This is a genomic window from Nonomuraea sp. NPDC050733 (assembly GCF_040654215.1).
Taxonomy (GTDB): domain Bacteria; phylum Actinomycetota; class Actinomycetes; order Streptosporangiales; family Streptosporangiaceae; genus Nonomuraea.
Map to the genome: position 1 here is coordinate 54,805 of NZ_JBFAHO010000026.1, position 46,806 is coordinate 101,610.

Consider the following 46,806-nt stretch of genomic DNA (forward strand, 5'->3'; position numbering starts at 1 on the left):
AGCAACGGTCACCGCGCTAGGCCTCGTCGATGGCAAGTCCCTGGTCGTCGAGCTTGGCCGCGAGGCCGAAAGTCGCGTAGACGTTGGGGTCCTGGAAGACCGAGTTCCGGGTGATGCCCTCGTCGGTGACAGTGAAGATCTGGAGCGTGTGCAGGTTGTACCCGTCGCCGACGCGCTGATAGGCGGCGAATCCGGGCTGGCCGCCGTTGGCCGTGACCTCCTTGAGGAGCCAGTCCTTCCCGGCCGCCCCAAAGACCCATTCCATGAACAGGCCGTAGTTGCTGCGGCCGGAGAACCAGTTGAGCATCGGCGGCATCTCCATGATCACGTCCTCGGTGAGCAGCCGCTTGAGGCCTTCGACGTCGGCCAGCTCGAATGCCCTCATGTAGCGTTCGACCCAGGCGCGCTGCTCGGACGCAGACGGCTCGCTGACCCGTTCCTGCCGGACCCCGACCTCCTTGACGCGAGTACGCGCCCGCTGCAGGGAACTGTTCACCGACACGACGGTGGTGCCGAGGATTTCCGCCGTTTCGGCCGCGGAGAAGCTGAGCACGTCACGCAAGATCAGCGCACCGCGCTGACGCGCCGACAGGTGCTGGAGGACGGCCGCGAACGCCAGGCGCAGGCTGCTGCGGTCGATCACGGCCCCAGCCGGGTCGCCCGCGTCCAGCAGCGAGTCCGGCAAGGGCTGGAGCCAGGTGACGTGCTCTCCCTGGACGAGCGGCCCGAGCGGATCCGACGCGGCCACCAGCCCCGATGGCAGCGGTCGGCGACCGTGGACCTCCAGGGCGGTCAGGCAGGCGTTGGTTGCGATCCGGTAGAGCCAGGTGCGCAGTGAGCTGCGGGTATCGTCGTACTGCTCCCGCGCCCGCCACGCCCTCAGGTACGTGTCCTGGACCGAGTCCTCCGCGTCGTGAGCCGAGCCGAGCATCCGGTAGCAGTACGCCAGCAGTTCCGTCCGGAACGGTTCGATCCGACGATCGAAGCCTTCCTTCCCCGTCATCACGCCACGCTCCATCCCCACAGCCACCATACCTGGCGACTGCCGTGACAATCCGCTATGGGCGGATAGGTCACCCCGTGCGTCATCAACGACCTGGCCATGGAATTCAGTGCAGTTCCTGAACGTCGCTCGTAGGTACGAAAGTCACGCCAAGGGGCCTGGAACAGGTCCTTGGCGTGACTTTCGTTTGGATGCGTCGTGGGTCCTCCGGGTTGCATGTGGTGCAAGGTCAGAGGCGCCCATGCGGGGGCATCTGGCCCTCGGGTGTGAAGTTCCTACAGGTCAGAGCGATGCAGGGCTTTTCGGTCCGATATCCGTCATGGCCCCGCACACGGTCACTGCTGGTTACAGGGAAGGGCTCACTGCGCAGGCGCCAGCACCGGGCTGTTGTGATAGGCGGCGATCAGCCATTGGCCGTCCCGCTTCTCGAAGACCCAGGTGCAGTTCACCTTACGCAGGTCGTCTGGGACCTCGGTCTCGCCGGGGAACAGGATGGCGGATTCGCTGATGACGATCGCGCCGTCCCTGCCGACGAAGCGGATGCTGAGCTGCTTGTTGTAGGTCGAGCTGCCCTTGAGCGGCCCCTCGAAGGCCAGGCCCATGTTCTGACGGATCATGTCACGGCTGTCTCGGAGCGAGCCGGTCATGATGGCGGTCGCGTCCGCGGTGTAGTTGGCGACCATGCCGTCGGCGTCGCCGGCCTCCCACGCCTTGTAGGAGTCAACCAGTACGGCCTGGATGGCGGCCTCGTCTGCCGCACGACTGTTCGACATTGGATTCTCCCTTGTGATCGATTCGCCCGGGGTAGTCCGGCGAGCTCGTGAGTACATACCGGCGGCGGGGTCGGAACTCATCGCGGCGGATGAAAATCCGTCTCTACGTCTTCGAGAGGGCGGCAATAACCCCAGGTCAAACCACCACAGACGAACCCGAACGCTTAGCGCACGATCCTGCAGAGATGTTCCTCAGCCCCTAGACGCAGCCCCGCAACATCGCCATATTGCTGGGCCTGCCCGGCCGGTCATGCCGGGCGGGCGAGCCTGGCGAAGGAGAGGACCACGACCGTCGACAGCAGCCAGCCGAGCACGCTCGCCACGTTGAGCAGCGCCGAGGTCACCCTGCCGGCCGTGGTGCGCGTCTCCGGGTACCAGACGGCGCGCTGCCCCAGCGAGATGAGCGGGACGACGGTGTCGATCGTGTAGAAGACAGGGTCGAAGCAGCGGACCTGGCCGTCGCCGCACGGCCCCGGCCGGGGCGCGGCGCGGGCCCTGGTGGCGGTGGCGTCGGCCGCCTGCTTGGTCTCGTCCACGGTGACCAGGCGGCCGTCCACCGCGTACACGTTGCCGCGGGGGTCCGTGGCGCGTAACGTCGCCTGCGCCGCCGGGGTCGCCACCAGGGCTCCGACCAGGGCAAGCAGCGCCCCCAGCAGCCACAGCGTGCGTCCCGGGCGGTAGCCGTAGCCAACCGTGACCCCGTACAGGACGTCCCGGAGGTCGCGCAGGACGCGGCCGGGCGTGCGACCGCCCGGCGGCCGGGCCTGCCTGGCGTGCCTGCGCTGCTCCATGAGCAGCCGCTCGGCCTCCGCCGGGCGGCCGTGCTGGCGGAAGACCCTGGCCGCCTGCTCGTACGGACCCGCGTCGAAGGGTTCCATGCCGCGCAGCCAGTCGCGGCGGGTCCGCCAGTCCCAGGAGCCCTCGAACCGGTCGTACACGAAGCCCGCGATCGCCGAGCGTCGCGGCCACGTGGTGGGATCGTCGGCGAGCACGGTGGTGACGGCCCCCGTGAGGTCCACCGACGCCGGGGCGGCCGTCCAGTGCAGGTCCATGCCGCCGCGCGCGGTCGCCGACACAGCTGTGAGGTCCCCGAACGTGCCGCCCGCGCAGTCGAGCCGCCCCTCGATGACGGCCCTGTTCAAGCGGACGGTGCCCTCGGCGGTGAATCCCCCGGCGAGCAGGACCGATCCCCTGACCACGGCCTGGCGCAGGGAGAGCGCCTCGCCGCCGGGGTTGCGCAGCCGGGCGCCGTGGGCGTCCAACACGGTGCCTATCGTCGCGGAGCGGAAGATGATCCTCCCGCCACGGGTCTCCACCTGGCGCAGGTCCACGTTGCCGTCGATGGTCGAGCCCTGCGCCGCGACGAGCGTGCGGCCCTCCGGCCCGCTCCATCGGGTGCCCTTCAGGACGAGGTCTCCCCTGACGTGCGCGCCCGCCAGCCGCAGCGTGCCATCGACGGCCACCCCCTCGGCCAGGACGAGGCTGGAGCGCAGCTCGGCGTTGGTCAGATCGAGTGCCTGCTCCCCGCGGGCGGAGAGCACCGTGCCCTCGTGGATCTGGATGGTGCTGTACGTCCCCATGGACAGGTCGATGCCGCCGCCGATCCTGCACTCTCCCTCGATGCTGACGTCGCCGTTCACGACGAGCCCGGGCGCACTGACCGCGGTGCCGGCGCGGCGCCGGCTGGTGTAGCCGACCCCGGCGACGGCCCCGGTGGGCTCGAAGTCGGCGTCGCGGATCAGGAGCTGTCCGGCGATCCGGGCGTTGCCCAGGTCCAGGCGGCCCCGGATGAGCGGGCGGCGCCCCGTCTGGTCGGCGATGACGAAGACGCTGCCGCCGATCGTCGCGTCACCGAGGGCCAGCCCGCTCGTGAGCCGGGCGCCGGTGAGGTCGAGCGAGCCCGCCACGTCCGCGCCGAGCAGCCGGATGCCGCCGCGCGCCTCGAAGCCGTGGAGCAGCCGGATCGTCCCGCCCACCCGCATCCGGTCTGCCTGCACCGCGCGGACCGCGCCGTCGATGACGGTGTCCACGCACAGCAGCCGCCCGCCGATCTCCGACTCGCACAGCCACACCGCGGCGCTGCACGAGGTGCTGGCCGAGGTCCACAGGTCACCCCGGATGCGGGACCGGGACAGGTCGAGATCGCGGCGCACACGCAGCCCGTTGGCCAGGATGCCGGGGATGTCGCATCCGTCCAGCACCAGCGCGTGCAGCTCGGCGCCGTCGAGGTCGAGCGGCCGGTCGAACGCGCAGCCCACGAACCGCAGCGGGAAGGGGACCTGCATGCCGCGCAGGTCGAGGCCGCCCTCCACGCGGGCATCCTCCAGGGTCAGGCCGCGGGGATCGAGGTCCTGCGGGTCGCGCCGGAACAGCTCGCGCAGCAGGCCGCCGGTCACGCCGTGGTCGTCGCCGTCGAGCGGGCGGAGCGCCTCGCCCGTCGCGGCGGCGCGGCGCAGGGTCGCCTCATTGATCATGTGATCACCTTAGGCATGGCGGGCCGGTCCGTCTTGAGGCTGCGGAGAACGTGGCAGCGTGCGCCGGTGGAGACGCCCTGTTCGGCCTTACGCCCTCGCGGCCGCCAGAGGCCGGCGACGGCGCCCGCTCTTCGCCCCGAGGCAGTGCCCGTCCGTGAGTGTGAACAACGGCGGCCATGGCCAGGCCTCCGCTCTGCCAGTCGTTGCGGACCACGTAAGGGAACTTGAGACCACGAGCAGCCCATGGCAGGCTCATGCCGCATGATCGATGAATTCGCGAAAGATCACCTGCACGGGAGGCTGCGGCGGGACCGCAAGGCGCTGCTCTGGAAACTCGACGGCTTGTCCGAGTACGACGCCCGCCGACCTTTGACAGCGACCGGGACCAACCTCCTCGGCCTGGTCAAACACGTGGCCACCGTCGAGGCCAGGTACTTCGGCGAGGTCTTCGACCGCCCTTCCCCGGAACCGCTGCCCCGGTGGCAGGACTCCGACGGCAGCGATCTGTGGGCGACCGAGGACGAGACCCGCGATCAGATCATCGGGTTCTACCGGCGCACGTGGGAACACTCGGACGCGACGATCAACGAGCTTCCCCTCGACGCCCCCGGCCACGTGCCGTGGTGGCCGGAGCCTTATGCCGACACGAACCTGTTCGCGGTCATGGTCCATGTCCTCGGCGAGTCCATCCGGCATGCCGGACACGCCGATATCCTGCGCGAGGGCCTCGACGGCCGGACCGGGTTGCGCGCCGAATACGAGAAGCAGATCGACGAGGAAGCCCGCGCAGCCTACTGCGCGAAGATCGAGCAGGCCGCCAGGACGGCCGCACCGATCAAGGCTTAACCACAATCGCACCACCGTCCCCCCACCACCGAGCGTGTCCAAGGAGAGACCTGGATGCTCGGCGTCGCCCGCTCCACGCTGTACCGGGCGTGGAGAACGACGAACCGACCGCCATGAGCCCCCCACCGGGCTGACCGGACTACCTGCCCACCCCCACATCGGTGGGGCGCCTGGCTATCACGACGACGTTCTGGCACAACAGGGTCAGGCCCAGCATGAAGATGACGCTCGCGCTCGTCGCCAGTGCGGTGGCGGCGTGGCCGGCGCCGTAGCCGCCGAGGAGGAAGCGGAGCCCGATGGACAGGCACCACAGGGCCACGGACACCGGCCCGTAGCGGTACCAGGTCGCGGCGAGCTTGGGGTAGATCTGCACGGTGAACCCGCGGACGACGCCCAGGCCGACCGACACCACCAGGTCGGCGGCGATCAGCTGGTAGTCGATGCCGTGCAGCTCCACCCCCGGCAGGAGCGGGAGGACCGGCCCGAGACCGGCGACGAGCAGGATGATCGGCAGCACCAGCAGCTTGACGGGCCGGAGCTCCCGTCCGCCCATCCTCGTCACCACGACCACCAGGACCACGAACAGGCCGATGAACACCGGGAGCCGCCCGGCGCCGTCCGCGTCTTCGGCCACCAGTACGGCCACCGATCCGGCCATCGCCGTTCCGGAAGCGAGCAACGCCTCGAACCCCGCCATCAGGACTCACCCCCCAGGTGGCGGGCCAGCACCGAGGCCAGCGCGGTACGGAACGCGTCCTCGTGCGCCGGTTCGGCGGGGTCGTGGCCGAGCCCGGTGAGCCAGGACCGCTTCCCGAGCGCGAACCCGTAAGACGCCGACAGCCCGAGCAGCACCACCGCCTCGATCCGGGCACGGTCCGGCATCCGCTCTACGGGCAGGACGATGCGGATGCCGGCCTCCATCGCGTCCACGAAAGCGGACAGCCCCTCCGACACGGTGCCCGGGCCTTCGGCGTGCAGCATCGACCAGGCCCACAGGCGGACGTAGCGCTCATCGGCCAGCGTCTCGAACAGCACCCGCGTCATGCTCTCCGAGTACGGCACGCCCTGGTCGGCGCGCATCCGTTCGCGCAGCCGCTCGCGCTGGCGCTCGTTCTCGCGCCGCAGCACGGCCTGCACCAGCGCGTCATAGGTGCCGAAGTAATGGGTCACGAGTCCGTGCGTGACGCCGACCGCGTCGGCGACCCTGCGCAGGCCCACGCCGTTGGGCCCGTACCGGGCGATCAGTTCGGTCGCGGCGTCGAGGATCTCCTCGCGCGACTGTTCGGGCGCCCGCCGCCGGCGCTGTCGTTCGGCCACGTCGATGCCTTCCAGGACAGGCCAGAGTTATTGTCCACTCTGCCAACAGAGTTGTTGTCCACTATGCCAACAACGGGTCGTCCTGGCTAGTCCGGAGCGATCATGGGCTGTGCGCCCTTGTCACTCGGGCGGGGCGGGGAAGCTCTCAGGCGTGGTCAGGCCGGTGCTCTCCAGCAGGCGCTGGTGGTTGAGCACCGCGGCGTTGGCCTGCTCGGAGAAGCGGCGGACCAGGGTGTTCTGCGTGGTGCCGCGCACGGTGCCGATCAGGGTGAAGATCTTGCCGTGGGCCAGGCGGAGCCACTTGACGTAGGTGACGTCATAGGCGGACCCGGACCTGCTGGAGATGTCGCTCATCCATGCCTGCTGCTCGTCCGTGGGCTTCACCGGCAGCGTGACGTCCAGCTTCGCGGCCAGGTCGCGGACCTGCCCGTCCAGCGTGTGGTGCTGGGCCGCGATCTGCCTGCTGACCTCGCGGACCTTCGCCCTGCTGGCGCGCTGCATCGCGTCCTGGGCCATGGGCATCTCCCACAGGCTCGCCAGTCGGACCTTCTTGATGAGGTCACGGTCGGTTTCCGACAACGGCCCCCACCTGGTCTCCCGGGTGCCGATGTCGGCGGCGGCCTCCGCCGCGGCCTGGGCCGGGATGGGCGAACGGGTCGGCCCGGCCCCGGCGGCGGGCGGCGCCGCGCCGAGGTCGCCGGCGCCGGAGCGCGGCGTCGGCGTGTACTGGGCGCAGGCGGCGAGCGCGCACAGCGCGACGGCGGCACAACTGACGAGGGCCCCGCGACTTCGGCCGAATCTCATGCGCGCCATCCCTTCCGGGGCCTCGTACGCGGCCCTTCCGAGTGATGCTGGTCACTCCGAGATACGCTCGCGCGGCCGCCGGGGGTTCAGCGCAGTGTGCAAGGTTTGCACGGGGCAATCACGCTCTCTTCACGCCCCTACATTTCTTGCACAGGGCAAGGATCTGCTCCCGTCAGCGACGGTGAACCGGGAAGGCTGGCCGGCATCGTCGTGTCGTGCCCTGTCGAAGGACAACCATGAGCCCGAACCCGCCACGCCCGCCGGAGCCGCCGTCCCTGCGCGTGGAGGAGTGGGAGGCGGGCCGCGTGATCGTGCTCAGCGGGGCCCTCGTCCAGGCGACGCCTCACGCGCTGGAGCGGCCCCTGGTGCGAGCCGAGAGCTCGCCAAGCTCATCGAGGGGTGGCGGCCCCCTACGCCCGACCGGGGCAGGATCGCTGGCAGCACGGCCTGCGATCCTGCCTCGATTCCGTCACCGGAAGATGTGGATGTTCTCGCGGACCCAGTCGTGGAGGGTCAGCGGTGGGTTGCCGGTGAGCCTCTCGACGGTGTCGAAGATCTTCCAGTCCCAGGCGGTCGATTGGCGCTTGAGCTCCAGCAACGCCTTCAGACGAGGCCCCGACCAGCCGAGGCGGTCGAATTCCGCCTGAGTTTCGGCTGGAGTGCGTTCGATGAGCTTGATCGGCTGGCCGAGGACCTGGCCGATAATGTCGGCCTGGTCCCGGGGCGAGAGGGCTTGGCCGCCGGTGAGGGTGTAGGCGTGGCCCTCGTGGCCTGGCGTGGTGAGGACGTGCGCGGCGACGGCGGCGATGTCGCGGGGATGGATCATCGCGGAGACGGGGTCGCCTTCGGTGACGTACATGCTCTGCTCGGCGGCGATGGTTGCGGCGTAGCCGTACAGGTAGACCATGAAGGTGCCGGGCCGCAGGATGGTCCACGGCATGCCGGAATCCTTGATGACCTGTTCGCCGAGCCGGTGGCCTGTGGTGATGGGGTCGGTGGCGTCGAAGGTGACGCCGCTGGTGGATAGCTTGACCAGATGGGAGACCCCGGCGCGGGCCGCCGCGGCGGCCAGGTTGCGTTCCTGGACGGGGCCGTCGGGGCCGTAGCCGGGCGGCAGGACGAAGACCTTGTCGATGCCGTCGAGGGCGGCGGCGAGGCTGTCGGGCCGGTCGAAGTCGCCGGTGGCGACCTCGACGCCGGCGGGGAACGCGGCCTTGGCGGGATTGCGGGTCATGGCCCGGACGGGGACGTTCCGGTTGGCGAGCAGGGCGAGGAGTTCGGAGCCGACAGTGCCGGTGGCGCCGGTGATGAGGAACATGAGGGAGGTCCTTTCTCGGGGTTCAGGAGCGGGAGAGCTTGAGGTCGGGGAGGAACAGGGATAGGGCCAGCCCGATCAGTGCGATCGGGATGACATAGAGGAAGACCAGGTGCAGCGCGTCGGCGTAGCCTTCCGGGCCAGGCTGGGCTGGAAGCTTGCTGGTCACGAGGGCGGCGAAGAAGGAGGTGCCCAGCGCGGTGCCCATCTGCCGGGCCATGGTGGCGGTGCCCTGGACGGCGCCGATGTCGTCACGGCCGGCGGCGTTGCGGGCGGCCAGGCTCAGGGCCTGGGAGTTGAGCCCGCCGGCGATGCCGAACAGCAGCAGGAAGACGGCCGCGAGCACCGGGCCGGCGTCGATGGTCGCGCACAGCAGCGCGGTCAGTGCGAACAGGACCATGCTCGCGATGGGATGGCGGCGGTAGGAGCCGGCGCGGGCGATCAGCTTGGTGGAGGCGTAGGAGGTGAGTACGACGCCGAGCATCATCGCGGTGAGCAGGTAGCCGGAGGTCTGGATGCTGAGGGACAGGACGGCCTGCAGCCAGAGCACCAGGTAGTTGACGATGCCCAGGCCGAGGAATCCGGCGATGAAGCCGACCGCCACGACGATGGAGAACGTGCGGTCGCGGAACAGGCGCAAGGGGATGACCGGGTCTGCTGCGCGGCGCTGGGCGAGCACGAACAGCACCGGCAACAGCACGCAGGCGGTGGCCAGGCCGAGGGTGACCGGGGAGGTCCAGGCGTAGGCGGTGCCTGCCCAGGTGGTGAGCAGGTTCACCGCGACGATCGCGGCGGCCAGGAGGATGACGCCGAGGTAGTCGATGCGGGCATGTTTGCGCTGGGCGGGCAGGTGCAGCCGGACCGAGATGACGGCCACGACGAGTACGCCGAGGGGCAGGTTGACCAGGAAGATCGAGCGCCAGCCGGCCAGGTCGGTGAGCAGGCCGCCGATGGTGGGGCCGGTCAGGGACGCGGCGCCGAAGGTGAGGGAGAACCAGCCGTAGTAGCGGGCGCCCTGCTGGGGAGTGAACATCTCGCCGAGGAGGGACAGGACCGAGATGAACAGGCCACCGCTGCCGATGCCCTGGATGACGCGGAAGGCGATCAGCTGCGTCATGGTCTGGGCCAGGGCGCAAGCAGCCGAGCCGGCCAGGAAGACCAGGATCGAGATGAGGAAGACGCGCTTGCGGCCGTACAGGTCACCTAGCTTGCCGTAGAGGGGAACAGCGGCGCTGCCGGCGATGAGGTAACCGGTGGTGACCCAGGCGAACTGGTTCAAGCCGCCAAGGTCGCCGACGATGCGGGGCAGCGCGGTGGCGACGATCTGCGAGTCGAGCAGGGACAGGAAGACCGCTGCCATCAAGAGGACCACGACTGTGGTGGCACCGGCCGAAGCGGTCACGGCAGGTACAGAAGAACGGGAAGTCACGAAGATCCTAGCGATCAGAGAAGCAAGCTCCAGCGGAGCCTGCGAACGAACGGAAGAAGAACATCGGCCCCAAATGGGCGATGGAGATGGGATTGGTCAGGTGTGAACCTGACGCGAACCGGCCTACTCGGCCCTCTCAACCCTGATCCACCCGGTTGCGGGATTATCGATCAAGGTCCTTCATGGTGTTCGTTTGTTCTCGAGGCTCCCGATGGATCGCTAGGACGCAGACAGTCCGGGAGGTGATCAACCGGACGGCGGTGACGCTAACACTCCATGCCAGGGCAGTGCAACTCCGGGTCGACCAGTGAATGTCCGCCGCCAAACGAGGGACGCCGCCCTGACGCATCTGCGCGCGATCGGCTTCGACGTCCGGGACGATAACGTGGCCAGCCTGTCGCCGTTCGGACGGCACCGCTTCAACATGATGGGCCGCTACTCCTTCCGGCTCCCCGAACTGCCCGGCGGCCTCCGCCTGCTTGTTCGCGTGTTCGGCGAGCGCCAGCGGGGCGTCCGGCCAGGAGATGTCGATGAGATTCGGAGACGGCGGCGCGGTGCACGTCGACCATGAGCAGGCCCTTGCGCGGGTGGCCGAGCGAGTCGTACGCGCCCGCCTTGATCGGCGATTCGATGACCCGCTTGTTGCAGGCGGTGAGGGGCGCCTTGGCGAGGAAGTCGTTGCAGTCAGCGAAGCGGCCCTTCTCAGCGCGGGCCCTCACGATCCCGTCAACGACCTTCTCGCCGACGTTACGGACCGCGCCCATCCCGAACCGCACCTTGGTGTCTCCGACCGCGACGAAGTCGAGCTGGGAGCGATGTTCAGGATGCCGTCAGTGCTCGCCGAGCTCCAGCGCGCAACTACGACCTGTACGGGCCGGAGCTGCGGCCGGACATCGTGGTGTCGGTGAAGGGCCAGATCAACAACCGCGACGGCGCCATCTCGATCTTCGCCCAGGAGATGACCCTCATCGACGTGTCCGGCATCAACAGCGAATCCGGCGCACCGATCACCCTGTTCCTCCGGGAGGAACGCATCACCCTGGACCCGCTGGATGAACTGCGGCAGACACTGAAGACCCACCAGGGCCAGGTGCCGCTGCACATCAACCTGCGCCGCTGGCGGGCAAGGTCATAGTGATGGCGCTGCCGGAATGGCCGGTCAACGCCGCGCCGAGCTTCGCCGCCGACATCAAGGCCCTGCTCGGGCCGGAATCTGTCTCGCTGTGAGCGGGCAACCGTCACCGTCAGTAACCTGCGGAACGCTCTACCTTGCCCCCCTTGCCCAGGTGCGGTCCATTCCGATCCTGGGTAGCTACTCTTTGAACATGTACCACTACTCAGAGTAGTTGAGGAGGGATCTATGGGACTTCCAACGGGACGGTTCTCCATCTTCCGAGGCGAGGAGCTGGACGCGGTAAGCCGGATGGACTTCGTGTACGGCACACAGGGCACTTTGGTGGACACCAAGTGGCTGTGCTGGGGCGCCGCCGACTCCACTCAGGCGCGCTTCCTTGCGGTAGACGGCCGGGAAGAGGACGGCGGCTGGAGCTGCCGTATAAAAATCGCTGAGGGCTACTACAAGAGCTGCTACCTGGACTCCAGCGACGGCTACCTCTGCGCCGTAGGCTCCTCCAGCCAGCGGTGGAGGTTCGTGGGCAGCGGCGACCAGGTCGAATGGTGGCAAGGAGAACGGCCGGTAGTGATCACCGGCACCAAGCCCTCCGGCGCGGGCAGCGGCCGTCAACTGCGCGCCGAGTACGGCGCCACCCCGCAGATATACACCATCAGCCGGATCGACGGCTAAGCGCCGAGGGGTGAACCCCTGCCCATCGCGATCGCAGAAGCTCTGCGATCGCGATGGGCAGGGTTGTGACGCGCGCTCCGTGATGTCCAGGAGCGCTGAGCACGACTGACGCGTGCCAGTGGTACACCGCCCGGAGAAGAAGTCAGGGGATGCTCAGGACGTCGCTGGAACGGTACGGCCAATTATCAGCGGGCCAGGGAGTTGGTCGCCCGCATGTCGTCTCCTCGGATGACGTGTCGTTTCGGACCCCCTCAGGTTGGCTGTATGGCGTTCAGCCAGGTATGGACGCCGTCCAGGGAATCGTCTGGGAGATTTCATGGGTTGCGCGTAAGAGCGGATCCACTAACCAGTGCGGCGCTCCTTCCCGTAATAGGTCAGGAACATGGCGACGCCCGTGGTGACGAGGTCGTCGGCGAAATCCGGATCGAGCCTGTCGCCATAGGCGCTGTGCACGATGTGCGGGTAGAGCACCAACGCGTAGAACTGGGTGAGCGCCAGCTCCATGTTGGGGATGTCCAAGTCGTTGCGGGCGCTGAGCGCGGCCGCCAGCGGTTCGGCGAAACGATCGGGACCCTGTGTGCGCCAGGCGCGGCCGAGCTCGGGGAAGCGCCGTGCCTCGGCGGTGATCAGCGCGCGAAGGGCGAGGACCTCGGGCTGGGCCAGCCCTTCGATCCAGCCGCGCGCGGTGGCGATCAGGGTGTCACGCAGGTCGTCCTCGGCACACAGCCGCGCCTGCATCGCGCGCATGGTCTGGCCGAGCGCCTGCTCGAGCGCATCTCTCACCACCTCGAGGAACAGCTCTTCCTTGCTGGCGAAGTGGTTGTAGACGGTCACCTTCGACACCCCGGCCTCGGCGGCGATGTGATCCATTCCGATCCCGAAGCCCTGCTCAAGAAAGAGCTTGTGCGCCGCGCGCACGATCGCGGCGCGCTTACGTTGCGCACGCTCTCCCGAGGGGGTGCGTTTGGTCGTCGTCACTCCTCCATCATACATGAACTGTACTGTTGAGTTCGCATGAACTGTCCTGTACAGTTCGTTTGGCCGGATGCTACTGACCCGCACCGGTCCGACCTGCATCAAGAGAGTGCTGATGAACGAACTCAAGATCCTCGGGATTTCCGGAAGCCTGAGGGCGGAGTCCCACAACACCGCCCTGCTCCGCGCGGCGCAGAAGTTCACACCACACGGCGTCAACGTGGAGATCTACGACGGGCTGCGCGACCTCCCGCCGTACGACATGGATCTGGACACCCCGCACGGCAGGCCGGCCGCCGCGCAAGAACTTCGCGATCGGATCACCGCGGCCGACGGGCTGCTGATCGCGACGCCGGAGTTCAACTACTCCATCCCGGGCGTGCTCAAGAATGCCATCGACTGGGCGAGCACCGACTGGACCGGCACCGAAGGACTCCCGTTGCTGCGCAAGCCCGTCGCCATCGCAGGGGCCGCGCCCACCAATTTCGGATCGGTACGCGCTCAGCTGGCGCTGCGCCAGGTCTTCGTGTGGACCGACTCCGACGTCGTGATCAAGCCCGAACTCATCGTCTTCCGCGCCCACGAGCGCTTCGACGAAGGTGGCAACCTCATCGACGAGAAGACCGCCGACCTGCTGCGTGACTTGCTGGACGCCCTGGCGGCGAAGGTCCGGGCGGCATGAGGAAGGACTCAGAGATGGCCGTCCACGGCTCAGCCGCCGAAGGATTCGAAGAGGTGCGGGAGGTTTTCACGGCCGTCGCTGCGGAGGAGGAGGGGCTCGGCGCCCAGCTCGCTGTACGATATCAGGGTCGCCAGGTCGTGGACCTGTGGACCGGACCGGACCTGACCGGCGACTCGTTGCTCGCCCTCTACTCGTCAGGAAAGGGCGCCGCACACCTGGTGGTGGCGCTGCTGGTGCAGGACGGGACGCTGCATCTCGACCGGCCCGTGGCTGACTACTGGCCGGAGTTCGCGGCCGAGGGCAAGGGCGAGATCACCCTGCGGGATCTGCTGGCGCACCGGGCGGGGCTGATCGGCGTGGAAGGCGGCTTCAGTACGGCTGAGCTGGCCGATGACCGGCTGCTCGCCGTACGGCTGGCCGGGCAGCGACCCTACTGGCGGCCGGGCAGCGCCTACGGTTACCACGCCTTCGTCATCGGGGCGCTGACCGGCGAGGTGGTGCGCCGCGTGACCGGCCGCTCCACCCAGGAACTGTACGAGGAGCGGGTCCGCCTCCCCTACAAGCTGGATTTCTACCTCGGGCTCCCCGAAGAACAGGAGCCGCGCTACCTGCCGGTGCAACCGCTGCCGCCGGACAAGCAGGCGGCCGGTCCGATCGCCCCAGACAGCCTCATGGGTATCGCCTTCAACCAGAACGCGACCCCGCCCACCGACCTGGTGGACTTCGCCAACACCCGCGCCGTCCGAGCACTGGGGCCCAGTTCGTCAGGCAGCGTGGGAAACGCGCGCGGGCTGGCCAAGCTCTATGCCGCGGCCATCGGTACGGTCGACGGGCGTCCCGCCCTGCTGAACCCAGCGACACTGACCGAGTTCACCAAACCGCACACACCGGGAGTGGACGCGGTGACCGGCGAACCCGACCATTTTCTCCTCGGCTTCGAGGCCTTGAACGTCCGCTATCCGGCCCTGGGCGCCGACGCCTTCGGCCACAGCGGTGCCGTAGGCGCCCAGTCCTTCGCCGACCCGGGCAGCAATATCGCCTACAGCTACACCCGACGCCGGTTCACCATCGGTGAGGGCGGCGCCGCTCCAGAAAACCGCCGCCTGATCGATGCGGTCATGCACGCGGTCACCATCTGACCGACGCCGGCACGGCACCGCCCCGGTCATCCGCTGATCTTCCGACCCGGTAAGTGACCGGCAGGACGACAACGGTACGGGGCGGTGTCTCAGGCGGTCGGGATGCGGGCTGCCCGCGCTGGGTGAGGTCGTCGGCGGGCATGGTGGGGAAGCGGATGGCCGGTGGTGTGGGCATCCAGCAGCGCGCGGGCCTGCCCGTAGGACAGACGGGCGCATCCGGTGTCGGGGCAGACGTCGCGCGGTGCGAGCACCTTGTCCGGTCCGGGACGGCGGTGCGTGATGAAGACCGGGCCCCGGGTGCGGCTCCGGTTTCAGAGCTCCTCGAGGAACTCGCCCTCGGCGATGGGCTGCTCGTCCGCCGCCAGGCTGAAGGTGTTCAAGGCCGCCACCAAGGCGTCTCGCTGCTCCTGCGTGAGCTGGGCGAGGATCCGGGCCAGGTCGCCACGGCGGTGCCGGGTGACCCCGTCGACCAGGGCGCGCCCCTCCGGTGTGAGCGCGATGCGCACCGTGCGCCTGTCGCTGGCGGACCGGCTGCGCCGCACCAGGCGCTTGGCCACGAGCCGGTCGCACATGCGCGAGGCCGTCGACTGGTTCACCCGCAGCGCCTCAGCCAGGGTGGCCAGCCGTTGCGGCCCGCGCGCGGCGATCAGGACCAGCGCCCGGAACTGCGGAAGGGTCACGTCACCGCCGGCGGCGGCGATGGAGCGCGCCGCCACGGCCACCAGCGCGCGGCTCGCGGTCAGCACCGCCTCCACCACAGGATCGTCCGCAGACAGCTGCCCGGCGGCCGAGTCCACGGACAGTCGTCCGGTGGCCGAGTCGCGCACCGTGTCCCCCATCACTCGCTCCACCGACGTCACTCATGCAATCTAGCGGCGGGGCCCGTCCGGTCCTGCCCGTCCCGTCGTACGAGCCGGGCCGCCACCGGAGGTGTCGTGCGCTCATCGGCTAGAAGACCATCCTCACCCCGGCCCGCCGGATGGCGACCCACCGCGCCAGCGGGTCCACGGTCCCGCCGGCGTGGTGCCCGGCCGCCCGGGCGGCGGGTGGCGCCTCCGCGAGCGACAGAGCACCGTCCACCCGGGCCGCCGGTGACGCCTCCGCGAGCGACAGGGCGCCGTCCGTCAGGGCGGGCGGCCGTACAGGCGCGTCCGGCACGATGCCCGTGACGACGGTGAGGCGGGCGTCGCCGGGGCGGGGCACGGACGGCTCCTCGCCGCGCAGGGCGTGCAGGGCCGCCAGGGCGCGGTCCCGGGCGGCGGGGCTGTCCTCGGCGAAGGCCCGTTCGCGCGCGTACTCCCTGATCAGGTCGTGGAAGGTGTAGCGGCCGGGCTCGCGCTCCTCGATCAGGTGGGTGGCAGAGAGCCGGCTCAGGAGCCGGTCGGCCGCCTCTGCGCCGGCGCCGATCAGAGCGCCGGCCTCCTCGCGGGTGAAGGCCGGCCACGGCAGCAGGCCCAGCAGCCGGAACAGCCGGCGGGACGGCGGATCGAGGCGGCGGTAGGACAGGTCGAAGGCGCCGCGGACCGCCGCCTGGGGGTCGTCGTGGAGGTCGAGGATGGGAAGCCGGGCCCGGGTGAGCCGGCGTGCCTGTCCGGCGATGTCCCTGCCCGGCGCGGCGACGATGGCGGCGGCGGCGATCCGCAGCGCCAGCGGCAGGTACCCGCAGAGCCGGGCGAGTTCCCGGGCGGCGGCGGGTTCGGCGGCTAATCGGCGGCTGCCGAGGATCGCGTCGAAGAGCGAGACGGCCTCCTCGGGCATGAGCATGCCGAGCGGCACCGGGATGGCGCCGTCGCGAGCGACCAGGCCGGTCAGCCGGTCGCGGCTGGTGACGACGGTGACGCAGCGCCGGCCGCCGGGCAGCAGCGGGCGGACCTGGTCGACGCCGCCGGCGTTGTCCACCACCACCAGCACCCGCCGGTCGGCCAGCAGGCTGCGGTAGGCGGCGCTCGCCTCCTCCACGGTGTCCGGCACCCGTTCCGGCGGCACGCCAAGCGCGCGCAGCAGCCGGCCCAACGCCTCGATGGGCGGCAGGGGCCGCTCCGGCGAGCAGCCGTGCAGGTTGACGTAGAGCTGGCCGTCGGGGAACAGCGAGCGGACCCGGTGGCCCCAGTGCACGGCCAGGGCGGTCTTCCCGACGCCGCCCGCGCCGGTCACCATGGCCACGGCGGCCGTCTCACCGCGGACCGCGATCTCGTCGAGCACGCTCAGCTCCTGGTGGCGGCCGGTGAACGGCCCGGCCTCGGGCGGCAGCTGGGCGGGCACGGCCGCGTGCGCCGCGGCGGACAGGCGCGGGGCGCGGGCCATGCGCGCGTCACCGCGCAGGATGCGCTGGCGGAGCTGGCGCAACTCGGGTCCGGGATCCAGCCCCAGCTCCTCGCTGAGGTGCCGGCGGGTGTGTTCGTAACGCTCCAACGCGTCGGCGCGGCGTCCGACCCGGCACAGCGCCACCATGAGCAGGCCCACGAGCCCTTCGCGCAGGGGGTGCGTCGCCACCAGCGCGATCAGCTCGGGGATGAGCACCGCGTCACGGCCGGCGCGGGTCTCGGCGTTGAGGCACTCCTCGGTGACGGCCAGCCGTTCCTCGCTCAGCGTGTCGCGCAGCCGGTCCAGCAGTTCCCCTCCGGTGATGCCGGTCAGCGGCTCCCCGCGCCACAGCGCCAGGGCGTTGCGCATCCCCGCCGCCTGAGCCTCGTCCGTCTCCGTGGCCCGCGCCCGCGCCACCAGCAGCCGGAACTCGTGCAGATCGACCTGCTCGGCCGCGAGGCCCAGCAGGTAGCCCTGCGGGCCGTGGACGATCGAGACACCCGCCGTGGCCAGGACCTGCCGGAGCCGGGACACGTAGCCCTGCACCAGGCCCCGGGCGCCGGCCGGCGGGCGTTCCCCCCACAGCGCCGCGATCAGCCGCTCCATCGACACGGTGCGTCCGGCGTCGAGGGCGAGCAGCGCCAGTACGGCGCGCTGACGTGGCGTGCCGAGCGGGATCTCGTGGCGCCCCCGCGACGCCCGGACCGTTCCCAAAAGCCCGATTCTCACGGTCTGCTCCAGACCTGCCAGGTCTGTTTCAGCTGACATATCTCTCTCCGTCTGAAACATCGTTGTAACAGCGCGTGATGCTGGAGATACCGGACGAAGTCCAGCGCGCATCCTGTCCAAAACAAGCTCGCATCCAGTGCTCTCCAACACCATGAACACGATTTCCCCGCATTCGTACCGCAACAGCCTTCGGATTGCGTATCGCGCCGTTTGCGGCCATCTCTGGAAAGGGGTAAGCGTGTCCTATCCATTTCGTGACGTGATGGAAGCGTTTTCCGAAACGGCCCACCTTCATCCGGACCGCCCGGCCGTGACGCGCCATGACCGGACGGTCACGTACGCGGAACTGGACGCCTGGGTCCGGGCGACGGCGCGCCGGCTGGGCCCGGAGCCCGGAGTGGTGGGGGTGCTGACGTCGCGCTCGGCGGGCACCGTGGCCGCGCTGCTCGGCGCGCTGGCGGCCGGCGGGGTCTACTGCCCGATCGATCCGGCGTATCCGTGGCCGCGGCGGGAGACGCTGATGACGGCGAGCGGCTGCCGCGTGGTGATCGGCGAGCCGGGCTCCGCCGTGCCGTCCGGGGTATGCCTGACCCGGCTTCCCGAGCCGGCCGATCCCGGTGTCACCGGCTTCGTGGCGGCGTCGCCGGACGACCCGGCGTACATCCTGTTCACCTCCGGGTCCACCGGCGAGCCCAAGCCGGTGGTGACGCCCCGGGGCGCGATCTCGGTCGTGACGGCCGGGCTGCGCGAGCTGTTCGGGATCACCCCGGACGACCGGGTGCTCCAGTTCGCGTCCCTGAACTGGGACACCTGCCTGGAGGAGATCCTGCCCGCGCTGACCTCGGGCGCGACGCTGGTCTTCCACGACCACGCGTACTCCGGGTCCCTCCACCGGATGCTGCGGATGATCGACGCCGAGCGGATCACCGTCCTCGACCTCCCCACCGCGTTCTGGCACGAGCTCGTCCATCACCTGACCGCCGAGCGGGCCGCCCTGCCGCCGTCGGTGCGGCTGGTCGTCGTCGGCGGCGAGGCGGTCAGCCCGGTACGGCTGGCCGACTGGCGCGCCCTCGGCCTGGACACCGTCCGCCTGCTCAACACGTACGGGTGCACCGAGACCACGCTCATCACGCACGCCATCGACCTGCACGGCCCGCTCGCCCCGGAAGGCGGGCCGGACGACCGGGTGCCGATCGGCCGGCCCCTCCCCCACGTGGTCGAGCGGATCACCGAGGAGGGCGAGCTGCTGGTCGGCGGCCCCGCGCTGGCCCTGGGGTACCGGGACCGGCCGGAGGCCACCGCCGAGCGGTTCACCGAGCTGGACGAGCTGGACGACCTGGCCGTCGCCCGGCGGTACTTCCGCACCGGCGACCGGGTCAGCCGCCGCCCGGACGGCGCGCTGATCCACGAGGGGCGGCTGGACCACCAGCTCAAGGTCCGCGGCATCCGGGTGGACCCGGGCGAGGTGGAGGCCCAGATCGCCGGCCACCCGCGGGTCGGGGCGGTGGCCGTGGTGGGTGTCCCGGTCGCCGGCCACACGACGCTCGCCGCCTACGTGGTGCCCCGCTCCCCCGCCATGACGGCATCACCCGCCATGACCGGGTCCCTGGCCAGGGAGGTCCTGGACTACCTGCGCGAGCACGTCCCGGCCCATCTCGTTCCCCACCGGATCACCGTCGTACCCGAGCTCGTCCACACGGCGAGCGGGAAAGTCGACCGCGCCGGATCGCACCGGCGATACCGGTCGGCCGCCGTTTAAGGAGGCCCCTTTCATGAATGTCACCGCCGTATCGGCTGTATTCCGCGAAGTGCTGGAAATTTCCGAGATCAACGCTGATTCCGACTTTTTCGTTATGGGCGGGGATTCGCTGCTCGCCACGCGCGTGCTGAGCGCGGTCGCCCGCGCTACCGGGGTGGAGCTGGAATTCGACGACCTCCTCGACGCGCCCACCCCGAACGCCCTTTCCAAGAAGATCGCGGAGGCGGCGTGAACGTCGTCGTCGTGGGAGCCGGTCTGGCGGGGCTGACCGCGGCTACCGAGCTGGTCGCGCGCGGCGCCGAGGTCACCGTGCTGGAGGCGCGGGAGCGGGTGGGCGGCCGGACGCACGGCCTGGAGGTCGAGCCGGGCGGCTGGGTCGACGCGGGCGCCGCCTACCTGGGCGAGCGGCACACCGCGCTCACCGCTCTGCTCGCCGAGCTGGACCTGAAGACCACGCCGGCCACCGTGGCGGGGGCCAGCCGGTTCGCCCTCCGCGACGCCGGCGGCACCCGGCCCGGCCGCTTCCCGCCGCTGTCCGCGGTCGCGCTGGGCGAGATGTTCGACGCGCTGGAGGAGGTCACCCGGCTCGTACGGCCGGACGCGCCCTGGCTGACGGAGGACGCCGCCCGGCTCGACGGCGTGAGCGCGGAGCGGTGGGCGGCCGAGCACCTGCGCCACCCGGACGCGCGGCTGTTCTTCCCGCTGTTCCTCGGCGAGATGATGGCCGCCGACCCGGCCCGCGTGTCGGTCCTGCACATGGCCTTCTACCTGCGCTCCGGCGGCGGGATCCGCTACCTCAACGCGTTCGAGGGCGGCGCGCAGGAGTGGCGCATCACCGGCGGCGCGCACCAGCTGTGCGAACGGCTGGCCGCCGCCCTGGGCGACCGGGTACGCCTGGGCGAGCCGGTCCTGGCGCTCCACCAGGACGCCGGCGGCGTCACCGCCACCACCCCGCGCGGCCGGGTGCGGGGCACCCACGCCGTGGTGGCGGTCCCGCCGGTGCTCGCCGACGCGATCGACCACCGGCCCGGGCCGCCCGCGCCCCGCTCCACCCCGGCGACCGGCCCGGGCTGCGCGGTGAAGGTCCACCTGGTCTACCCGTCGCCCCTCTGGCGGGAGCTGGGCCTGTCCGGCTGGTCGGTCAGCGCCGAGGGTCCCCTGCTGTCCACCGTGGACGACTCCCCCGCCGGCGGGCGGGCGGGCGTGCTGACCGGCTTCGTCACCGGCGCCGAGGCCCGCCGTTACGCCGCGCTCCCCGCCGCCGAGCAGCGTGAGCTGGCCGTGGCGCAGGCCGCGCGGCTGTTCCCCGAGCTGCCGCCGCCGATCGCGTTCCACCTCACCGACTGGGTCAACGAGCCGCACAGCCGGGGCTGCTACGCGGCCCTGTTCGGCCCGGGCGACTGGCATCGCCTCGGCCCCCGGCTGACCGCGCCGCACGGGCGCGTGCACTGGGCCGGCACCGAGACCAGCACCGAGTTCTTCGGCCTCATGGAAGGCGCCATCCGGTCCGGCCACCGCGTGGCCGCAGAGATCACCTGGAGGGAAACACCATGACCTCGATCGCCCCCCTGCCCGTCCGCCGGCGGTTCATGACCGAGCCCGGCCTGGGCGCGGGCAACTTCCTCGACCACGCCCTGGAGGGCAACCCTCACCGGGATGTGCCGTTCGTCCACACCCACCGCACCGACCACCGCGGCCAGGTCGTGCTGCGCGGCCACAGCCTGCTGGACCTGGCCCGGATGCGCGACGGCTACGCCCGCTGGTACCACGCCAACGGCGTGCGGCCGGGCGACCCGGTCGCGATCGTCGTGGCCGAGGGCCTGGAGCCGCTGATCCACTTCCTGGCGCTCACCGCGCTCGGCGCCATCCCGGCGATGGTCAACGACGCGATGCGGCCGGACGTCATGGTCGGCTACCTCAACCACGTGGGCGTGGTGGGCGTCGTCGCCGACGACACCACCCGGCTGCAGCTCGCCTACCGCGACGACCCGCAGAACCGGCCGCGCTTCGTCGCGCTCGCCTCCGAGGTCCGCGCCTTCGACGCCGCCTCGGGCACGCTGCCGGAGTCCTACCCCCACCGGCACGGACCGGACGACATCGTGGCGCTGATCCACTCCTCCGGCACCACCGGGATGCCCAAGTCCACGACGCTCGGCCACCGGTCCTTCTGGGACGGCAAGCAGGCCAGGATGGAGCGCTTCCCGGCGGAGCCGTACGACCGGCTCATGTCGCTCATGCCGCACACGCACGCGGGGGGCCTGAGCTACTTCCTCACCGCGGTCCTGCTCGGCCTGCCGACCGTGGTCATGTCGGACTGGCGCCGCGCCGTGGTGGAGCCGGTGATGGAGGCGTTCCAGCCCACCATGGTCGCCTCGTTCCCGCGCACGTTCGTCGAGCTGGCCACCGGCGAGCCGCCGGTCAGGGGCGCGGCCCGGGTGCACTCGTGGTTCAACACCGGCGACTCCGCCCACTACGGGCACATCCGCCGCCTGGTCCAGCTCGGCGAGCGTCCGGCCGGGCTGATCAAGCCGTGGCTGCTGCCCGCCGGCGCCTCGGCCGGCGAGCCGCTGCCGGGCTCGCAGTTCATCGACGGGCTGGGCTCGTCCGAGATGGGTATGGCGCTGTTCGGCATGGTGTTCACGCCCGAGACGCCGCGCAACGACCGCTGCGTGGGCAGGGCGCAGGACGCGGTGATCAAAGCCGCGGTGCTGGACGAGAACGGCGAGGAGGTGCCCGACGGCACCGTCGGGCTGCTGGGGGTGATCACCCCCTCCCGCACTCCCGGCTACTGGAACGACCAGCGCCTGACGGAGAGCTTCGAGCTCAACGGCTTCTGGCTGACCGGCGACGTGGCCCGCCGGGACGCCGAGGGCCGGTTCTACCACCTCGACCGCACCGTGGACGTCATCGACACCCTGACCGGGCCGGTCTACAGCCTGCCCGTCGAGGAGGTCCTCATCGCCGACTGCGCCGACCTGGTGCAGGACTGCTCGGTCGTCGGCGTGCCGGGGCCGCCGGGCGAGGGGCAACGCCCGATCGCGGTGGTGCGGCTGCAGGCGGAGGCCGCCGACGCCACCGCCGAGGAGGTGCGGGACAGGGCCGACAAGGCGCTGACCGAGGCCGGCCTGGCCACGCTGGCCGCGGTGGTCATCGCCAGGACCGGCGAGGACTACCCGCTCGGCCCCACCGGCAAGGTGCTCAAGCGCGAGCTCCGCACCCGGCACGCGGCGCTGTTCGCCGCATGAGCCACCCGATGACCGCCGCCGATGCCCTTCACGAGGCCGGCACCGCAGGCCCGCTCGACAACGCCGCAGGCCCGCCCTACAGGTACGCGCGCCGCCCGCTCGTGGAACCGGACTGGCGGCGGCTGCCGGGCTGGCGCGGCGTCACCGAGGCGCAGTGGCGCGACGCCCAGTGGCAGCGCGCCCACTGCGTGAAGAACGCCCGCCAGCTCCGCGCGGTGACCGGCGACCTGCTCCAGGAGTCCTTCTACGCCGACCTCCAGGCCGACGCGGAGCGCTTCGCGACCATGTCCATGCTGGTCACCCCGCAGTTGCTGAACGTGATGGCGCCCGGCGCCGCGCTGGAGCCGGCCGCCTTCACCGAGGCGTTCCTGGCCGACCCGGTCCGCCGGTACCTGCTGCCGGTGGCCTCGGACCGGCAACCCGAGTGGCCCAGCCACCCGCGGGCGCGCCGCGACTCGCTGCACGAGGCCGAGATGTGGGCGGTGGAGGGGCTCACCCACCGGTACCCGACCAAGGTTCTGGCCGAGCTGCTGTCCACCTGCCCGCAGTACTGCGGGCACTGCACCCGGATGGACCTGGTCGGCTCCTCCACCCCGCAGGTCACCAAGGCGCGGCTGACGCTCAAGCCGGTGGACCGGGAGGAGCTGATGCTGGACTACCTCAAGCGCACCCCGCAGGTGCGCGACGTGGTGGTCTCCGGCGGCGACGTGGCGAACGTGCCGTGGCCGCGGCTGGAGTCGTTCCTGCTGCGCCTGCTGGACCTGGAGTCGGTGCGCGACGTCCGCCTGGCGACCAAGGCCCTGGTCGGGCTGCCGCAGCACTGGCTCCAGCCGAGCGTCGTCGAGGGGATGGGCCGGGTGGCCGGGCTCGCCCGGCGCCGCGGGGTGAACCTGGCCGTGCACACCCACGCCAACCACGTCCAGTCGGTGACGCCGCTGGTGGCGGAGGCGACCCGGACGCTGTTCGAGGCCGGGGTGCGGGACGTGCGCAACCAGGGCGTGCTGCTGCGCGGCGTCAACACGACCGCGGCCGACCTGCTCGACCTGTGCTTCGCCCTGCAGGGGGAGGCCGGCATCCTGCCGTACTACTTCTACCTCTGCGACATGATCCCCAACGCCGAGCACTGGCGGATCCCGCTCCACCAGGGCCGGCGGCTGCAGGAGGCGATCATGGGCTACCTGCCGGGGTACGCGACGCCGCGGGTCGTGTGCGACGTGCCGTACGTCGGCAAACGGTGGGTGCACCAGGTGGCCGCGTACGACCGCGAGCGCGGCATCTCCTACTGGACCGGCAACCACGGCATCGGGCTGGGCGAGCCGCCCGACCCCGATCGCCGGTTCCCGTTCTACGACCCGATCGACACGCTCCCCGAGCCGGGCCGCCTCTGGTGGAAAGGACAAGCATGAGCTCGCTGCGCCGCATGTGCTGGATCTTCCCGGACCGCGAGTCGACGCGGGCCCAGGCGATGTGGCACCCCTTCTTCTGGGACCTGTACGCCGAGGTGGCCGAGGAGCTCGGCCTGACCTGGTGCCGGCACGCGCCCGACGCGGTGACGGTCGACGGCCTCGACACGGGCAAGCCGCGCGTCTACGTGGACCAGGAGCGGGTCACCCCCGAGGACACGCTGTTCATCACCGCCCTGTACTCCCTGCCGTACCAGTCGATGGACGTCTTCAACCAGTACGCGCTCTACGCCGTGCTGGAGCAGGCCGGCTTCTACCTGCCGTTCCCGGCGTGGCTGTCGCCCATCGCCAACGACAAGCTGGCCACGGTGCTGTTCCTGCGCGACTCCCCCGTGCCGCCCGTCCCGACCGTGCGGATCGGCACCGGCCGGGACACCGGCAAGTACCTGTACGAGGCGGCGCTGGGCGACGTGACGTACCCGGCCATCGTCAAACCGTCCGGGTGGTGCGGCGGGGGCGGGGTGAACCTGGCGCGCGACGCCGAGGAGCTGCGCGGCCTGGCCAGCCTGGCGCAGGGCGGCGACACCGCGCTGGTGGTCCAGCCCTACCTGGGTGACGGCACCGTGGACTACCGCGTCTACGTCGTGGACGGCGAGCCGTACGCCGTCATGAAACGGATCCCGCAGCCCGGCTCGCCGGTCGCCAACGCCAGCAGGGGCGGCGCGATGGAGTTCCCGGAGGTCCCGGCCGAGCTGGCCGCGGCCACCGCGTACTTCGCGGCCAGGCTGCCCATCCCGTTCTTCTGCGTCGACTTCCTCTTCGACGGGGAGCGGTTCTGGTTCTCCGAGCTGGAGCCCGACGGCGTGATCGCGCCGGACTGGGGCGACCCCGCCCGCACCCTCCAGCGCGACGTCACCCGCGCCCGCTGGACCGCCTACCGCGACGCCCACACCCGATGGCTGGAGAGAGCATGACCGACTTCTCGCTGTCCCCCGACCCCGACCTGCGCGTTCCGCAGCGGACGCTGGAGCGCCTGAAGACCGTCCCCGCGCTCGCCCTCCGCTACGCCGGCCACGACAAGATCCTCTCGCTGCGGGACGTGGCCGCGCTGCCGACGCTGGTCAAGGACGAGCTGAACGTGGCGCTCGCGCACCTGCGACCGAGGGCCGAGCGCGGCGCCACCTGGCTGTTCCAGAGCGGCGGCAGCACCGGCGCGCCCAAGGTGGGCCACGCCCCCACCGGTTTCTACATGACCGGCGTGCACGCCCAGTGGCGGCCGCTGGACCGCGACGACGTCTTCGTCAACGGCTGGGGCGCCGGGCGCATGTGGGGCGCCCACTTCCTGGCCGCCGCGTTCGCCGACCTGTCCGGCTGCCAGGTCATCGCGCTCGGCTCCGTCACCAGGGACGAGTACGGCGACTGGCTGTCGTTCCTCGCGGCCCGGGGCGTGACCGCGTTCGGGGGCACGCCCAGCGTGCTGCGGCTGTGGTTCGCCCACGCCCGTGCCACCGGGGTCCGCCTGCCGAGCCTGCGCAAGGTGCTCTGGCTGGGCGAGGCGTGGCACCCGCAGCTCGACGAGGACATGGCCGTGGTCGCGCCGGACGCGCGCCGGTGGGGCATGTTCGGCAGCACCGAGACCTGGGTGGCGGGCACGAACACGCCGGACTGCCCGGCCGACGTCTTCCACCCGCTGCCCGAGCAGCTCGTGCACGTGGGCGAGGACGAGCTGCTGGACTTCACCACCCTCAACCCGGACATGCTCAACCCCGTGCTCCGCTACCGGACCGGCGACGCGGGCCGGTTCGTCGCCTGCCCGTGCGGGGCCGAGGGCAGGGCGCTGCGGATCCTCGGCCGGCGCGACTCCGTGGTGCAGGTGCGCGGCCTCGGCCTGCACGTCGACGACATCGTGGCGCAGGCCGAGCGGGAGCCCGGCGTCTCGCGGGCCCAGGTCGTCGTCACCGAGCAGCGCGGCCGGGTCTCCACCGTCGAGGTGCTGCTGCTGGCCGGCGGCGACGCGCCTCCCGGCCTGGCGGAGCGGCTGCGGCGCGACCTGATGGCCGCGACCTTCACCCTCAGCACGGCCTTCCAGCACGACCCGGAGTCCTTCCGCGTGCGCGTCGTCGACGCGCTGGTCAGCAACGAGCGCACCGGCAAGACCGCGAGCTTCGTGGTCAGGGAGAGCTCATGAGGCTGCCGGGATCCCTGGGGCACGAGTTCGTGCTGTTCTGGTCCGGCCAGACGGTCAGCCTCGTCGGCGACCGGATCACCGTGTTCGTCGTGCCGACACTGATGATCTTCGCGTTGGACGCCTCGCCGTTCGAGGTGGGCGTGGTCTCCATGGCGCAGTACCTGGGCATCCCCCTGCTCGGGCCGATCGCCGGCGTCCTGGTGGACCGGTGGAACAAGCGCGTCACCATGCTGGCCTGCGATCTCGTGCGGCTGGCGGCGATCGCGGCCGTCCCGATCGCCTACTGGGCGGGCGCGCTGACCACGCCGCTGCTGTTCGTCTGCGTGGCGCTGGTCAGCGGGGCGACGATCTTCTTCAACGTCGGCTACCTCGTCGCCGTGCCCGCCACCGTGCCGCAGGACCGGCTGGTCCACGCCTACTCCCGCCTGGAGGGCAGCCGGACGGTGTCGGAGGTGGCCGGGCCGTCGATCGCCGCCGGGCTCTACCACGCGCTCGGCGCGGCGGCTCTGCTCGTCGACGCGGCCACCTACCTGATCTCGGCCGCCTGCTTCACCGCCATGCGCCCGTGGGGCACCGCGACGGTCCACCAGGGCTCGGTGCGCTCGCGGCTGGCGCTGGGGTTCCGGCTGAACTGGACGGATCCGGTCCTGCGCCGGGTGGTGGTGGCCGCCGTGACGCTGAACTCGGGCGGCCCCGTCTTCGTCACCGTCCTGCCCGTCCTGGCCTACCAGGGGCTGGGCGTCCAGGTCGCCGCGTACGGCGCCGCCATGTCGGCGGCGGCCGCCGGAGCCGTGCTGGGCGCCCTCGCGGCGCCCAGGATCGGCGGCCGGCTGGGGCTGGGCCGCACCATGGCCTGGGCGCTGCTGCTGCACTGCCTGGTGGGGCTGGGCGTGCTGGCCGCGCCCGCGCTGCCGCCGCCCGTCGTGATCGGCGTGACGATCGGCTGCTACGGCTTCTTCATGTCCTGCATCAACGTCTGCAGCGCGCCCATCCGCCAGTCGCGGATGCCGGCGGAGAACCAGGGCGTGATGCACGCCGCCTTCCGCACCGCGACCTGGGGCGTGATCCCCCTGGCCGCCCTGGCGGGCGGCTCGGCGGTCACCCTGCTCACGCCGGGCCTGGGCGTGCTCGACGCCGCCCGGGTCGTCATGGCGGTCGGGACGCTGCTCGCGGCGCTGTCGTTCCTGCCCGCGCTGGGCATCCAGCCGCTGCTCGACCGGGCCGAGCGGGAGCACGTCCTGAACGGGAGCGCGGCATGAAGACGGTGCTGATCACGGGGACCTCGTCGGGCGTCGGGCTGGCGACCGCGGTCGCCGCGGCGCGGGCCGGGTTCGCCACGGTGGCGACCATGCGCGACCCGGAGCGGGCCGGCGAGCTGCTGGAGGCCGCCGCGGAGGCGGGCGTCGAGGTGGACGTCCGGCGGCTCGACGTCACCGAGGCCGGGTCGGCCGAGTCCTGCCTGCGCGGGGTGCGGGAGGACTACGGGCGGCTGGACGCGCTGGTCAACAACGCGGGCGTGTCCAACTTCGACCCCACGATGGAGATGTCCACCATGGAGGCCCTGCGGGCCAACCTGGAGGTCAACTTCTTCGGGGTGATCGCCGTCAGCCGGGTCGCGATGCCGCTGCTGCGGGCCTCGGGCGGGCGGCTGGTGAGCGTCGGCAGCGTGCACGGCGTCGTGGGCCAGCCGTTCAACGAGGCGTACGCGGCGGCGAAGTTCGCGGTCGAGGGGTTCATGGAGAGCCTGGCCCCGGTCGCGGCCTCCCAGGGGGTGACGGTGTCGGTGGTCGTGCCCGGCTTCGTCTCCGACACCCGGTTCGGGATTTTTCCTGACATCAACCGGAAGACCATCCAGGCCGCCTCCGGCCCCTACGCCCGGACCTTCGCAGACTACATCGACTGGGTGCGCGGCGAGGGCTGGGAGGGGGCCGGCCAGTCCAAGAGGGAGGTGGCCGAGGTGATCGTCGGCGCGCTGACCGCCGAGGACCCGCCCTTCCGCATCGCCACCAGCGCCTGGGTGTCCGCCTACCTGGCGGCCAAGCTCGCCGACGCCGACGGCTCGGCCGTGCGCGCCGTGGCCCGCACCTGGATCGGGGCCCCAGAGTGAGCGCGCCGCGCCATCGAGGGTCCCGCGTGGGCCGCCGTACCCTCGGGGTCCCGACGTGAGCCGCCACACCGAGGACCCGGCCTGCCGGTCGCTCGGGATCACGCTGGAGGACCTCGGCCCCGGCCGGGCCCGGCTGCGCATGCGGATCACCGACGACATGGTCAACCTGCACGGCGTCGCCCACGGCGGCTACGTGTTCCTGCTCGCCGACGCCGCCTTCGCCTACGCCTGCAACAGCCGCGGCCCGGTCACCCTCGCGCACAGCGCCCAGGTGACCTTCGTCCGCCCGGCGGCGCCGGGAGAGGACCTGCTGGCCGAGGCGGAGGAGCGGGTCCGCTACGGCAGGCACGGCGTCTACGACGTCACCGTGCGCCGTCCCGGCGGCGAGGTCGTCGCCGAGTTCCGCGGCCAGAGCGTCGCCGTCTCCGGCAGGCCGTAGAGCCGGAGCCGGCCCGAAAACCATGAAGGAGAACCAGATGCCCGCCAGACCACTGCGTGACCTGATCGACTTCGCCCGGCGCAACTCGCCGTTCTACGCCGAGCTCTACCGTGACGTGCCCGAGGGCGTCGCGGACCTCGCCCAGCTCCCGATCATCGACCAGGCGGCCTTCTGGGCGGCCAACACCTGGCCGGACAACCGGCTGCTGACCGGCCCGCTGACCGACGCCGGCGTGTACACCTCCGGCGGCACCACCGGCGCGCCGAAGGTCTCCCCGTGGACCCGCACCGAGCACTTCGACTCCACCTCCGCGTTCGGCGCGGGCATGGTCAGGGCCGGGCTCCGTCCCGGTCACCGGGTGGCGAACCTGTTCTTCGCCGGCCACCTGTACGGCGGTTTCCTCTACATCGAGGCCGCGCTGCACAACGCGCCGGTGGAGAACGTGCGGCTGCCGGTCGCCGGCCACACGCCGGACGACGACGTCGCCGAGCTGATCGCCGGTTTCGGCGTCAACGTGCTGGCGGGCACCCCGATGAAGCTGGGCGGGGTCGCCGAGGCGGTGCTCGCCAAGGGGGTGGACGCGCGTTCGGTGGAGCTGCTGCTGTTCGCCGGCGACCTGCTCTTCGACGACCTGCGCCCGCGCCTGGCCAAGGCCTTCCCGGGCGCGGCGATCGCGTCGCTGGGGTACGCCACGGTGGACGCCGGCCTGGTCGGCGGACCGGTGCCGGGTGACGACGTGCGGGTGCACGAGGCGTTCCCCGAGCGCACCGTGGTCGAGCTTCTCGACGAGGTGACCGGAGAGCCGATCACCGAGCCGGGCGTGCGCGGCCGCGTGGTCGTCACGAACCTGTTCCGCACGCTCATGCCGATCATCCGCTACCCGGTGGGCGACCTGGCCGAGTGGGTGGACACCGGGTGCCGCCGCTTCCGCCTGGTCGGCCGGACCGTCGAGGGCGCCCGGGTGGCCAACGTGGCCATGGCGTACGAGGACGTCCGCGCCGCGCTCGCCGCCGCCGACCCCGGCGGGGCGATGACCGGGATGCAGATGGTCGAGCGCCGCTGGGACGGCAAGGACGGGCTCGTGCTGCGCCTGGCCTGCGCCGAGGAGCCGCCCGCCGGGCTGACCGAGCGGCTGGTCGAGGCGGTGTACGCGGCCCGGCCGCTCTACCCCGACTGCGTGGAGCAGGGCTTCGTGCATCCGTTGATCATCGAGTGGGTGCGGCCGTCCGAGCTGGCCACTCATCCGCGCACGGGCAAGCTCGTGCAGGTCGTGGACGAGCGCCCGCACTCCTGAGCCCGGCCCCTTCAGGCGAGCTCGTGGATGAGCAGGGTGCCGTCGCCGCGGCGGGCCAGGGCCCACAGGCGGGTGGTGCCGGGCACGGGGACGATGTCCACGAACCCCACCCACCCGCCGTCCGCGGGCAGCCCGACTGGACGGCGTCGCCTGTCCACTTCATACGCACGTCCATGAACCGATTTTCGGACCATTCAACGGACGAAACAAAAAGCGGATAAATGCGACCGATAAAGGGGGGCGGCACCCTCCTCCGGCCGGGAACCCAGCTTTCACCTCGCATTCAATTCGTTTCCCATTCATCTGCAAGAGCGCTTCGCGACTCTCGTTCTGCAGGAAAGCAGCGACGAGTGGAAGCGGGTTCACGTGGGCATGCGTTCGGAAGACCCGGCCATTCTGCGCGACATCGTGACCGCCGAACTCGGACGCGCGGTCGCGCGGGACTGGTCGATCACCGAGGACGACCTCTGGTGCAAGGTCACCCCCGACGCCTACCCGATGCCCGACCAGGGATGGAAGCTGCATGTCTCCGCGACGATGCTCTCCGCCCCGCTGGCGCTCGCCCACGTCTCGCGAGTACTCGTCGAGGCCCGTTGCGCCTTCAAGTTCCCCGCCCGGCTGAGCGACTACTGGAAACTCCTCGAACCGCACTGCAGCCGTGCGCAGGCCGGGAAGTTCATCACCGCCTATCCCCTCGACGACGCCGAGTCGGTGCGCCTGGCCGCCCTGCTCGACGACGCCACCCGGGGATTTCCCGGCCCGGTGATCCTTTCCGACCGTCCGTACCGGACAGGCGGGGTCGTCCACTACCGCTACGGCGCCTTCAGCGGCCACCGCGTGCTCGGCAACGACGGGTTCTACGAGATTCGGCTGCGTTCGCCGCAGGGCCGGCTTGTTCCCGACGAACGGCGGCCAAGCTTCTCCCCGCCACCGTTCGTGACCTGTCCCTTCGAGGTTCCGGCGGCGAGCCGGCGCCCGCGGGCGGCCGCGGTGATGCTCAATGACCGGTTCATCGTCCGTGAAGCCATACGTCATGCGAACCGCGGCGGCGTCTACCTCGCCGAGGACACCACCACCGGCCACGATGTCGTCGTCAAAGAGGGGCGTCCGCACGCGTGCGCCGATCTGAGCGGCCGCGACGCGCGAGATCGAATCGCGGCCGAACGTTCCTGCCTGGAAGACCTCGCCACGGCCGGGATCACGCCGGCCGTGGTGGACTTCTTCGAGCAGGGCGGCCACACCTTCCTCGTCGAAGAGTTCGTGCCAGGGATCACGCTGCAGCGCTGGTCGGACGAGAACGCCGGACCGCTGGGCGAGGACGGGTTCGGCAGCGCGGCGGCGCAGGTCCTGCCCGTCGTCAGCCGCCTGACCGCGTTGCTGAAGGCGCTGCACGGCCGAGGCTACGTGTTCGGCGACCTGTCGCCGAACAACGTGATGCTCTCGCCCGGCGGCGAACTACGGCTCATCGACCTGGAACACGCGGCCGTGCCGGGCACCACCGTCATGGTGGGCGGGACTCCGGGCTACCTCGCCCCGGAGCTGGCCGGCCACACGGGGGAGTTCCGGCCCGCCCCACACGCAGGCGCCGACCTCTACAGCCTCGGCGCGATGGTGTACTTCCTGGCGGTCGGCGCCCACCTGGACCCGCCAGGCCTCGACCAAGCGGCCAGGGTGGCAGCGGTTGCAGCGGCCAACCCCACGCTCGCCCTGCTGCGACCGCTTGTGGAAGGCCTCCTGGCGACAGAACCGGAGCGGCGCTGGTCGCTGGACAACTGCCTTCGCTTCCTCACCGCGCTCTCCCCCGAGCGGGCCGCCCCCCACCACCAGGCCCGGCCATCGCAGCGGATCGGCCGCCTGATCGACGACGGGATCGCGCACCTGGTGGAGACGATGGACACGAGCGAGGACGCCCCGTCGCCGTGGCCCGACGCCGCCGACGGCATCGAAGCCGATCCGTGCTCGGTGAACGGCGGCGCGGCGGGAATCCTCGGCGTCCTGACGCGGGCCGAACCGCACGCGCCGGCGGCTGCCGAACTCGCCCGCTGGTTGAGACGGCGGCTGGCGGCCGAGGACGTCTGGCCGCCCGGCCTTCACTTCGGGCGCTCCGGCGCGGTGTGGGCGCTGTACGACGCGGCGACGGCCATGGGCGACGCCGAGCTGGCGCGGTTCGCGGTGCGGACAGCGCGACGGCTGCCGACCGACCACCCCAGCTCCGACGTGACGCACGGACTGGCCGGATGCGGCATGGCGCTCCTGCACATCGCGCTGGCCTCGGGAGATCGTACGCTGCGAGACCGGGCCGCTGAGACCTTCCGGAACCTGCATCAGGCGCGGTCGTACAGCAACGGCCATCCGCAGTGGCCGACGCCGCAGACGTTCGACTCGGGCCTGGCAGGGGCCAACCACTTCGGTTTCGCGCACGGCATCGCCGGCATCGGGACCGCGCTGCTCCACGCGGGCCGGGCCCTCCACCAGCCGGACTGGACGGCGACCGTCCACGAGATCGCCCGCGCCCTCTACGAACACGCCGAAGTGGACGGCGACACCGCCTGGTGGCCGACGCAGCGCGACGACCTGTCGACGGTGCGCCCGCGCCGGCCGTACTGGTGCAGCGGCTCCTCCGGGATCGGCTCCTTCCTCGTGAGGTACTGGCGCGCCACCGGCGACCCGCCCGCGTTGGACCTGGCGCACAAGGCCGCGGCGGCCGTGCACCGTACCCGATGGCAGTCAGGGCCGGTGCCGTGCCACGGACTGCCCGGCGACGGCGAATTCCTGCTCGACATGGCCGATCTCACCGGTGACGACCGCTACCAGCGGTGGGCGCGAGATCTGGCCGGATGCCTGGAGATCCGCGCGACCGATCGTCGCGGCCGCCTGCTCGTCCCCGGACCCCATGGAGACTTCCCGCCGACCTTTCTCGCCGGCACGGCGGGGATCGTCGCCTTCCTCCTCCGGCTGCGCGACCGGTCCGCCCGGTTGTGGATGCCGGAGGAGGCACCCAGGCTCGCCGCTCCCGCAGCGGGACGGCGATGACAGACGGCCGCATCACAGGCGGCCCCGGCATTCACAAGGAGGTGAACGACCATGTCCTTCGACGTTGAGGACCTGCAGGCGCTCCAGGAGCTCGAGCCCGGCGCCAACGAGGCGCTCCGGCTGACCCACTGCATCAAGCACTTCGGCTGCACCGACAACTGACGGCCGAACCCGCCCGCCCGGACACGGGCGGGCGGGGCTCTGCCCGATCACCACACGTTCGATCACCACACGTTCGGTCACCAGGCGTTCGATCACCAGACAAGGACAGGCCCGGCCCGTGCACGATCGTCCCCTCCTCGCTTCGGAGACGCCTCCCACCCCCGGGACCTGGCGCAGGGTCGTGCGGCTGTTCATGCCGCACCGGCTCGCCATCTGCTTCGTCGTCCTGCTCGTCATGGCCTACTCCGCGCTGAACGCCGCCGTCCCGTTGCTGACCCAGCTGGTCTTCGACCGGGCGCTGTTCGGCGCGGGCGGTCCCGACCTGCCGTTGCTCGCGCTGATCGCCGGCCTGGCGGCGGCCACCGCCTGCGCGGTGGGCGTGGTGGACCTCGGCCAGACGTGGGTGTCGGCCCGCGTCGCGCAGCAAGTGGTGCACGCGCTGCGCGTGGAGCTGTTCGGCCGTCTCCAGCGCATGTCGCTCGCCTTCTTCGCCTCGACACAAGGCGGCGAGATCCAGTCGCGGCTGGCCAACGACACCGCTCAGATCGAGAACGCCGTCAAGGACACCCTGCCCAGCACGCTGTCCGGCGTCATCGGTTTCGTGGCCGCTGCCGGCACGATGGTGGCGCTTTCACCTCAGCTCGCGGGCGCCGCCCTGAGTCTCGCGCCGGTCGTCGTCTGGGTGGCCTCCCGCTCCGGGCGAGCGCTCAAGAACCTTTCGGAGGTCAGCCAGCGCTCTCGCGCGCAACTGTCGGCCATCGTGGCGGAGCGGCTGTGCCTGGGCGCCGTCATCCTGGCCAGGGTCCACGGCAGAAGCGCGGACGAGGCCGGCAGGTTCGCCGGGGAAAGCCAGCGGCTGATCCGGCTCGGGGTACGCTCCGGACTGGTGGCCCAAGGGGTGCTGAGCGCGGGACACGTCTTCTTCGTGCTGACCCCCTATCTGGTGTTCGTGGCGGCGGGACTGTCCGACGGGATCACCCCAGGCACACTGGTCGCCTTCACCGTGCTGCAGGCCAGGCTCTACCAGCCCCTGTGGCAGCTCCTGCACATCTCCACCGAGTTCCGCTCCGCCCAGGGAGCCTTCGAGCGGGTCTTCGACTACCTCGACATGGAGCCCGAGCTGGAGCCCGGGCCTGATCCACGGCCAGACCCCGCCCCCGGGCCCGGCGCGCTCGCCGTCCGTGCTGCCACCTTCCGGTACGCCGCAGGGAAGCGGGACCGTCCGGCGTTGGACGGCGTGAACCTCACCCTCCCGGCCGGATCCACCACGCTGGTCGTCGGCCCGAGCGGCTCGGGCAAGACGACACTCGGCCACCTGCTCGCCGGCCTGCACGCGCCCACCGAGGGGTCGGTCCGAATCGACGGGGCAGAGATCGGCCGTCCCTCGCCCGGACGGGTCTGCATCGCCACGCAGGACCCCTTCCTCTTCCAGGGGTCGATCGCCGACAACCTCCGATACGCCGCCCCCGACGCCACCGCGGACGATCTGGTGCGCGTCTGCCGGCTCACCCGCGTCCACGAGCGGGTCATGGCACTCCCGGACGGCTACGACTCGCTGGTGGGAGAGCGCGGGGCGCTGCTGTCCGGCGGCGAACGACAACGCATCGCCCTGGCTCGCGCGCTCCTGGCCGGCGCGTCAGTGCTGGTTCTCGACGAGGCCACCTCCGCGCTCGACCCGATGACCGAGCTGGAGGTCGTCGAGGCGATCCTGGCCGAGCGGGCGGGACGGACGACGGTGATGATCACCCACAGGTTCGGCGTGCTCGAATCGTTCGACACCGTCGTGGCCCTGGACGAGGGCCGGGTAGCGGAACACGGAGACCGCCTCGACCTGCTCGGCGACCGGCACGGGTGGTACGCGCGGATGGTCCGCGCTCAGACCGGCGCCGCATAGACCCTGCCATTCGCCCACATGGCGGCTTGCGCGCATCACCCGGGACGGGCGCACCTACAAACATGGCCGCCCGCCGCCGGGCTACACCCCCGTGCAGCTCGTCTGGAGGTCGGAAGGATCGTGTTTCATGTCGGCACATGTCGGTTGCAGTTGAAGGTGTCCGTGTTCGCGGGTTGTTCTCGGTGCCCGAGGCGGTCAGCATCGCGGCCCTCATCGCCTCACCCACCTGGCGCCGCTTGGCCGCCGGGGACGACAAGCAGCTCAGCCGCTTGACCACAGAGATCGGCTGGCGGCCGCGATCTGGTAAAGCCAACGCGCCACATACAGGTTCGCCGACAACGAGACGTGAACGACTCCGACATCAGCCAGGACAAGGTGACGGCTCCGTCCGGGGAGCAGAGGCAAGCGCACATGGAAGCGTCGAGGCCCTCTCCTGGGGTTGGACCGGTGATACGTCAGCGCTGCTTCAGCACGCCGATCAAGCTCGTGAGGCTGTTCTGGCCGTGGCCGGAGGTGATGCCTTGGCGGAAGATCTTCAGGACGGCGGCCGGAATTGAGTCATCAACGCCGGATGCCTGTGTGGTGTGCAGCACATGTTCCATGCTCGCTGCGCCCATGGAGATCCGGTCGACGTCCCCCTCGTGGTTGCCCGCGGTGATGCGTGGCGCGTAGAACTCCAGGAAATAGCGGAGGTCCATGGTCTTCACCGCGTGTGGCAGGAAATCCTCGGCCGAGATGCCATTGGCCTCCGCCACCGCCTGGCCGTGCAGGTAGCCTGCCAGCGCCGTCCAGAACATGTCGATCCCGATCTGGTAGTACAGCGCCGCCAGTCCGGGGTCCTCGCCGAGGTACTCGATCCCGGTCAGCACCTCCAGTGCGGGCCTGCGCCCCTCGATAGCGTCCTTCGGGCCGCTGTAGTAGGTCATGGCATCAGGCGTGCCGATGCCCGGAGGCGGCACTTGCACACCACCGGTGATTTGCACGGCCCCGCGCTCGGCCAGCCACGCGGCCGCCTGACGTGCCCTGTCCGGGGTGTCGGAGGTGAGGTTGACCAGGGTGTGTCCGCCCAGAGCGGCCTCCGGGGCCTGCGCCAAGATGGCGCCCATCGCGTCGTAGTCGATCAGGCTCAGCACCACCAGCTCGTTGGCGGTGAGCGCCGCCTCGACTGACTCAGCCCTCCTCGCGCCCCGCGGCGACACGGACGACGATCCAGCCGCGGCGATCGTCGCCTGCACCCGCGACCTGGCCAAGGGACTGCGCGCGTCCGGCTGGCTGGACGGTTGCCCCGTCACCACCACGGCGCTGGAGAGCGCCGGCCGGGTGCCCGAGATCCAGCAGGCCGCAGAGGACGCCTATGAGAACTGGCGCACGCTGGTCCGCGACAAACTCACCCGCTCCGGCTTCGCCGACGACGTGGCGCACGACCTCGCCCACAGCGTGATCAACATGCTGGAGGGCGCGGAGCTGTCGACACAGGTGTCCCAGAGCGAGGCGCCGCTGGAGATCGCCGGCAGGCACCTCGCACGGCTTATCGACTCCTACCGATGAGTCGAGCCGGCTTACGGCTGTCGCGCCGGCTTTCTGAGCATCTCCGTGAGGGCCGACGTTCTGATCGCCGTAGCCCGCCTCACCAGGTCATCGTCTTGGGCCGCCGCCGCCAGGAAGAGGTTCACCGAGGAGGCGGCGTCGGTGTAGTCGCCGCTGTCAATCTCCTTGGCGTGGATCGGCAGCAGGGACTTGATCATGTCCAGCCACTTGCCGGCGAAGCGCACCATCGTGTTCACCTCCAGCCCGCGCGCCTGGACCGCGGCGGCGCCCTGGAAGAAGCCGACGAGAGCCGGCAGCAGCATGGCACCCACCGCCATCTCGTACAGGGCAGCCAGGTCGGCCTCGTCGCCGAGGTGGACGGTGTCGCCGCCCAGCACCTTCAGGATCGTCTCGAACTCCTCGAAGACCGCCTTGTCGCCGCTGTAGTACAGCAGGGTGTCCGGCGCTCCCACGGCCGAAGGCACGTTCTTGACCGCGCCGGCCAGGAACCGGGCGCCATGGTCGATGGCCCAGGCGGCCGTCTCGCGGTTGTCACGGAAGTCTGACCTCGGCGAAGACCGGCCGGTGATCGGTGTGCCGCAACTCCAGCACGCGGAAGTCTCGCACCGCCATCCGCGAGTCCGCCAGCACGTGGTCGATCGTCACGCCGGGCAGTCGCCACGTTCGGCCCAGCGCCTGCGGCCAGGTGGCCGCGAATCCGCGCCCCATGACGTCGGCCGCGTCCCGATACCCGGACGCCAGCAGCTCACGCATCGGCAGGTGGTCGAGCGTGGCGTTGAAGTCGCCCGCGAGCAGCCGCAACTGCCCGCGGCCTCGCGGCAGCGCGTGGAGGCCACCCTGCCAGCACGGTTGCCGGCCGGCGCGCTTGGGCGCGCACGGGTGCACGGAGACGATCTCCACACGGTCCCCGCCGGGATGTGCGAGCCACGCCCTGGCCTGCCCGAACGCGCCCACCTTGATCGTCTCTCCGGCCGTCAGCGGATGCCTCGCGTACACGGCGGACCCGCCCACCCCTGGCAACGGCCGCGTGACGGCGTGCGGCAACCTCTCGCGCACGCCCGCCTCCTCCAGCCGCCGCATGGCGTTCGGGGTGAGCTCCTGCAGCGTCAGCACGTCCGGCCGTACCTGGCCGACCAGGGCCATAAGCTGGCTCGTGTCCGCCTGGCCCACCATCAGGTTGGCCGCCAGCACCCGTAACACCGGCCCGTCCGCCACCGGGTTGCCGTCGGCGAAGGCCCGGGGCACGACGACGACTCCCAATGCCATCACGGCCGCGATCCCCACCACCCCCGCCACCCGCCGTCTCAGCACCCACGCCAACGTCACGCCGGCCACTGCCCCGGCCGCCGCGTACGGCGTGTACGCCACCACCGGCACCCACGGCCAGTCCAGCTCGAACCCGCTCAGCCGCACCAGCGCCCACCCGGCGAAGGGGACAACGGCGATCCAGCTCATCCATGTACGCACACCCCTGTATCGCCGCGAAGCCCGACAGGCGTTCACGCGCGGGTGTGAAGCGCTCGCACGACGTCCGCTGTTGATCACGTACGCGAGACGCTGGGGTATTTTCCGGGACTCCGCCCAGCACCCTGAAAGCGTGGACGTGTCCCTCCAGGAATGTCTCCTGGCCTGCGGTGGCGAGCACCCGATGGACCGCCTTGCCCGAATACGACAACCTGAACGAGAACAGGAAGCATTGCACTTGCTCGCCCGCGATCCGCACCGTCACGTCCCCGAAGTCGACCTCGGCCTCGACTCCCGGTAGATGCGACTGCGGAACGAACACCTCCGGCGGATCCCGTCCTGCCCGGCGCGTCCGGAACCGCTTGCGGGAGCACGTACGCGGAGCCCACGGCGCGCACCGCCCCGCGCCCGGACGGTGGCGCCGGACGCGGGGCGGATCAGTGGCCGGCTCAGCCGTAGGACTGCGCCCAGTACTCGACGGTCTGCCGATGCGAGAGGGTGAAGGTCGCGCCGTACTTCTTGTGCCCGGCGTTGGTGACGCGCAGGTAGCGGGGAGTGCCGTCGCAGGGCCACTTGGCCGTCTTCATGATCCTCCAGGCCCCCCACCGGTTCCGGTACTCGAATGCGGTGTTCATGGTTTGGCCCTTGCCCCAGCAGCGGGCCTTGACCTGCATCACCCGGTGCCCGTACTTGCGATCCCAGACCACGCTCCAGTTGTTGACCCGCTTGGACTGGTGCTTGAGGGTGACCCACTTGGCGCGTTTGGCGACCGCCTGGCCGAAGACCGCCTCGGCCCTCTGGACCGTGCTCGGCGCGGCGGCGGTTGGAGCCTGCTGCGTGATGGCGGCCGCCTGGGCGGGGGGCGAGGCCAGGGACAGGGCCGCCGCAGAGGCGACGCCCAGCAGCCCGGCCCGGGTCGCGAGGTTGGTGCGCATTGAGATGTTCTCCCTTGCTGATCGGATCGGCGACGGCCCGTGGTGACCGTCGCGACGGGGGATCATGACCCCACGGGAACGGCGGTGCTGACGGTCAGCCGTAGGACTGCGCCCAGTACTCGATGGTCTGCGTAAACGAGGGGATGAAGATCGCGCCGTACTTCTTGTGCCCCGCGTTGGTGACGCGCAGGTAGCGGGGAGTGCCGTCGCAGGGCCACTTGGCCTTCTTCATGGTCTTCCAGTCCAGGTACTGGTTCCGGTACATGAACTTGACGATCATGGTTTGGCCCTTGCCCCAGCACCGGGCCTTGACCTGCATCACCCGGTGGCCGTACTTGCGGTTCCACGAGGGACCCCAGTAGCCGTGCCGGCCCGACTCGTGCTTGAGCGTGACCCACTTGGCGCGTTTGGCGGCTGCCTGGCCGAAGACCGCCTCGGCCGCGACGGGCCCTTGGGCGGTGGCAGGCGCGATGGCGGTCCGAACGGCGGTCTGCGGCGCGGTGGCGGGGGCCGCCTGGGCGGGGGCCGGGGCCAGGGACAGGGTCGCCGCCAAGGCGACGCCCAACAGCCCGGCCCGGGTCGCGAGGTTGGTGCGCATGGAGATGTTCTCCCTTGCTGATCGGATCGGCGACGTGTTGCAGAGCCACTTGATGGTGGGGGTTGGCCTGCCCATGGACCCGACGGCGCTGGATGTCGCCGCGGGGGTCATGGCCTGGGTTGCCGCCTCCGCTGTCCCACCCACGAGCACCAGTGGAACGCACCCGCCGCGACTGCGGTGCTGATCTTCGGGATGGCCTTCATGCCGTCTCCTTCGCTCGTGAAACCGCTCGTGTCGAGCGGGTTACAGGAGTGAAGCTAGGCCGCGCCTTGTTGAGGATTTGTTCAGGATCCGTGTAGTGGCCAGTGGTCTGCGACATGCGATGTCAGCGACGGCGGAGGCCTCGCCGGTACAGCGACCCCAGGGGGATGAATGTAGTCAAGCGATCTCCTTGACCGCTGCCCCGAGGCCCTGTGCCACCAGGATCGTGACGCTCGAATTCTTCGGCCCTGCTCAGGCAGGCAGACAACTGCGGCAGCGCCGGCGCGACGTGCACGCCGTCGAGCAGGCCCCGCCCCGAGCGGTGTGGTCATTGATCAGGCATCAGCACCGCCAGATGCAAAAGAACTGGCAGACGATCGCCAGCCGTGGCCGGGCCGCCGATGTCCGCTCTGCCGAACACACCGCTACGACCGCACGAAGGACCCAGGAACTGCTCGGCCATGAACTGGCCGCGGTGCAGGAGGAGCGAGTTCGCCATCACCCGCGAGCTCGACGCCCTGCGTCCATGGAACCGGGCCCGCCGCCGCGAACTGGAAGCTGAGCTGCCGCAGCTGCGCGACCGGCAAGCCCGCCAGCATCAGGACCTGGAGCAGATCCTCGTGCGCCGCCCGACGCTGGAGCAGGACGCACGCCAGGCAGCCGAGCAAGCCCCTTCCGCAGTCACCTGGCCGGCGATACGGCGGCGCCACGACGACCTGACCCGCGACTTCGACGCCGTCCAGCGCGGCGCCCGAACCCGGGATGTGACCGCTGCCGCCCGAAGCGCCGACGAGGCCCGCGCCACCCAGGTTCGCCACCAGCAGGAGTTGGACGCAGTAAAGAGCGAGGTCTCGCGGCGCGCAGATCTTCCCCCGGACCGGCGAGAGATCGAACAGGTTGTCCAGGCCGAACACGCCGAAGCGCGTCGTCAGGCCAGCACTGAGCGCGGTTCAGGTAGAGCCACCTCTGCGCGCAACCGCAACGCAGCCGATCCACCGCTCATCAAGCGCCACAACGCGAACAGGAGAACAGCGACCGAAGTCACGACGTCGGCCGTTGAGCACCTTCTCGGTTGACGGCGCAGGAGCAGGGCGCTGGACGGAGCGCACTGGGTGAGCAGACACGCTGAGCCGTTCGATTGATTTGGCCCTCCGCTCCCGAACACGGCCCCAGCCCCAAAGTAGGTTCTGATCGGGCCTCCGCTCACGAAAGCCCAGCAGGCGAGCGTGGTGATCTTGAATATGACGCAAGCGTGCGATAATCCGCCGATGCCCTCACCCGTGGATGCCGTCGTCGCCGCCGTTTCCGCCGAGATCGAGGATCTGCTCGCCGTCCCCGTCGTCCGCTTGGAGGAGCTGGACGGGCACCCCTGGGTGCTCCGCGCCCACCTCGCCGACGGCTCCCCTGTCATCGTCAAGCGCCTGCGTCCCGGCGGCTACGGCCTGCGTTCCGCCGCGGAGTTGATGCGCTGCGAGCGCGCCGCGCTGGAACTGCTCGACAAGGACCTGGGCCTTGCCCACCTGGGGCCGCGGCTGCTCGCGGCGGAGCCCGACACCCAGATGCTGGTGATCGAGGACCTCGCCCCGCGCACCGAGCTCGCCCGGCTGCTGCGCCACAACGGCCTCACCCCGGAGCTGGACGACCGGCTCACCGATTTCGCCGCCGCCGAGGGCGAGATCGCCGCCGCCTCCGCCAGCCGCGCCGCGGACTTCGCCACGCGCCGCGCCGAGCTGGGCTCCCCTGCGCAGGAACTCGGCGACGGAGAGCACGCCTGGACCGGGCTGTGGCGCACCGCGCCCGAGCGGGCCGCGGAGTTCGGCGTCCCGATGCCGGACGCCGCGGAGCGCGACCTGCGGGCCGCCGGGGCCGAACTCGCCGAGCCCGGGCCGTTCCTGGCCTTCACCAACGGCGACCCCGAGGCGAACAACTACCTCACCATGCCGGACGGCGACGGTCGACTGATCGACTTTGAGGGGGCGGGCTTCCGCCATGCGCTCACTGCCGCGGCCGGGTTCACCGTCCCCGGCTCACTGTGGATGGCGGTCTGCGGGGAGCGCCAGATCGCCGCGTTCCGCACTGCCCTGGCGCGCGGCGTCCCCGAAGCCGAGGACGACCGGCGGTTCGGGTTCGGCCTCGCCTCGGCGGCTGTGGTCTGGACGGCGATCCGCTCCAACGGCCTGCGCAAGCGGGAAGCGCGCGAGCCCGGCGACGACTCCCGGATCCAGCTGGTGGCGGGCCTGGAAGCCGGGGCGCGCACCGCGGACGCCTACGGGGTCTTCCCCCACTTCGCCGCCTGGTGCCGGTCAACGGCCGAGGTGCTGCGCCGCTGCTGGCCCGACACCGACGTGGACACTGCGGTCATTGCGCCCTACACCTGGAGGTCGCGGCCCTAGCTAAGTGCACACAGCCGAAGCCTTCGGTGTCCTCAAATGAAGATTGGCCCCCGGGGGAGGAATGGAACGATCAGTGGCGCCAGCCTGTGCAGGAAACCGCACACGCGTTTGCGTCGGGCCGCAGCGGGGGGTTGAGCAGCAACCGAACCCTCAGTGGCGTTAGGGGGCCGTTGGGGCGCGTGTTACCGCCACTGGTTCGGATGTGGGTGGCGCCAGGTGAGCGGGGATCTTGTAATGGTTTGATCGCTCTGGGTGGTCAGTCTTCTGGTTGGTCCTACTTTGCGGGTTATGCCTGTGGAGTTCTTGACTGATGATGAGGCGGCCGCTTACGGGCGGTTCGTGGGGCCGCCGGCGCAGGCTGATCTGGAGCGGGTGTTCTTCCTCGATGAGGAGGATCGGGCGCTGGTTGGGCAGCGGCGCGGCGAGCACATGAGGCTCGGGTTCGCCCTTCAACTGGGGACGGTGCGCTGGCTGGGGACGTTCCTGGAAGATCCTCTGGATGTGCCGGGGGCGGTGCTGGAGTTCGTGGCCGGGCAGCTGGGCGTCGAGGACGCCCCGCAGGTGAAGCGGTACGCCGAGCGGCGGGAGACGCCGTTCGATCATCAGCGTGATATGCGGCGGGCGTATGGGTGGAAGGACTTCACCGACGTCGATGGGAAGTTCACCGCGTGGGTGGCGGCGCGGTCGTGGACGTCGGGTGACGGCCCGAAGGCGATCTTCACTGACGGGGTGGGATGGCTGCGGGAGCGAAAGGTGCTGCTTCCGCGGGTACGGCCGGAGTACGCCAGAAACACACCGCGCGGTGGAGCGCCTGGTGTCAGTGCTTGCGCCGCCGGGCTGCGATGTCATGCTCGGCGGTGATGCGGAGCTCTGGCCTCGGCGGAATCCGCGGTATCCGACCGGAGGTGCCGGAGTTCATCGTCATGGTGTGTCGCCAACTTTCAGCTGTGGATCGGAAAGGATGCCTGGAACGCCAGTCGTTCGTGGGCCCGGTCGCCGATGTGAGAGAGGATCTCGTCGAGGGCGATGAACTCCTCCCACGTTGCTCGGCCGGTGACCTCGGACAGGCGGGCCACGATGAGGTCCTCCAGATCCGGGACGCGCTTGTTCTTCCAGATCTTGTCGGCGAGGCTGACAAGAAGGTCTTCCAGGCCGACATCCTGCCGCGTCCAGGACGCGTGCGTTGCGGCGAAGCGGGCGTGCTCCGGGCTGACGCCGCGGCCGAGCAGAAGGGCTTGCCCCGCTTCCTCATGCGCCGATCCAGGGCCGGAGAGCTCGCCGAGATGGACGGCCTTTCCTATGTCGTGCGTCGCGGCCCCGAACAGCACCGCCTCACGGTCGAAGATCAAGGTGGGACGGTGCTTCTCCAACCAGGCGACCAGTTGGTGCGCGACATCGTGGACGGCCCGCAGGTGGGCCACCAGTCGCAGCGGGCTTCCCACGTCGGACAGAAGCTCCGCGATGTGTTCTGGCAGAGGGATCAGAGGAGAGTCGACTGTGCCACTCGTGGCCCTCGATAGGGCGGCGTCCATCGTCACCTCGCCAGGGTACTGACCGCGCCTCATCTTCTGTCTGTTAGAGGATCCCCTTACGGAACACCACCCCAAGATCATTCTCAGCGCCAATGGCTGTCCGCAGGTTCCTCAACCCCGGAGACCGCCGACCGGCCACTACCGCCACCGCCACCGGTGAAAGCGGAGGCCCAGTAACCGATCTGGCCGCCATCCGGCCCAAGCGCGCCCGCATCCGGCCCCAGGAATGAGCAGATCCTCCGCGCAAGAGAAATACGAGCGCTGGCACGTGGGCGAGTGCGTCCGTTGCGGCCGTCGGGCGTCCAAGGCCGCCAACTGGGAAGGGCTGATCTGCCGGACCTGCTGCGAGAAGGCGGCACGCACCTACGGCATCTGCCCCGGCTGCGGAACCGACCGGCTGCTACCTGGCCGCCGCGACGGCAAACCGGCCTGCCGGAACTGCTCGGGCATCACCCGCGACTTCGGGAGTTATCTTGGGTTGTCAAGCGAACCTGCTGGTCAGCCGCTTGGAAGTCTGTCAGGCACGTCAGGCAAGCAGACCCCAGCATGCCGAGCATGGTGGGGGGTCATTGCCCCGCCGTGGTGGCGGATTGTGCCGTCGCTGTCCGCGCGCTGAAAGGATGGATCACGGCCATCGCCACCCCACATGGGGTTGCCCGGTTCCGGCCATGTTGAAGGAATTCCTGGACGCCATGGTGATCAAAGCCAGAGACAACCACAGCGTCCAGGCCAAGCCTGCCTACCTTGCGGTCGGACATCGACGCCGACGGCGAGAAGCACGTCCTCGGGATTTGGCTGGCCAAGACCCCGCTCGACCACGCCACCGCCAGCGAGTCCGCCCGCTTCTGGACCTCGGCAATGACCGACCTGAAAACCGCGGCGTGCGCGACATCCTCATCGCCTGCGCCGACACCGACAGCCTGAACGGCTTCGAGATGAAGGTCGGCGAGTTCATTGCCGAGGGATGCGAGCCTGAGTGTCGGCGCCGTACCCGTGAGCAGTTGTCTCGACGGCACCGGCCACTCAGTGGTGGCGAGCCGCCGGTGTTTTGTGCGGGCCCGGCGAAGATCAGGCGTTTCGGGGTATTCGGTCGGGGGGCATTCCGGGGCCGATCGTGGCGTGGATCTCGGTTGGGTCGTCCACTCGGCCGCAGTGGGCGCATACCGTTTGCTGGGTGATTCCGGCGCCGCACTCCCCGTGGGTGTAGAGGATCGGCGGCTCGCCGTCGGTTGACCACTGGTCGCCCCATTCGGTGAGGGCGACCAGTGCGGGTGCGAGCGCACGCCCTTTTTCGGTCAGCAGGTACTCGTAAAGTTCGGGCTGCTCGGAATACCGGTGGCGCCGCATGATCCCGGTCTCGACGAAGCCGTCGAGGCGGGTCTTGAGGATGTTGGTCGCGATGCCAAGGCGGCGGTGGAAGTCGCTGTAGCGGGTGGCTCCCGCGAACAGGGCGTCGCGGATGATCAGCAGGCTCCAGCGTTCGCCGATCAACTCGAGGGCGCGTGCGATCGAACACACTTCTGAGTCGTAGGTCTTCCCCAGCATGCGCCACAGTCTACCCACATGCTTGCGTCATGAAAGTGGCTTGGTTACGATGACTTTCATGACGCAAGCTGCTCCCGGCCTCTCCAGCGGGTGTACGCCGACGCATGCGAATCCCATACCGATCGGGACAACGCGCCGCTGACGTGGCAAGCCACCCAGAGAGCCCCCCGTTCCACCTTTCACCAGCGTCGAGCGACAAGGAGTCCGGAGTGGGTGGAAGCGCATTGTTCCTGGGGTCATTAGACGAGGTGCGAGTAGACGCGGGGCGTTCGCCCGGCGCGACGCTCTTTTCCGTAGTGAGGCCCCGGCGGCCTGCGTGCTTGGCTCTAATCGGCCACACCCGAACATCAAAGGATAACGATGAACCGAAAGAAACTTCTCATTCTCGTAGGCGGATTCCTCGCCCTGACCGCGTCCGTTTCGGCACCTGCCGCCGCTGATGCGGGAACGACCGCGTACAACTCCAAGACCCAGTACCTTTCCCAATGGCCGTTAGAGAACTGGGACAACTCGTGTGTGGACCGTCGGATCTACCTGGCCGCCGGCAACTACGACTGGGTGCAGTCCTGGAGCCACTCGGCGACGCCGCTGCGGACGAATTTCTACCTGGGCGCCGGCTGGTACACCTGGACCGACTGTTTGGATCCCAGGAACAACCGCTACGACCACACCACTTCGCTGGACCCCGACAACCCCAGTTGGGAGACGGTGGTCGGCCAGGTCACGTGGCAAATCAACAGCTCTGGCGAATACACATGGGGCTCGTTCCTTGAGCCGAAGTCCTTCTAGCTAGGCAAGCCGAAGGAGTCATCGGACGTGAGCCCGATGGTCATGCCGTGCGCCGAGTGACAGCGGCCGGATAGCCGGGGGGCGGGCCACCCGTCGCCCGCCCCCCGGCCCGGGGCGCTCCTCCCGTGGGTGAATCGGGGCGCTGGTCAAAGGCGTCGAAGAGTTCGGTGTTCTGCCGCTGCGACACTCCTTCGTACAACCAGGAGGTCCAAGGACAGCCGCCAGAGGGACAGACCCGCCCGGAAAGGCAAGTCGGCGGCGTCCCAGATCTGGCGCAGGAGGGGGGCGAGCCGGGCCGGCCCCGGGAGACGACCATGCTGATCTCGTCCAGCAGCGGTCGCAGCCACACCTCGACGTGCACCGAGTGACCCGCTCTCGTCTTCTGCCGTACCTACCGCGATACGGGTCTGCCCCTTCGTTTCCGCTGGTCAAGCAAATGTGTTAGATGTTCGGCGGATACTACGATCGCAACCCCAAGACGGACAAGGCCGTGACGATCGCTGCCGGTGGTCGGGCTTCGGATGGGCTGGGGCGATCGCCGCCCCGGGCCTCCTACGTCGGCCCACTGCCTCGAGCCCGATGGTGCCCTAGTACTACAGTCATGTTTTGTGATCTATAGTCGGATCCGTGTCGGATGTGGTGACGTCTGAGGATCTCCAGTCGTGGGCGGCGGGGCTGGATGA

General features: G+C 70.4%; 43 protein-coding genes and 2 pseudogenes (1 of these 45 only partly in view). 25 read left to right on the forward strand and 20 right to left on the reverse strand.

Features of this window, described 5'->3' with window-relative positions; genetic code table 11:
* Nucleotides 1-20: the 3' portion of an MFS transporter gene (locus AB0H64_RS31255; protein WP_357631835.1), read on the forward strand. The gene continues 520 nt to the left of window position 1, outside the view; the window shows 20 of its 540 coding nt (coding positions 521-540); the start codon falls outside the window, past its left edge; its stop codon occupies nucleotides 18-20.
* Here the strand turns inward: AB0H64_RS31255 and AB0H64_RS31260 are convergent.
* The 3 genes from AB0H64_RS31260 to AB0H64_RS31270 all read right to left on the reverse strand — a co-directional run bounded on the left by AB0H64_RS31260 (nucleotide 17) and on the right by AB0H64_RS31270 (nucleotide 4,250).
* Entirely contained in the window at nucleotides 17-1,003 is a 987-nt protein-coding gene (locus AB0H64_RS31260) for a sigma-70 family RNA polymerase sigma factor (RefSeq protein ID WP_357631837.1), read from the reverse strand. The two genes, AB0H64_RS31255 and AB0H64_RS31260, sit on opposite strands and share 4 nt — an antisense overlap.
* Before the next feature lie 359 nt (nucleotides 1,004-1,362).
* On the reverse strand, nucleotides 1,363-1,776 hold the full coding sequence (locus tag AB0H64_RS31265) for an SgcJ/EcaC family oxidoreductase (protein WP_357631839.1): 414 nt from the start codon (nucleotides 1,774-1,776) through the stop codon (nucleotides 1,363-1,365).
* Between the two features lie 248 nt (nucleotides 1,777-2,024).
* Entirely contained in the window at nucleotides 2,025-4,250 is a 2,226-nt protein-coding gene (locus AB0H64_RS31270; protein ID WP_357631841.1) for a hypothetical protein, read from the reverse strand.
* A gap of 261 nt (nucleotides 4,251-4,511) precedes the next feature.
* On the opposite strand from AB0H64_RS31270, the gene AB0H64_RS31275 reads away from it, so the two are divergent.
* A complete protein-coding gene (locus tag AB0H64_RS31275) occupies nucleotides 4,512-5,096 on the forward strand; it encodes a DinB family protein (RefSeq protein ID WP_357631843.1) in 585 nt (194 codons plus the stop codon).
* Nucleotides 5,097-5,235: 139 nt separating this feature from the next.
* Here AB0H64_RS31275 and AB0H64_RS31280 read toward each other — a convergent pair whose 3' ends face one another.
* The 6 genes and pseudogenes from AB0H64_RS31280 to AB0H64_RS31305 all read right to left on the reverse strand — a co-directional run.
* Nucleotides 5,236-5,793, reverse strand: a complete 558-nt coding sequence (locus AB0H64_RS31280) for a hypothetical protein (RefSeq protein ID WP_357631845.1) — start codon at nucleotides 5,791-5,793, stop codon at nucleotides 5,236-5,238.
* Nucleotides 5,793-6,413, reverse strand: a complete 621-nt coding sequence (locus AB0H64_RS31285) for a TetR/AcrR family transcriptional regulator (protein WP_357631847.1) — start codon at nucleotides 6,411-6,413, stop codon at nucleotides 5,793-5,795. Before AB0H64_RS31285 ends, AB0H64_RS31280 begins: the two co-directional genes overlap by 1 nt.
* A 120-nt stretch (nucleotides 6,414-6,533) precedes the next feature.
* Nucleotides 6,534-7,217 carry a DUF4142 domain-containing protein gene (locus AB0H64_RS31290; RefSeq protein WP_357631849.1) on the reverse strand — a complete coding sequence of 228 codons (684 nt, stop codon included), beginning with the start codon at nucleotides 7,215-7,217 and terminating at the stop codon, nucleotides 6,534-6,536.
* Nucleotides 7,218-7,686: 469 nt separating this feature from the next.
* The gene (locus AB0H64_RS31295; RefSeq protein ID WP_357631851.1) at nucleotides 7,687-8,535 is read right to left on the reverse strand and encodes an SDR family oxidoreductase; all 849 of its coding nucleotides are present in this window, start codon (nucleotides 8,533-8,535) and stop codon (nucleotides 7,687-7,689) included.
* A gap of 22 nt (nucleotides 8,536-8,557) precedes the next feature.
* Entirely contained in the window at nucleotides 8,558-9,961 is a 1,404-nt protein-coding gene (locus tag AB0H64_RS31300; RefSeq protein ID WP_357631853.1) for an MDR family MFS transporter, read from the reverse strand.
* Nucleotides 9,962-10,503: 542 nt separating this feature from the next.
* Nucleotides 10,504-10,749 (reverse strand): annotated as a pseudogene (locus AB0H64_RS31305) (hypothetical protein); the annotation flags it as partial.
* A 116-nt stretch (nucleotides 10,750-10,865) separates the two neighbouring features.
* On the opposite strand from AB0H64_RS31305, the gene AB0H64_RS31310 reads away from it, so the two are divergent.
* The gene (locus AB0H64_RS31310) at nucleotides 10,866-11,096 is read left to right on the forward strand and encodes a hypothetical protein (protein WP_357631855.1); all 231 of its coding nucleotides are present in this window, start codon (nucleotides 10,866-10,868) and stop codon (nucleotides 11,094-11,096) included.
* Between the two features lie 225 nt (nucleotides 11,097-11,321).
* A complete protein-coding gene (locus AB0H64_RS31315; RefSeq protein ID WP_357631857.1) occupies nucleotides 11,322-11,765 on the forward strand; it encodes a hypothetical protein in 444 nt (147 codons plus the stop codon).
* A 342-nt stretch (nucleotides 11,766-12,107) separates the two neighbouring features.
* Here the strand turns inward: AB0H64_RS31315 and AB0H64_RS31320 are convergent, their stop codons facing one another.
* Nucleotides 12,108-12,743, reverse strand: a complete 636-nt coding sequence (locus AB0H64_RS31320) for a TetR/AcrR family transcriptional regulator (protein ID WP_357631859.1) — start codon at nucleotides 12,741-12,743, stop codon at nucleotides 12,108-12,110.
* 112 nt (nucleotides 12,744-12,855) lie between these two features.
* Between AB0H64_RS31320 and AB0H64_RS31325 the strand changes: the two genes are divergently transcribed.
* Together AB0H64_RS31325 and AB0H64_RS31330 are read left to right on the forward strand one after the other, a co-directional pair.
* Complete coding sequence (locus AB0H64_RS31325) at nucleotides 12,856-13,422, forward strand: NADPH-dependent FMN reductase (protein WP_357631861.1); 567 nt, start codon at nucleotides 12,856-12,858, stop codon at nucleotides 13,420-13,422.
* Nucleotides 13,423-13,436: 14 nt separating this feature from the next.
* Nucleotides 13,437-14,561 (forward strand): serine hydrolase domain-containing protein, encoded by a 1,125-nt coding sequence (locus AB0H64_RS31330; protein WP_357631863.1) that lies wholly within the window; start codon nucleotides 13,437-13,439, stop codon nucleotides 14,559-14,561.
* 311 nt (nucleotides 14,562-14,872) lie between these two features.
* On the opposite strand, the gene AB0H64_RS31335 is transcribed toward AB0H64_RS31330, so the two are convergent.
* Together AB0H64_RS31335 and AB0H64_RS31340 are read right to left on the reverse strand one after the other, a co-directional pair.
* Complete coding sequence (locus AB0H64_RS31335) at nucleotides 14,873-15,400, reverse strand: MarR family transcriptional regulator (RefSeq protein WP_357631865.1); 528 nt, start codon at nucleotides 15,398-15,400, stop codon at nucleotides 14,873-14,875.
* 109 nt (nucleotides 15,401-15,509) lie between these two features.
* Entirely contained in the window at nucleotides 15,510-17,594 is a 2,085-nt protein-coding gene (locus AB0H64_RS31340; RefSeq protein WP_357631867.1) for a BTAD domain-containing putative transcriptional regulator, read from the reverse strand.
* A gap of 262 nt (nucleotides 17,595-17,856) precedes the next feature.
* On the opposite strand from AB0H64_RS31340, the gene AB0H64_RS31345 reads away from it, so the two are divergent.
* The 13 genes from AB0H64_RS31345 to AB0H64_RS31405 all read left to right on the forward strand — a co-directional run bounded on the left by AB0H64_RS31345 (nucleotide 17,857) and on the right by AB0H64_RS31405 (nucleotide 35,118).
* Nucleotides 17,857-19,353, forward strand: coding sequence for an AMP-binding protein (locus AB0H64_RS31345; protein ID WP_357631868.1), 1,497 nt, complete (start codon nucleotides 17,857-17,859; stop codon nucleotides 19,351-19,353).
* Nucleotides 19,354-19,366: 13 nt separating this feature from the next.
* Nucleotides 19,367-19,585 carry a phosphopantetheine-binding protein gene (locus tag AB0H64_RS31350; protein ID WP_357631870.1) on the forward strand — a complete coding sequence of 73 codons (219 nt, stop codon included), beginning with the start codon at nucleotides 19,367-19,369 and terminating at the stop codon, nucleotides 19,583-19,585.
* Complete coding sequence (locus AB0H64_RS31355) at nucleotides 19,582-20,907, forward strand: FAD-dependent oxidoreductase (protein ID WP_357631872.1); 1,326 nt, start codon at nucleotides 19,582-19,584, stop codon at nucleotides 20,905-20,907. Before AB0H64_RS31350 ends, AB0H64_RS31355 begins: the two co-directional genes overlap by 4 nt.
* Nucleotides 20,904-22,598: a class I adenylate-forming enzyme family protein gene (locus AB0H64_RS31360; protein ID WP_357631874.1), complete on the forward strand. Its 1,695-nt coding sequence runs from the start codon at nucleotides 20,904-20,906 to the stop codon at nucleotides 22,596-22,598. Before AB0H64_RS31355 ends, AB0H64_RS31360 begins: the two co-directional genes overlap by 4 nt.
* 8 nt (nucleotides 22,599-22,606) lie before the next feature.
* The gene (locus tag AB0H64_RS31365; RefSeq protein ID WP_357631876.1) at nucleotides 22,607-24,004 is read left to right on the forward strand and encodes a lysine 2,3-aminomutase; all 1,398 of its coding nucleotides are present in this window, start codon (nucleotides 22,607-22,609) and stop codon (nucleotides 24,002-24,004) included.
* The gene (locus tag AB0H64_RS31370) at nucleotides 24,001-24,975 is read left to right on the forward strand and encodes a hypothetical protein (RefSeq protein WP_357631878.1); all 975 of its coding nucleotides are present in this window, start codon (nucleotides 24,001-24,003) and stop codon (nucleotides 24,973-24,975) included. The genes AB0H64_RS31365 and AB0H64_RS31370 overlap by 4 nt, the downstream gene beginning before the upstream one ends.
* A complete protein-coding gene (locus AB0H64_RS31375; RefSeq protein ID WP_357631880.1) occupies nucleotides 24,972-26,189 on the forward strand; it encodes an AMP-binding protein in 1,218 nt (405 codons plus the stop codon). The genes AB0H64_RS31370 and AB0H64_RS31375 overlap by 4 nt, the downstream gene beginning before the upstream one ends.
* A complete protein-coding gene (locus AB0H64_RS31380) occupies nucleotides 26,186-27,448 on the forward strand; it encodes an MFS transporter (protein WP_357631882.1) in 1,263 nt (420 codons plus the stop codon). The genes AB0H64_RS31375 and AB0H64_RS31380 overlap by 4 nt, the downstream gene beginning before the upstream one ends.
* Nucleotides 27,445-28,296 carry an SDR family NAD(P)-dependent oxidoreductase gene (locus AB0H64_RS31385; RefSeq protein WP_357631884.1) on the forward strand — a complete coding sequence of 284 codons (852 nt, stop codon included), beginning with the start codon at nucleotides 27,445-27,447 and terminating at the stop codon, nucleotides 28,294-28,296. Before AB0H64_RS31380 ends, AB0H64_RS31385 begins: the two co-directional genes overlap by 4 nt.
* Before the next feature lie 55 nt (nucleotides 28,297-28,351).
* Nucleotides 28,352-28,735: a hydroxyphenylacetyl-CoA thioesterase PaaI gene (gene paaI, locus AB0H64_RS31390; protein WP_357631886.1), complete on the forward strand. Its 384-nt coding sequence runs from the start codon at nucleotides 28,352-28,354 to the stop codon at nucleotides 28,733-28,735.
* Nucleotides 28,736-28,772: 37 nt separating this feature from the next.
* Nucleotides 28,773-30,029, forward strand: coding sequence for a hypothetical protein (locus AB0H64_RS31395; protein ID WP_357631888.1), 1,257 nt, complete (start codon nucleotides 28,773-28,775; stop codon nucleotides 30,027-30,029).
* Between the two features lie 372 nt (nucleotides 30,030-30,401).
* A complete protein-coding gene (lanL, locus tag AB0H64_RS31400) occupies nucleotides 30,402-33,062 on the forward strand; it encodes a class IV lanthionine synthetase LanL (RefSeq protein ID WP_357631890.1) in 2,661 nt (886 codons plus the stop codon).
* A gap of 280 nt (nucleotides 33,063-33,342) precedes the next feature.
* Nucleotides 33,343-35,118, forward strand: coding sequence for an ABC transporter ATP-binding protein (locus AB0H64_RS31405; protein ID WP_357631892.1), 1,776 nt, complete (start codon nucleotides 33,343-33,345; stop codon nucleotides 35,116-35,118).
* Between the two features lie 455 nt (nucleotides 35,119-35,573).
* Here the strand turns inward: AB0H64_RS31405 and AB0H64_RS31410 are convergent, their stop codons facing one another.
* Complete coding sequence (locus tag AB0H64_RS31410) at nucleotides 35,574-36,251, reverse strand: NAD(P)-dependent oxidoreductase (protein WP_357631894.1); 678 nt, start codon at nucleotides 36,249-36,251, stop codon at nucleotides 35,574-35,576.
* A 16-nt stretch (nucleotides 36,252-36,267) separates the two neighbouring features.
* Here AB0H64_RS31410 and AB0H64_RS31415 point away from each other — a divergent pair, with 16 nt between their 5' ends.
* Nucleotides 36,268-36,666: a hypothetical protein gene (locus AB0H64_RS31415; protein WP_357631896.1), complete on the forward strand. Its 399-nt coding sequence runs from the start codon at nucleotides 36,268-36,270 to the stop codon at nucleotides 36,664-36,666.
* An 11-nt stretch (nucleotides 36,667-36,677) separates the two neighbouring features.
* On the opposite strand, the gene AB0H64_RS31420 is transcribed toward AB0H64_RS31415, so the two are convergent.
* The 5 genes and pseudogenes from AB0H64_RS31420 to AB0H64_RS31440 all read right to left on the reverse strand — a co-directional run bounded on the left by AB0H64_RS31420 (nucleotide 36,678) and on the right by AB0H64_RS31440 (nucleotide 39,663).
* A complete protein-coding gene (locus AB0H64_RS31420) occupies nucleotides 36,678-37,118 on the reverse strand; it encodes a hypothetical protein (RefSeq protein WP_357631898.1) in 441 nt (146 codons plus the stop codon).
* 79 nt (nucleotides 37,119-37,197) lie between these two features.
* Nucleotides 37,198-38,121 (reverse strand): endonuclease/exonuclease/phosphatase family protein, encoded by a 924-nt coding sequence (locus AB0H64_RS31425; protein ID WP_357631900.1) that lies wholly within the window; start codon nucleotides 38,119-38,121, stop codon nucleotides 37,198-37,200.
* A 115-nt stretch (nucleotides 38,122-38,236) separates the two neighbouring features.
* Nucleotides 38,237-38,455, reverse strand: a pseudogene (locus AB0H64_RS31430) (IS21 family transposase); the annotation flags it as partial.
* 124 nt (nucleotides 38,456-38,579) lie between these two features.
* Entirely contained in the window at nucleotides 38,580-39,065 is a 486-nt protein-coding gene (locus tag AB0H64_RS31435; protein WP_357631902.1) for a hypothetical protein, read from the reverse strand.
* Between the two features lie 94 nt (nucleotides 39,066-39,159).
* On the reverse strand, nucleotides 39,160-39,663 hold the full coding sequence (locus tag AB0H64_RS31440) for a hypothetical protein (protein WP_357631904.1): 504 nt from the start codon (nucleotides 39,661-39,663) through the stop codon (nucleotides 39,160-39,162).
* A 662-nt stretch (nucleotides 39,664-40,325) separates the two neighbouring features.
* On the opposite strand from AB0H64_RS31440, the gene AB0H64_RS31445 reads away from it, so the two are divergent.
* The 3 genes from AB0H64_RS31445 (at nucleotide 40,326) to AB0H64_RS31455 (ending at nucleotide 43,118) form a co-directional block, all read left to right on the forward strand.
* A complete protein-coding gene (locus AB0H64_RS31445; RefSeq protein WP_357631906.1) occupies nucleotides 40,326-40,940 on the forward strand; it encodes a hypothetical protein in 615 nt (204 codons plus the stop codon).
* Between the two features lie 192 nt (nucleotides 40,941-41,132).
* Nucleotides 41,133-42,257 carry a hypothetical protein gene (locus AB0H64_RS31450; RefSeq protein WP_357631908.1) on the forward strand — a complete coding sequence of 375 codons (1,125 nt, stop codon included), beginning with the start codon at nucleotides 41,133-41,135 and terminating at the stop codon, nucleotides 42,255-42,257.
* A gap of 252 nt (nucleotides 42,258-42,509) precedes the next feature.
* Nucleotides 42,510-43,118, forward strand: coding sequence for a DUF4158 domain-containing protein (locus AB0H64_RS31455; RefSeq protein WP_357631910.1), 609 nt, complete (start codon nucleotides 42,510-42,512; stop codon nucleotides 43,116-43,118).
* An 80-nt stretch (nucleotides 43,119-43,198) separates the two neighbouring features.
* Here the strand turns inward: AB0H64_RS31455 and AB0H64_RS31460 are convergent, their stop codons facing one another.
* On the reverse strand, nucleotides 43,199-43,789 hold the full coding sequence (locus tag AB0H64_RS31460) for a phosphohydrolase (protein ID WP_357631920.1): 591 nt from the start codon (nucleotides 43,787-43,789) through the stop codon (nucleotides 43,199-43,201).
* 744 nt (nucleotides 43,790-44,533) lie between these two features.
* On the opposite strand from AB0H64_RS31460, the gene AB0H64_RS31465 reads away from it, so the two are divergent.
* Complete coding sequence (locus tag AB0H64_RS31465) at nucleotides 44,534-44,713, forward strand: hypothetical protein (RefSeq protein ID WP_357631912.1); 180 nt, start codon at nucleotides 44,534-44,536, stop codon at nucleotides 44,711-44,713.
* A 144-nt stretch (nucleotides 44,714-44,857) separates the two neighbouring features.
* Here AB0H64_RS31465 and AB0H64_RS31470 read toward each other — a convergent pair whose 3' ends face one another.
* Nucleotides 44,858-45,334, reverse strand: coding sequence for a helix-turn-helix domain-containing protein (locus tag AB0H64_RS31470; protein ID WP_357631914.1), 477 nt, complete (start codon nucleotides 45,332-45,334; stop codon nucleotides 44,858-44,860).
* Between the two features lie 360 nt (nucleotides 45,335-45,694).
* Here AB0H64_RS31470 and AB0H64_RS31475 point away from each other — a divergent pair, with 360 nt between their 5' ends.
* Nucleotides 45,695-46,123: a hypothetical protein gene (locus AB0H64_RS31475; protein ID WP_357631916.1), complete on the forward strand. Its 429-nt coding sequence runs from the start codon at nucleotides 45,695-45,697 to the stop codon at nucleotides 46,121-46,123.
* Nucleotides 46,124-46,806 lie beyond the last annotated feature (683 nt).

Excerpts from the sequence above, each read along its gene's own strand:
- AB0H64_RS31260 (WP_357631837.1), bottom strand. The coding sequence starts at position 1,003 with ATGACGGGGAAGGAAGGCTTCGATCGTCGGATCGAACCGTTCCGGACG.
- AB0H64_RS31265 (WP_357631839.1), bottom strand. The coding sequence starts at position 1,776 with ATGTCGAACAGTCGTGCGGCAGACGAGGCCGCCATCCAGGCCGTACTG.
- AB0H64_RS31270 (WP_357631841.1), bottom strand. The coding sequence starts at position 4,250 with ATGATCAATGAGGCGACCCTGCGCCGCGCCGCCGCGACGGGCGAGGCG.
- AB0H64_RS31275 (WP_357631843.1), top strand. The coding sequence starts at position 4,512 with ATGATCGATGAATTCGCGAAAGATCACCTGCACGGGAGGCTGCGGCGG.
- AB0H64_RS31280 (WP_357631845.1), bottom strand. The coding sequence starts at position 5,793 with ATGGCGGGGTTCGAGGCGTTGCTCGCTTCCGGAACGGCGATGGCCGGA.
- AB0H64_RS31290 (WP_357631849.1), bottom strand. The coding sequence starts at position 7,217 with ATGAGATTCGGCCGAAGTCGCGGGGCCCTCGTCAGTTGTGCCGCCGTC.
- AB0H64_RS31295 (WP_357631851.1), bottom strand. The coding sequence starts at position 8,535 with ATGTTCCTCATCACCGGCGCCACCGGCACTGTCGGCTCCGAACTCCTC.
- AB0H64_RS31315 (WP_357631857.1), top strand. The coding sequence starts at position 11,322 with ATGGGACTTCCAACGGGACGGTTCTCCATCTTCCGAGGCGAGGAGCTG.
- AB0H64_RS31325 (WP_357631861.1), top strand. The coding sequence starts at position 12,856 with ATGAACGAACTCAAGATCCTCGGGATTTCCGGAAGCCTGAGGGCGGAG.
- AB0H64_RS31330 (WP_357631863.1), top strand. The coding sequence starts at position 13,437 with ATGGCCGTCCACGGCTCAGCCGCCGAAGGATTCGAAGAGGTGCGGGAG.
- AB0H64_RS31335 (WP_357631865.1), bottom strand. The coding sequence starts at position 15,400 with ATGGGGGACACGGTGCGCGACTCGGCCACCGGACGACTGTCCGTGGAC.
- AB0H64_RS31345 (WP_357631868.1), top strand. The coding sequence starts at position 17,857 with ATGGAAGCGTTTTCCGAAACGGCCCACCTTCATCCGGACCGCCCGGCC.
- AB0H64_RS31350 (WP_357631870.1), top strand. The coding sequence starts at position 19,367 with ATGAATGTCACCGCCGTATCGGCTGTATTCCGCGAAGTGCTGGAAATT.
- AB0H64_RS31360 (WP_357631874.1), top strand. The coding sequence starts at position 20,904 with ATGACCTCGATCGCCCCCCTGCCCGTCCGCCGGCGGTTCATGACCGAG.
- AB0H64_RS31365 (WP_357631876.1), top strand. The coding sequence starts at position 22,607 with ATGACCGCCGCCGATGCCCTTCACGAGGCCGGCACCGCAGGCCCGCTC.
- AB0H64_RS31370 (WP_357631878.1), top strand. The coding sequence starts at position 24,001 with ATGAGCTCGCTGCGCCGCATGTGCTGGATCTTCCCGGACCGCGAGTCG.
- AB0H64_RS31375 (WP_357631880.1), top strand. The coding sequence starts at position 24,972 with ATGACCGACTTCTCGCTGTCCCCCGACCCCGACCTGCGCGTTCCGCAG.
- AB0H64_RS31380 (WP_357631882.1), top strand. The coding sequence starts at position 26,186 with ATGAGGCTGCCGGGATCCCTGGGGCACGAGTTCGTGCTGTTCTGGTCC.
- AB0H64_RS31385 (WP_357631884.1), top strand. The coding sequence starts at position 27,445 with ATGAAGACGGTGCTGATCACGGGGACCTCGTCGGGCGTCGGGCTGGCG.
- AB0H64_RS31395 (WP_357631888.1), top strand. The coding sequence starts at position 28,773 with ATGCCCGCCAGACCACTGCGTGACCTGATCGACTTCGCCCGGCGCAAC.
- lanL (WP_357631890.1), top strand. The coding sequence starts at position 30,402 with ATGCGTTCGGAAGACCCGGCCATTCTGCGCGACATCGTGACCGCCGAA.
- AB0H64_RS31425 (WP_357631900.1), bottom strand. The coding sequence starts at position 38,121 with ATGAGCTGGATCGCCGTTGTCCCCTTCGCCGGGTGGGCGCTGGTGCGG.
- AB0H64_RS31435 (WP_357631902.1), bottom strand. The coding sequence starts at position 39,065 with ATGCGCACCAACCTCGCGACCCGGGCCGGGCTGCTGGGCGTCGCCTCT.
- AB0H64_RS31440 (WP_357631904.1), bottom strand. The coding sequence starts at position 39,663 with ATGCGCACCAACCTCGCGACCCGGGCCGGGCTGTTGGGCGTCGCCTTG.
- AB0H64_RS31445 (WP_357631906.1), top strand. The coding sequence starts at position 40,326 with ATGAACTGGCCGCGGTGCAGGAGGAGCGAGTTCGCCATCACCCGCGAG.
- AB0H64_RS31450 (WP_357631908.1), top strand. The coding sequence starts at position 41,133 with ATGCCCTCACCCGTGGATGCCGTCGTCGCCGCCGTTTCCGCCGAGATC.
- AB0H64_RS31460 (WP_357631920.1), bottom strand. The coding sequence starts at position 43,789 with ATGGACGCCGCCCTATCGAGGGCCACGAGTGGCACAGTCGACTCTCCT.
- AB0H64_RS31470 (WP_357631914.1), bottom strand. The coding sequence starts at position 45,334 with ATGCTGGGGAAGACCTACGACTCAGAAGTGTGTTCGATCGCACGCGCC.
- AB0H64_RS31475 (WP_357631916.1), top strand. The coding sequence starts at position 45,695 with ATGAACCGAAAGAAACTTCTCATTCTCGTAGGCGGATTCCTCGCCCTG.